At 33.7% G+C, this 57,671-nt stretch carries 47 protein-coding genes (1 of these 47 running past the window's edge); 17 read left to right on the top strand and 30 right to left on the bottom strand.

Translation table 11 applies throughout. The features are described 5' to 3' along the window. The 8 genes from AC1RRN_RS07280 to murI form a co-directional block, all read left to right on the top strand. Positions 1-275: the end of a CBS domain-containing protein gene (locus AC1RRN_RS07280; RefSeq protein ID WP_492966673.1), read on the top strand. 385 nt of this gene lie to the left of the window's left edge; 275 of the gene's 660 nt are visible here — the last part of the coding sequence; the start codon falls outside the window, past its left edge; the stop codon is at positions 273-275. Between the two features lie 96 nt (positions 276-371). Then, entirely contained in the window at positions 372-1,256 is an 885-nt protein-coding gene (locus AC1RRN_RS07275; protein WP_492966672.1) for an NAD kinase, read from the top strand. A 172-nt stretch (positions 1,257-1,428) separates the two neighbouring features. After that, complete coding sequence (gene porG, locus AC1RRN_RS07270) at positions 1,429-2,118, top strand: type IX secretion system protein PorG (protein ID WP_492966671.1); 690 nt, start codon at positions 1,429-1,431, stop codon at positions 2,116-2,118. Between the two features lie 4 nt (positions 2,119-2,122). Beyond that, entirely contained in the window at positions 2,123-2,863 is a 741-nt protein-coding gene (gene uppS / locus AC1RRN_RS07265) for an undecaprenyl pyrophosphate synthase (RefSeq protein ID WP_492966670.1), read from the top strand. Continuing rightward, on the top strand, positions 2,796-5,555 hold the full coding sequence (locus tag AC1RRN_RS07260; protein ID WP_492966669.1) for a BamA/OMP85 family outer membrane protein: 2,760 nt from the start codon (positions 2,796-2,798) through the stop codon (positions 5,553-5,555). Before uppS ends, AC1RRN_RS07260 begins: the two co-directional genes overlap by 68 nt. A gap of 48 nt (positions 5,556-5,603) precedes the next feature. After that, on the top strand, positions 5,604-6,626 hold the full coding sequence (locus AC1RRN_RS07255) for an OmpH/Skp family outer membrane protein (protein WP_492966668.1): 1,023 nt from the start codon (positions 5,604-5,606) through the stop codon (positions 6,624-6,626). 14 nt (positions 6,627-6,640) lie between these two features. Then, positions 6,641-7,144: an OmpH/Skp family outer membrane protein gene (locus tag AC1RRN_RS07250; RefSeq protein ID WP_198528484.1), complete on the top strand. Its 504-nt coding sequence runs from the start codon at positions 6,641-6,643 to the stop codon at positions 7,142-7,144. A 153-nt stretch (positions 7,145-7,297) separates the two neighbouring features. After that, positions 7,298-8,074 carry a glutamate racemase gene (gene murI / locus AC1RRN_RS07245; protein ID WP_492966667.1) on the top strand — a complete coding sequence of 259 codons (777 nt, stop codon included), beginning with the start codon at positions 7,298-7,300 and terminating at the stop codon, positions 8,072-8,074. Positions 8,075-8,079: 5 nt separating this feature from the next. On the opposite strand, the gene bamG is transcribed toward murI, so the two are convergent. Beyond that, entirely contained in the window at positions 8,080-9,315 is a 1,236-nt protein-coding gene (gene bamG, locus AC1RRN_RS07240) for a BamG family beta-barrel-assembly machinery protein (protein WP_492966666.1), read from the bottom strand. Continuing rightward, a complete protein-coding gene (locus tag AC1RRN_RS07235) occupies positions 9,316-10,644 on the bottom strand; it encodes a DUF4270 family protein (protein WP_492966665.1) in 1,329 nt (442 codons plus the stop codon). Between the two features lie 280 nt (positions 10,645-10,924). Here AC1RRN_RS07235 and AC1RRN_RS07230 point away from each other — a divergent pair, with 280 nt between their 5' ends. The 5 genes from AC1RRN_RS07230 (at position 10,925) to AC1RRN_RS07210 (ending at position 15,052) form a co-directional block, all read left to right on the top strand. Next, a complete protein-coding gene (locus tag AC1RRN_RS07230) occupies positions 10,925-11,716 on the top strand; it encodes a DUF6268 family outer membrane beta-barrel protein (protein WP_492966664.1) in 792 nt (263 codons plus the stop codon). 15 nt (positions 11,717-11,731) lie between these two features. Then, positions 11,732-12,739 carry a Kelch repeat-containing protein gene (locus tag AC1RRN_RS07225; protein ID WP_492966663.1) on the top strand — a complete coding sequence of 336 codons (1,008 nt, stop codon included), beginning with the start codon at positions 11,732-11,734 and terminating at the stop codon, positions 12,737-12,739. Beyond that, positions 12,729-13,061, top strand: a complete 333-nt coding sequence (locus AC1RRN_RS07220) for a DUF4907 domain-containing protein (RefSeq protein ID WP_492966662.1) — start codon at positions 12,729-12,731, stop codon at positions 13,059-13,061. The genes AC1RRN_RS07225 and AC1RRN_RS07220 overlap by 11 nt, the downstream gene beginning before the upstream one ends. Next, positions 13,062-14,174, top strand: coding sequence for a sensor histidine kinase (locus AC1RRN_RS07215; protein WP_492966661.1), 1,113 nt, complete (start codon positions 13,062-13,064; stop codon positions 14,172-14,174). Between the two features lie 161 nt (positions 14,175-14,335). Continuing rightward, complete coding sequence (locus AC1RRN_RS07210) at positions 14,336-15,052, top strand: LytR/AlgR family response regulator transcription factor (RefSeq protein ID WP_492966660.1); 717 nt, start codon at positions 14,336-14,338, stop codon at positions 15,050-15,052. Position 15,053: 1 nt separating this feature from the next. Here the strand turns inward: AC1RRN_RS07210 and AC1RRN_RS07205 are convergent, their stop codons facing one another. Together AC1RRN_RS07205 and AC1RRN_RS07200 are read right to left on the bottom strand one after the other, a co-directional pair. Continuing rightward, positions 15,054-15,572 carry a gamma carbonic anhydrase family protein gene (locus tag AC1RRN_RS07205; protein ID WP_056188236.1) on the bottom strand — a complete coding sequence of 173 codons (519 nt, stop codon included), beginning with the start codon at positions 15,570-15,572 and terminating at the stop codon, positions 15,054-15,056. 6 nt (positions 15,573-15,578) lie between these two features. After that, positions 15,579-16,568 (bottom strand): PorP/SprF family type IX secretion system membrane protein, encoded by a 990-nt coding sequence (locus tag AC1RRN_RS07200; RefSeq protein WP_492966659.1) that lies wholly within the window; start codon positions 16,566-16,568, stop codon positions 15,579-15,581. 142 nt (positions 16,569-16,710) lie between these two features. Here AC1RRN_RS07200 and AC1RRN_RS07195 point away from each other — a divergent pair, with 142 nt between their 5' ends. The 3 genes from AC1RRN_RS07195 to AC1RRN_RS07185 all read left to right on the top strand — a co-directional run bounded on the left by AC1RRN_RS07195 (position 16,711) and on the right by AC1RRN_RS07185 (position 19,079). Beyond that, positions 16,711-17,610 (top strand): NifU family protein, encoded by a 900-nt coding sequence (locus AC1RRN_RS07195; RefSeq protein ID WP_492966658.1) that lies wholly within the window; start codon positions 16,711-16,713, stop codon positions 17,608-17,610. A gap of 158 nt (positions 17,611-17,768) precedes the next feature. Then, positions 17,769-18,176: a YtxH domain-containing protein gene (locus AC1RRN_RS07190; protein ID WP_492966657.1), complete on the top strand. Its 408-nt coding sequence runs from the start codon at positions 17,769-17,771 to the stop codon at positions 18,174-18,176. Between the two features lie 96 nt (positions 18,177-18,272). Continuing rightward, positions 18,273-19,079 carry a mechanosensitive ion channel family protein gene (locus tag AC1RRN_RS07185; RefSeq protein ID WP_492966656.1) on the top strand — a complete coding sequence of 269 codons (807 nt, stop codon included), beginning with the start codon at positions 18,273-18,275 and terminating at the stop codon, positions 19,077-19,079. Positions 19,080-19,086: 7 nt separating this feature from the next. Here the strand turns inward: AC1RRN_RS07185 and tsaB are convergent, their stop codons facing one another. The 7 genes from tsaB to AC1RRN_RS07150 all read right to left on the bottom strand — a co-directional run bounded on the left by tsaB (position 19,087) and on the right by AC1RRN_RS07150 (position 26,915). Continuing rightward, a complete protein-coding gene (gene tsaB / locus AC1RRN_RS07180) occupies positions 19,087-19,761 on the bottom strand; it encodes a tRNA (adenosine(37)-N6)-threonylcarbamoyltransferase complex dimerization subunit type 1 TsaB (protein ID WP_492966655.1) in 675 nt (224 codons plus the stop codon). A 27-nt stretch (positions 19,762-19,788) separates the two neighbouring features. After that, the gene (locus AC1RRN_RS07175) at positions 19,789-21,078 is read right to left on the bottom strand and encodes an efflux RND transporter periplasmic adaptor subunit (RefSeq protein WP_492966654.1); all 1,290 of its coding nucleotides are present in this window, start codon (positions 21,076-21,078) and stop codon (positions 19,789-19,791) included. 6 nt (positions 21,079-21,084) lie between these two features. Further along, the gene (locus AC1RRN_RS07170) at positions 21,085-22,470 is read right to left on the bottom strand and encodes a TolC family protein (RefSeq protein ID WP_492966653.1); all 1,386 of its coding nucleotides are present in this window, start codon (positions 22,468-22,470) and stop codon (positions 21,085-21,087) included. Positions 22,471-22,550: 80 nt separating this feature from the next. Continuing rightward, positions 22,551-23,669 (bottom strand): efflux RND transporter periplasmic adaptor subunit, encoded by a 1,119-nt coding sequence (locus AC1RRN_RS07165; protein WP_492966652.1) that lies wholly within the window; start codon positions 23,667-23,669, stop codon positions 22,551-22,553. Positions 23,670-23,708: 39 nt separating this feature from the next. Further along, positions 23,709-24,974 (bottom strand): ABC transporter permease, encoded by a 1,266-nt coding sequence (locus tag AC1RRN_RS07160; protein ID WP_492966651.1) that lies wholly within the window; start codon positions 24,972-24,974, stop codon positions 23,709-23,711. A gap of 2 nt (positions 24,975-24,976) precedes the next feature. Next, positions 24,977-26,221 (bottom strand): ABC transporter permease, encoded by a 1,245-nt coding sequence (locus tag AC1RRN_RS07155; protein ID WP_492966650.1) that lies wholly within the window; start codon positions 26,219-26,221, stop codon positions 24,977-24,979. After that, entirely contained in the window at positions 26,214-26,915 is a 702-nt protein-coding gene (locus AC1RRN_RS07150; RefSeq protein ID WP_144215449.1) for an ABC transporter ATP-binding protein, read from the bottom strand. Before AC1RRN_RS07150 ends, AC1RRN_RS07155 begins: the two co-directional genes overlap by 8 nt. 177 nt (positions 26,916-27,092) lie before the next feature. Here AC1RRN_RS07150 and AC1RRN_RS07145 point away from each other — a divergent pair, with 177 nt between their 5' ends. Next, entirely contained in the window at positions 27,093-28,499 is a 1,407-nt protein-coding gene (locus AC1RRN_RS07145; RefSeq protein ID WP_492966950.1) for a DUF4403 family protein, read from the top strand. A 36-nt stretch (positions 28,500-28,535) separates the two neighbouring features. Here the strand turns inward: AC1RRN_RS07145 and AC1RRN_RS07140 are convergent, their stop codons facing one another. From AC1RRN_RS07140 to AC1RRN_RS07050, 19 genes are all read right to left on the bottom strand, one after another. Then, positions 28,536-28,835, bottom strand: coding sequence for a hypothetical protein (locus tag AC1RRN_RS07140; protein ID WP_492966649.1), 300 nt, complete (start codon positions 28,833-28,835; stop codon positions 28,536-28,538). Continuing rightward, on the bottom strand, positions 28,828-29,409 hold the full coding sequence (locus AC1RRN_RS07135) for a DUF420 domain-containing protein (protein ID WP_492966648.1): 582 nt from the start codon (positions 29,407-29,409) through the stop codon (positions 28,828-28,830). The genes AC1RRN_RS07140 and AC1RRN_RS07135 overlap by 8 nt, the downstream gene beginning before the upstream one ends. A gap of 2 nt (positions 29,410-29,411) precedes the next feature. After that, on the bottom strand, positions 29,412-30,101 hold the full coding sequence (locus tag AC1RRN_RS07130; RefSeq protein WP_492966647.1) for an SCO family protein: 690 nt from the start codon (positions 30,099-30,101) through the stop codon (positions 29,412-29,414). A gap of 10 nt (positions 30,102-30,111) precedes the next feature. Then, positions 30,112-30,768, bottom strand: coding sequence for a hypothetical protein (locus AC1RRN_RS07125; RefSeq protein ID WP_492966646.1), 657 nt, complete (start codon positions 30,766-30,768; stop codon positions 30,112-30,114). 78 nt (positions 30,769-30,846) lie between these two features. Next, positions 30,847-31,197 carry a cytochrome C oxidase subunit IV family protein gene (locus AC1RRN_RS07120; protein WP_192185990.1) on the bottom strand — a complete coding sequence of 117 codons (351 nt, stop codon included), beginning with the start codon at positions 31,195-31,197 and terminating at the stop codon, positions 30,847-30,849. Positions 31,198-31,215: 18 nt separating this feature from the next. Then, positions 31,216-32,199, bottom strand: coding sequence for a cytochrome c oxidase subunit 3 (locus tag AC1RRN_RS07115; RefSeq protein ID WP_492966645.1), 984 nt, complete (start codon positions 32,197-32,199; stop codon positions 31,216-31,218). Positions 32,200-32,241: 42 nt separating this feature from the next. Then, positions 32,242-32,829: a cytochrome c oxidase subunit 3 gene (locus AC1RRN_RS07110; protein WP_492966644.1), complete on the bottom strand. Its 588-nt coding sequence runs from the start codon at positions 32,827-32,829 to the stop codon at positions 32,242-32,244. A 2-nt stretch (positions 32,830-32,831) separates the two neighbouring features. Beyond that, positions 32,832-33,734, bottom strand: a complete 903-nt coding sequence (gene cyoE / locus AC1RRN_RS07105; protein ID WP_492966643.1) for a heme o synthase — start codon at positions 33,732-33,734, stop codon at positions 32,832-32,834. A gap of 154 nt (positions 33,735-33,888) precedes the next feature. Beyond that, positions 33,889-36,012, bottom strand: coding sequence for an energy transducer TonB (locus tag AC1RRN_RS07100; protein WP_492966642.1), 2,124 nt, complete (start codon positions 36,010-36,012; stop codon positions 33,889-33,891). A gap of 18 nt (positions 36,013-36,030) precedes the next feature. After that, positions 36,031-36,774, bottom strand: a complete 744-nt coding sequence (deoC, locus tag AC1RRN_RS07095; protein WP_492966641.1) for a deoxyribose-phosphate aldolase — start codon at positions 36,772-36,774, stop codon at positions 36,031-36,033. 108 nt (positions 36,775-36,882) lie between these two features. Beyond that, the gene (locus tag AC1RRN_RS07090) at positions 36,883-37,275 is read right to left on the bottom strand and encodes a VanZ family protein (protein WP_492966640.1); all 393 of its coding nucleotides are present in this window, start codon (positions 37,273-37,275) and stop codon (positions 36,883-36,885) included. Then, on the bottom strand, positions 37,268-37,648 hold the full coding sequence (gcvH, locus tag AC1RRN_RS07085) for a glycine cleavage system protein GcvH (protein ID WP_056188370.1): 381 nt from the start codon (positions 37,646-37,648) through the stop codon (positions 37,268-37,270). Before gcvH ends, AC1RRN_RS07090 begins: the two co-directional genes overlap by 8 nt. Positions 37,649-37,734: 86 nt before the next feature. Further along, entirely contained in the window at positions 37,735-44,934 is a 7,200-nt protein-coding gene (gene sov, locus AC1RRN_RS07080) for a T9SS outer membrane translocon Sov/SprA (RefSeq protein ID WP_492966639.1), read from the bottom strand. A gap of 24 nt (positions 44,935-44,958) precedes the next feature. Then, positions 44,959-45,540, bottom strand: a complete 582-nt coding sequence (gene ruvA / locus AC1RRN_RS07075; protein ID WP_492966638.1) for a Holliday junction branch migration protein RuvA — start codon at positions 45,538-45,540, stop codon at positions 44,959-44,961. A gap of 76 nt (positions 45,541-45,616) precedes the next feature. Then, positions 45,617-47,908: an NADP-dependent malic enzyme gene (locus AC1RRN_RS07070; RefSeq protein ID WP_492966637.1), complete on the bottom strand. Its 2,292-nt coding sequence runs from the start codon at positions 47,906-47,908 to the stop codon at positions 45,617-45,619. A gap of 158 nt (positions 47,909-48,066) precedes the next feature. Beyond that, complete coding sequence (locus AC1RRN_RS07065) at positions 48,067-48,492, bottom strand: CBS domain-containing protein (RefSeq protein ID WP_492966636.1); 426 nt, start codon at positions 48,490-48,492, stop codon at positions 48,067-48,069. 257 nt (positions 48,493-48,749) lie between these two features. After that, a complete protein-coding gene (locus AC1RRN_RS07060; protein ID WP_492966635.1) occupies positions 48,750-50,753 on the bottom strand; it encodes an OmpA family protein in 2,004 nt (667 codons plus the stop codon). Positions 50,754-50,764: 11 nt separating this feature from the next. Next, positions 50,765-51,676, bottom strand: a complete 912-nt coding sequence (locus AC1RRN_RS07055) for a PorP/SprF family type IX secretion system membrane protein (RefSeq protein WP_492966634.1) — start codon at positions 51,674-51,676, stop codon at positions 50,765-50,767. 49 nt (positions 51,677-51,725) lie between these two features. Next, a partial coding sequence (locus tag AC1RRN_RS07050) for a T9SS type B sorting domain-containing protein (RefSeq protein WP_492966633.1) occupies positions 51,726-57,671 on the bottom strand: 5,946 nt, incomplete at its 5' end.

Here is a 57,671-nt window from a genome sequence, read left to right as displayed (position 1 = left end):
TTATAATTGTTCAAAAAGGACTTTTGGATTATTCTATGGGTCAGGTAACTCAAATCGTAGAAAGTAATAATGGTAAAATCCTGGGTTGTTTTATATCTGAAGCTGATTTAGAAAATGTTCAGATAACATTAAAAATTGGTGTTGGGCCAATGAATGAAATTATTCAGACATTTAGACGATACAATTATGAAATCATTTCAGAGCATCAGGAAGACGCCTATATCAATAGCTTAAAAGAACGTTCTGACTATTTAGACAAATATCTTAATATTTAATTAGATAACGTGTCAATTTGATAATTAGAAAATTTTCACATCAGATGACATTATCTAATTGACACATTATCTAATTGCCATATCTAATTAAAAAAAATGAAAGTAGCCATATACGGACAGTATTATCAAAACAGTACAGAACCTATTATTAAAGATATTTTTTTGTTTTTCAATTCCAATAATGTTGAAATGGTAATTGAAGAAACTTTCCTAAAAATGCTTTATGAAAAAGAGCTGGTACAAAAAGAATACAAAACTTTTTCATCCAGCACATCTTTAGATAGCAGTTTTGAAATGCTGATTAGTATTGGTGGTGACGGAACTATTTTGAGAGCAGCAACTTTGGTTCGCAATTCTGGTGTTCCAATTTTAGGAATTAATGCTGGAAGATTAGGTTTCCTAGCTACCGTTCAAAAAGAAAAGATAGATAGTTTTTTACAATTTGTAATCGACAAAAAATATACTACTACAGAAAGAACTTTATTAAGTCTGACTTGTGATCCTCAAAACGATGCTATTGCAGAGCTGAATTTTGCTATGAATGAAGTTACAGTAAGCCGAAAAGACACTACATCGATGATTACAGTTGAAACTTATCTGAATAACGAATACCTAAACTCTTATTGGGCAGATGGATTAATTATTTCAACACCAACAGGATCAACAGGATATTCTTTAAGCTGTGGCGGACCAATATTAACACCAAATGTCGAAAGTTTGGTTATCACACCAATTGCCCCTCATAATTTAACAGCAAGACCATTAGTAATTCCCGATAACACTGAAATTAAACTACGTGTTACAGGAAGAGAAGATCAATATTTAATTTCTCTGGACTCCAGAATTTCATCTGTAAAAAACGAATCAGTTTTAACCATTAAAAAAACAGATTACAAAATAAAAATGGTCGAAATTCCAGGCGAAACTTTCTTAAAAACGCTGAGAAACAAATTACTTTGGGGAGAAGATAAAAGGAATTAAGCTTTTTCTGACTCCTTACTATACGATAATACCACATTTTCTCGTTCTGCATGTAGTGAATCATCATTAAATGTCTCAAAATCATATCGTAAATTGAAAAAAAAGCACATTTAACTAAAGGAACGTTGATTCGTATCGATAATTATTATATTTGCACGCAATTTTGAATTAAATGAAGAAAATTTTTAATTTATTGTTATGTTTTTTCCCCTTTATCACACTAAATGCTCAAATCAATGAGATTGGTGTTTTTCTTGGTGGAAGCAACTTTGTAGGCGACGTAGGAAGTACAACTTATATTGCTCCTGAAAAATTAGCTTTTGGCGTTTTGTATAAATGGAATAAAAGTCCACGCCATGCGTATCGCTTCTCTTACATGCAATCTACAATTGCAGGAAACGACAGAGATTCAGATGAAACAGGAAGAAGCAACAGAGGCTACAGTTTTGAAAATACTGTAAAAGAATTTTCTGCAGGATTAGAATTTAACTTCTTTGATTTTAATCTTCATGATTATCATACAAAAGTTACTCCTTATATATATTCGGGATTAAACTTTTTTATGTATGATCAGTTGTATCGATTTACAAGTAGTCCTAATGTTACGCAATCAGGAAGATCAAGCTCATTTGGAATACCTATAATATTAGGTATAAAATCGAACATTACACCTCATTTTATTTTAGGTGTTGAAGCCGGAGCCCGTTATACCTTTACGGATGATATTGACGGAAGTAATCCGAATACAGATAGTGCGAATATATTGAAATTTGGAAATTTAAATAATAATGATTGGTATGTTTTCTCTGGTATTACTTTAACCTATACCTTTGGACAAAAACCGTGTTATTGCGCAGAATAATAAAATGAACTTACTAGACTCTATAGATCAAACAAATTTACCCAAACATTTGGCCATTATCATGGACGGAAATGGGCGTTGGGCCAAACAACAAGGCTTTTTACGCGCTTTTGGACACGAAAACGGAACTAAATCGGTAAAAAAAACAATTACGACTTGCGCCAAACTTGGTATTGAGTATTTAACCCTTTATGCTTTTTCTACAGAAAACTGGAATCGCCCGAAACTAGAGGTTGAAGCATTAATGAAAATATTAATCAATTCATTAAAAAAAGAACTTGTTACACTGCAGGAAAACAATATCAAACTTAACGCTATTGGAAATCTTGAAAAGCTGCCAAAATCAGCCCAAAGAGAACTTTTAGACGTTATTGATAAGACAAAAAACAATACACGTCTCACTCTAACTCTCGCGTTAAGCTACGGATCACGGGAAGAATTGGTAAATGCTGTTAGAATCATCAGTGATAAAGTTAAAAATAATATAATTTCATTAGACACTATTGACGATTCAATTATAAATGAGCATCTTTACACGCAAAATTTACCTGACGTAGATTTATTAATACGAACAAGTGGAGAACATAGAATAAGTAATTTTTTGCTATGGCAGATCGCCTATGCAGAATTATATTTTACTAATGTCTTGTGGCCAGACTTTAAAGATCAAGATTTATATGAGGCTATTATTAGTTATCAAAAAAGAGAACGTAGATTTGGAAAAACCAGTGAACAAATTAAATAATTTTTTAGTGTTACAAAAAAGAATACAAATAGTACTTACCCTACTTCTTTTGGGTAGTTTTTCACAAATAAAAGCACAAGAAAGAGTTCCTTTTGATCAAGGAAAAAAATATATTCTTGCTAAAGTTTCTGTTGTTGGTAAAATAAGCTTCAATGAACAAACTGTTGTTACTTTTTCTGGTCTTCAAAAAGGACAGGAAATAACTGTACCAGGTGAAGAAATCAGTGGTGCAATTAAAAAATTAGGTAAACTTGGTCTATTTGATGAAATTTCATTTTATGTGAATAAAATTGAAAATGACAGTATTTATTTAGACCTTGATATCGTTGAACTCCCTAAATTAAATGAGGTTAAATTTGTTGGTGTTAAAAAGAGCAAAGTAGAAGGTTTAATTAAGGATAACAACCTGACAAAGAACAAAATTGTCAATGAAAACCTAATTACAACTACTAAAAATTACATCGAAAATAAATACAAAAAAGAAGGTTATTATAATACTAAAGTTACTATAACAAATACGCCTGATACTACTGCCGGAAATCAGGTAAATATGCTTGTTCGTATAGATAAAGGTGATAAGGTAAAAATTAGTAGTATTGACTTCATCGGAAACAAACAACTTACTGACTCTCAATTGAGAGGCGCAATGAAAGACACTAAACAAAAAAATGTTTTCCGTGTTTTAAAAGCATCAAAATTTATTCCTGAAAAATACAAAACAGATTTAGAAAAAGTTATTGCTGCCTATAAAGAAAAAGGATATCGTGATGCCCGTATTATTTATGACTCTGTTACTTATAACAAGGACAAAAATATGCTTGCTATCAAAATTAATATGGAAGAAGGTAATAAATACTACTTTGGAAATATTAAATTCTTAGGAAATACTGTTTATTCTGACCAACTTTTAAACCGCTATTTAGGTATAAAAAAGGGAGAAGTTTATAACGGGGTTTTATTAGAAAAAAGAATTGCTGACAATACAAAACCTGATGCAGAGGATATTACTAACCTGTATCAAAATAATGGTTATTTATTTTCAAAAATTAACTCTGTAGAGGTAAGAACAGTTAACGATACAATTGATTTCGAAATTAGAGTTACTGAAGGACCAATTGCCTATTTCAATAAAATATACGTAACAGGAAACGATAAAACTAATGACCATGTTATTTACCGAGAATTGAGAACCAAACCAGGTGAAAAATACAGTAAAGAACAATTAGTTAGAACTATTCGTGAAATTGGTCAATTAGGATTCTTTGATCCTGAGGCAATCAAACCTGAATTCAGAAATGTTGATGCAGGAGCAGGAACAGTAGATATCGAATACCAGGTTGTTGAAAAAGGATCTAGTCAGGTCGAACTTCAGGGAGGTTATGGTGGAGGTGGTTTCATCGGAACACTAGGACTTTCGTTTAACAACTTCTCTGCAAGAAACATGTTCAAAAAAGAAGCATACAAACCTCTTCCAATGGGAGATGGTCAAAAAGTAGCGCTTCGTTTACAAGGAAGTACTTATTTCCAAACATATAGTTTATCATTCTCTGAGCCATGGTTTGGAGGTAAAAAACCAGTACAATTCAGTTCATCTATCTCTTATAGTACACAATACTTAAATAATTATATTACCAGAGATGTAGACAAAAGCAAAAGTTTTAATATTTTTACTGTACAAGTTGGTTTAGCAAAAAGGTTAACTGTGCCGGATGATTATTTTGTTTTATCACAATCGGTAAGTTACCAACATTATGACCTGAATAATTATAACACAGGCTTATTTACATTTGGTAATGGATCGTCGAGAAACTTAGCCTATACAATTGGACTTTCGAGAAGTAATAAAGGGGTAAACCCAATATTCCCAACTTATGGTTCTGAGTTTAGTATTTCTGCAAAAGTAACACCTCCATATTCATTATTTAATGGTATTAATTATGCAGATTTACCAAATCAAAAAGAGTATAAAATGCAATACACCGGAGAAAACACTTCTGGTGCTGATGGACAACCGTTAAACAAAGGTGATTATATGAAGTCAGCTGGTGTAAATTCATCAGGCCAAACTTTATATAACAGTGTTGGATCTGATTATGCAAGTGCCGATACAGATCAGGGTAAAGTAGATCAGAAAAGATACAATTGGTTAGAATATTACAAAGTAAAATTCAAAGCAGATTGGTATACTAAAGTATATGGTAAGTTAGTTTTAAGAACATTGACAGAATTTGGTTTCCTTGGAGCCTATGATCAGGCAAGAGGAGTTGTACCTTTCGAACGTTTCTATTTAGGTGGAGATGGAATGGCCAATTACTCGATGGATGGTAGAGAAACAATCCAGTTGAGAGGTTATCCTAACAACTCGTTAACTCCGGTAAATTCAAGAGGAGAACAAATTGGAGCAACAATTTATAACAAATTCTCGATGGAATTGCGTTATCCAATTACATTAAAATCATCAGCATCTATTTATGCCTTAACGTTTTTAGAAGCAGGTTCATCATATCCAACATTCAAAGATTACAACCCATTTGACTTAAGTCGTTCAGCAGGTTTTGGTTTACGTGTATTTATGCCAGCGTTTGGATTGCTGGGTATTGATTTAGGATATGGATTTGATGCTCTTCCTGGATCTGTTACAAATAAAGCAAATGGCTGGGAAACACACTTTATTATTGGTCAACAATTTTAGTCCAATTTTTAGTACATTTGGTTAAAAATTTGAAAATAAACTAATGTTATGAGAAAACAATTTTTATTTATATTTTTAGCCTTGATTGTAGCTCAGGCAAGTCAGGCTCAGACAAGGACGACTAGAATAGGCTATATCGACATGGAATATATTTTGGAAAACGTTTCTGATTACAAAGAAGCCACAGCTCAATTAGAGCTAAAAGCTCAAAAATGGAAACAGGAAATTGAAGCCAAAAAATTAGATATAAATACGCTTAAAGAAAGCCTTAAAGCTGAAAAAGCTTTATTGACCAAAGAGCTTATTGATGAAAGAGAAACAGAAATTAAATTTCTTGAAGATGAAATGCTGGATTATCAACAAAAGCAATTTGGTTCTAATGGAAATTTAATTCATCAGAAAGCGGCATTGGCAAAACCAATACAAGATCAGGTTTTTACTGCCGTTCAGGATATTGCTGAAGCTAAAAATTATGATTTCATTTTCGACAAATCGTCAGATTTAACAATGCTTTTCAGCAATAAAAAATTTGACATCAGCGATCAGGTTATTCGTATTTTAAACCGAACTGATAAACGTGAGCAATTGACTAAAAAACAATTGAAAGATCAGGAAGTTAAAGAAAGTAAAGAAAATGCAATTGACGAAAATCCGGCAATGGCAGACAGACAAAAAGCACTTGATGAGAAAAAAGCAGCAAGAGAAAAGCTGATTGAAGACAGAAGATTAGAACAAGAGGCGAAGAAAAAAGAATACGACGACAGAAGAAAAGCAATAGCAGCAGAAAGAGAAGCCAAAAAAAATGGCACGGTTTCTGAACCTGCAAAAACAACTGAAGCCGCAAAAACAACTGAGACTGGTAAGACAGATGCAACAGCTAAACCAGCTGCAACAAATGAAACAACACCTCCAGCTGACCCAGCTGTAAATAAAGCAGAAGAAAGACAAAAACTTTACGAGCAACGTAAAAAAGAATTAGAAGAAAGAAGAAAGAAAATAATAGAAGAAAGAGAAGCGGCTAAAAAAGCAAAAGAAGCCGAAACACAAAAATCAAATACGACCAATAATTAATTAATATTTTAAAAATGATGAAACAAATCAAAACTTTACTAATTGCTGCCATACTAATTTTAGGAGCAAGTAACACAATGAACGCACAGGCTAAGGTAGCCCATGTTGATGTTAGCGAGATTATGTCGAAAATGCCTGCAATGCTTGATGCTCAAAATCAACTACAAAAATTAAGTGCTACATATGATGCTGAATACAAAAAAATGATTGATGAGTACCAAACTAAAATCAAAAAGTATGAAGCAGAAGCTGCAACTGTAACTGAAGCTGTAAACGGAGAACGTTCTAAAGAAGTTCAGGATATGCAAGGTAGAATTACTTCTTACAGAGATAATGCTCAAAAAGAATTACAACAAAAAGATTCTGATATCGTAAAACCAATCATGGAAAAAGTAAAAGCTTCTATCCAAAAAGTTGGAAAAGCTAAAGGTTACCAATACGTATTAGATGGTTCTACTTTAATCTTAGCTGATGGTCCAAACATTACTGCTGACGTTAAAAAAGATTTAGGATTCTAAAAAACGAATTACTTAGTATCAAACTGCCCAAATTTTGTAAAAAAGTTTGGGCAGTTTTTTTGTATATTAAATTATGATTAAAAAACAATAGTATTCTTTAATTTCAGTTTAGTAACAGTATAAATCTATTTCAAAAAATACTAAATTTGTAGTATGACGAACAACAATCCTATAGGCGTTTTTGATTCCGGTATTGGAGGAACTTCCATTTGGAGCGCCATTCACGATCTACTTCCAAACGAAAAAACTATATATTTAGCTGACAGCAAAAATGCTCCATATGGCCAAAGAACCAAAGAAGAGATTGTTGCTTTAAGCAAAAAGAATGTGGATCTTTTACTCGAAATGAACTGTAAATTAATAGTTGTAGCCTGCAATACTGCCACAACAAATGCTATTCGTGAGCTTCGTGCAACTTATGACATTCCTTTTATAGGCATCGAACCTGCGATAAAACCTGCGGCAAATAATTCGAAAACACAAGTAATTGGAATTTTGGCTACTAAGGGAACATTAAATAGTGAATTATTCAATAAAACTGCTGAAATGTTTCAGCATACTACCATAATTGAACAGGTAGGTCATGGACTTGTTCAACTTATTGAAGATGGAAACCTGAACTCACCAGAAATGACTCAATTATTAGAGTCTTATTTAAAACCGATGATTGATGCCAATATTGATTATCTGGTTTTGGGATGTAGTCATTATCCTTATTTGATTCCACAGATCAAAAAAATACTTCCTGATCATATTCAAATTATTGATTCGGGAGAAGCCGTAGCTCGTCAGACACAAAATATTCTGCGTGAAAAAGTTGGTTTTTCGGACAATCAAAAAAGCGAACCTGAATTTTATGTCAATTCAGATCCCGCTGTTTTAGAGTCCATATTAAATTATAAATATGAGGTAATAAAAAAGGATTTTTAACTCTCCTATTCTATCTTTCTTTTAACGAACCAAATTCCATCGAGTGACAAGTTAAGAGATATTTTATGGTAATTTTCCTTTATCAGATTATCTGAAATTCTCCCTTTTTGCCCGTATGAATAGGAAATATTTAAAGATGAAAAAGTGTTTTCTATTGGCAGGGAAAGTCCAACAGAGATCGATGCATTATTTACGCGTTTACCATCAACTTCAAGATAGCCGGTGTCAAAATTAGCGCCGGCTGCATATTGAACGCTATCCCAGTATTTTCGAATATTCTTTTTAGCTCTATAGGTAAATCCAAGTGCAAATCGATCCTGATTCACAAAATCTCCATACAATTTAGATTGATTAGAATCATTCCATAAACTTTTTTCATAGTCTAAACTCATGTTCAAATTATTTTTAAAACGCTTGCTAATCCCTACTCCAATTTCCAAAGGCATATAATAATCATCTGTATCTGTAATAACATCTGATTCTATAGAAGTCACAACTTCATCTGAAATAGTTTGTACGGTTTGGACTTTAGAAGCTTTGATTTGAGCAGGCATTTTTAACGTTGAGCCAATTGTTAAAGTCGAGTCAATTTTATACTGCGCCCCCAAAGTGGCACGTAAACCATTATATTGTGTTTTTTTATGAATGGTTGTAATTGAATTTAATATTAAAAAACTTCGATCATCAACTGTATTTCCAAACAGTAAGGCTGCCGAAACTCCAACGGAAACTTTCTTTCCAAATCGATATCCATAAGAAAAATCAAAATTATTTAATCCACCAGAACCTGCAGCAGTCATATAATAATATTCCTGGCTATTTTCTATTGGTAACTTCAAATTAGAAATTTTAAATGTCGCACTAGAATAAGGTCTCAAAGCCACACTAAAACCCGAATTCTTTGTAACCGGGAAAGCAAAAGCAATATGTGAAAATTGAAAATTATTACGACTCTCCGTTCTGGAACCACTCTGATAAGTTGTTGCTATAGCTTTTCCTCCTATATCAAACATAAAATGATTTTGGGGCAAATAAGCTAATGATGCCGGATTCAGATTATTAATAAATGTGTCTGATGGTAAGGCAATTCCAGAAGATCCAATAGATGGAATTATACCAAAATCAGAATCGTATAAACTCCCTACACCATATAGTGAATAAGGAGAACTTGAAATACTTTGCGAAAATGAAGTTAGCGACAACAATAAGGCGCCACTTAAATAAGCTATTTTATTTTTCATTTAATAAGAGATGTAATAAATTTTCAGTTGAATTTTGTTGTCCGGATGTTTTTGATCTCCGAGAACTATTCTGTTTACCGCTTTAGAAATAACCGGTAATGTTAGAATCAGAGAAGATCTGGAGTCAGACTGTTTCCACATTTCCTTTTGTAGAAACCATCCAATCGGAATATTATATCCGACATTCTCATTAAACTCATCGCTTTTTTTATTTAAAATACCATAAACTGCTGCACCGGCAGAATTTACTAAAGAACCACTCAATCTATTTAAATTGTCTGACACATACACTTTCAGAGAATCTGCCAAGGGATATTGTTCCGAATAAGAATTATTAACCGGTTTTAAAAGCAATTGTGCGTCAACAATAGCGCCTTTGTCTGAAATATATTTGAGTTGCTTAATATTTGGAAAATCAATTCTGCAGGCGACCCCTGTACCAGATTGAATAAAACCCTGCTTATTGGTGAGGGAACTTGATAATTTACTACTCGATACCGGTAAATTCTGAAGCAATGTTCCACTTTTATCTAAAGAAATCGAATTAAATTGTCTTGTAACATCTGAAATTGTCAACTCAACAACATAAGGCTCTTCTTCAATATCTTTCGGAGATCTGGAATAATACATTCTAATCATGCTTGTTGCCGTATTAAAACCGATAACACTAGAAGAATTAGAACCGGAAGGAACCAATACAAGTCCTTTTAAATATTCAGTAAAACTATCAGAGTCCGTTACTTCCCTTTTTTTCATTTTTTGGAAAAGCGCGGATCCAAAAGTATCATTCATTTTAATTGTGATAGAATCTTTTTCAATAGGCCTTGGTTTATATGAAATTGATCCAATACTTTCATCGCTATAACTCAAAGTAGAATTATTATAAAAACTTTTATCATCAACATTAGGCTTAACTTTCTGAGTCAGACGATGAATATCAAAAGTTTGCACTTTTGTCGTATCGCCATAATAATAATTATCATATTTCAGTGTCATTACTATAGAATCAAAAACGTAGTTTACTGTTTCAGTATCTGATCCGCTCGTATTTAAGCTGTAAACATTAGGCAAGATCTGGAAATAACTATTAGATTTTACTTTTCCAAAAATAGGGTCATCGTAATTTCCAATTAAAATTCGTTTTTGATTAGAAGTAACAAGAGAATCAAAATTTATCGTTGACATATCTACCGTTACGGTATCAATTAAAACAACTTTGTTACTTAAGGCTAAATAGTCTGATCCAACAACAAATTCGCCGGCATCTGTGTCTGTACCGCATGAAAGTATAGTGACAGCAAAAAACAACATCAATATAAACTTGTGCATAATAAATTTTTGAACAAATATAAATTGCACAATTCTGCACCACACTATAACATATACAGCCCAGCCTTTTTACACTATAAATAGCAGCAAAACATCTATAATACGATTATACAGGCAAATACTTCATTCAGCCATAAAAACGGCTCTTTTGTCTATCAAAACATACCATACATATATCTTCTTTTTTTTAAAAACATTAGGAACATACTTTTGAACCAATAAATAAGTAATGAAAATATCGCTTTTAATATGTTCGCTTTTTACAATTTCATTTTACAGTATGAAAGCACAAGAAAATTTGTCCGTAAATATGAATTTAAAAACTGAACCTACTGATAAAATTAATTTTAACGAGACCAATATCAGCATCAAAATCAATAAAGAAATAAGTTCTAAAAGTAAAATAACGAACACGTTAGAATATTCTCATTTAAATGTAAATTATGAATTAGAAAGTTTTAATTCACTTGAAAAACCAGATCGTTTTAATCAATTACAAAATCAATTTGAGTTTTTACAAAATGTTTCAAAAACAACAAAATTGAATTTCATATTAATTCCAACTGCCAATTTTCAACAAGATTTTGGTATTTCTGATGTAACAATTTTAGGAAGTTTCGAAGTGCATCAAAAACTAGGTTCTAAAACCGATTTAAATATTGGTGCTGCCAGAACAGCAATTTTTGGGTATCCTAAATTCATCCTTGTTCTGTCTTTAAACTATAAAGTGAATGATAAAAGCAATATACTGATTGGATTTCCAGATTCTAAAATATCATATTCAAATAATACCCGAAACAATTTCAATCTAATAAACAGTTTTAACGGCAATTTTTACAATTTAGATTCTCAAATTAATTTAAACAAGGAAGCTACAAAAGTGAATTTATCTCAAATGACTTCGGCTTTTGAATACGAAAGAAATGTTGATAAAAATTGGTTTTTAAATTTTAAAGCTGGTTACAATTTCAATAAAAAATATACTCTGATTGATAATAACAATCATGAAGTGTATGATTTTAATACTGGTAACGGATATATTTTAGGCATTGGCATCAAATACAAACAATAAATAAATTAATATACTATGAATATTTTAAAAAAAGGAATATTATTCGCAGCACTGTTTTCTAGTCTCTTTTTTATGGGCTGTAGCAACGATGATGAAGATGATGATTTAATAGGAAACTGGATTAAAAAATCAGCATTTGATGGACCTGCAAGATCTAGTGCTACTAGTTTTGTTATTGGAGATTATGCATTTGTAGCAACAGGTTATACCGGAGACGTTTATTTGAAAGATTTATGGGCATACAACTCTAATGGAGATTATTGGGAACAAAAAGCCGATTTTACCGGAGTAGGAAGAAGTTCTGCATCAAGTTTTACATTAAATGAAAAAGGATATGTAGGTCTTGGATACGACGGAACTAACAAATTAAAAGATTTTTACCAATACGATCCTACGAGCAACAGCTGGACTCAGAAAACGGATTTTGGAGGAACTGGACGTTATGGGGCATTAGGATTTCAGGTTGGCGGAAAAGCTTACTTTGGAACCGGATATGATGGAAACTATCTTAAAGATTTTTATCAATATAATGATCAGGCCAATACCTGGACGCTTGTAAACGGATTTAGTGGAAATAAAAGACGTAATGCTACCGTTTTTGTAATTGGTGACAAGGCATATTTAGGAACTGGAATTAACAACGGAACTTATCAGGAAGATTTTTGGGAATTTGATCCAGCTACAGATACCTGGACAAGAAAACGTGATATTGATAAAGACGATGACGATGATGAATCATTCAATGATGATTATGCACTTGTTCGTGCAAATGCATCAAGTTTTGCCATGAATGGATTAGGATATCTTATAGGTGGAGAAAGCATTAAAACAGTCTGGGAGTATAATCCATCTACAGATTTATGGGTAGAAAGAACGCCAATGGAAGGTGTTACCAGAACTGACGCTGTTGGTTTTGCGATCAATAATCGTGGTTTTTATATGCTGGGAAGAGTTGGCTCAACCTATTTTGATGATGCCTGGGAGTTTAAACCTTTAGAGGAACAAAATGACGATGACAATTAATACAAAAAAACAATTCTTCTGGAATAAAATCCAGAAGAATTTACTCTTTCTTTTACTTGCCTTGACATTTGCCGCCTGTACAGAGAAAAGTTCTTTTAAAATCGAATCATTCAAAACAGCAACCGGCTGGGGATATACAATTGCCTGCAATGATAAAATAGTAATTAAACAATCTATTATACCTGTAATTAACCAGACTAAAAGCTTTACAACAGAAGAAGATGCCTTAAAAGTAGGCAATTTTGTAATCGAAAAACTCAATAAAAACTTATCCCCAACGGTAACAAAAAATGATTTAATTTTATTAAAAATAAAATTCTAAATGAATATAGATACCATCAAAAATACCAGCTCAAACAAAATTTTGTTCCATAGTATTATATGGACTTTCTTTATTTTGACCTCGCTAATTCAATTTTACGAAAGTCCGTTTAGAATCAACAATGATTTTTATGTACAATGGCTTACCGGGATCGTTTTGTTTTATCTGAACTATTTTTATTTGGTGCCTGCCTTGCTTTTAGAAAAAAAATACTGGCTTTATTTTGCTTTTGTTTTAGCACTTATTATTCTTTTTATGGTAATCAGAATTAATTATTTCATTCCTGAATTCAATCATTTGAGACCGGCAAACATGTTGCCTCCCAAAATAATGCCCGATGGCCCAACTGATTTTATAAAAGGAGAAAGACGTATTATAATGGCAAGAAGACAGCCTTTGTTTTTTAAAATTGGCCCTTCATTATTTTATATTTTAATTTTAACTATAAGTGCCATAATTAGAACACTAACAGAATTTTACAATAACCAACAAAACAAACTAATTGCCGAAACACACCGAACAAATACTGAATTAATTTATCTGCGTAAGCAAACTAATCCGCATTTTTTATTTAATTCTTTAAACAGTATTTATTCGTTGGCACACAAAAAATCTGATTTGGTCCCTGATGCCATCGTAACATTATCTGAATTAATGCGCTATATGTTGTATGAAACTGATAATAAAACGGTGGCTTTAGAAAAAGAAATTAATTATATCCAAAATTACATTGAACTGCAAAAACTAAGGCTTAACGACATTGAAGATATTGTTATAAATGTTCATGGTGATACCCGAAATAAATTCATAGAACCATTGTTGTTGATTTCGTTTGTTGAAAATGCATTTAAATACGGAACCGATTATAAAGGGGCAGCTCACGTAAAAATTAAAATTTTCATACATGAAAACAGTCTGGATTTCTGGATAGAAAACACCATTGAAGATTATACAAAAGACCCTGAAAATTCAGGAATTGGGCTGGCTAATATAAAAAACCGCCTTGATTTGCTTTATCCAAACGCCCATCAATTAGATATAACGCAGGACAATCAGTATTACCGTGTACATTTAAATTTAAAATTAGATGAAATTCAAACAACAATAAATTAATAATGATTGATTATGGATGGTTATACCTTAAGCAAAACCATAACGGTAAGTACTTAATTTAAATTTAAACCTGTAATTTATGAAAACTTTAAAACTTAATTTACTGGTTTAAAACTACTTTTGAAGACCAAAACAAATTTAACAATCTAATACTGAAATAGATGAAGTGTGTAATTATAGATGATGAACCTCTAGCGGTTGAATTATTAGAAGATTTTGTCCGAAAAGTAGATTCGTTAGAATTAGTCAGTACTTTTAATAACGCTATCGATGCCGTTTCATTTATCAATCAGACTAATATCGATTTGATTTTTCTGGATATTCAAATGCCTCATTTTTCGGGAATTGAATTTTTAAATACTATAGAAAAAAAACCTTTAATTATTTTTACAACAGCATATTCTGATTACGCTGTTGAAGGATTTAACCTTGGTGCGGTTGATTATCTGGTAAAACCAATTCCATTTCATCGTTTTCTAAAATCAGTAGTTCGTGCTCAGCAAATCTTTAATCCTGCGGCTACAGCTCAGGCTATTTCCGAGAGCACTACAGCTCCTGAATTAGAACAGGATTTTATGTTTGTAAGAGCTGAATATGAAAATGTGAAAATGAATTTTGCTGATATTTTATTTATTGAAGGCCTAAAAGACTATGTAAAAATCTATACCACAGACAATAAGTTTACCCTGACCTTAATCAGTTTAATAAAACTGGAAAATTTACTGTCAAGCAAAGGATTTTCGAGAATTCACAGATCTTATATTATCAATATAAAACATGTGAAATCGATTCAGAAAAATAAGGTTTTAATTAGTGATAAACGAATTCCTATAAGTGAAAGTTATAAAAACACCTTTTTCGAAAAGATCAATTTATAATTTATTCTTCGTTCTTAAACCAGCCTGAATACATCACGTAGTTGTTTGAAATACGCTCAATTTCTCCTGCAAAATCAGATTGGTCAATATCTTTTACTTTTTTGGCAGGAACTCCGGCATAAATACTTCCAGATGTCACAATAGTATTTTGTGTTACAACGGCACCAGCTGCCACAATTGCATTGCTCTCAACGACACAATTATCCATTACAATTGCTCCCATTCCTATCAAAACATTATCGTGAATGGTACAGCCATGGACTATTGCATTATGACCAATTGAAACATTGTTTCCTATAATAGTTGGGTGTTTTTGATAGGTACAATGAATAATCGCTCCATCCTGAATATTAACCTTATTTCCAATTTTAATGAAGTGAACATCACCGCGAATAACAGCATTAAACCAAACACTGCAAGATTCTCCAAATGTCACATCGCCAACAATGGTTGCATTTTCAGCAACATAACAATCTTCTGGAATTGAAGGCGATTTTCCGTTTACAGACTTAATCAGCATAATAAATTAATTAATAGCCGGACAATTACAATCGTAACGTTCCTTTTTACAAAATAAATTGATTCCTAAAGTAATTTGATGATACCCTCCGGTATCAAATTTCACATCGCCCATCACTTGTGAATAGGTGTAAGCAAACATAAAATTTTTATAATTTATACCAATAATTGGCGTAAAATATTGCAAGTTTTGAGATGAAACCCCGCTTCCTGTAACATATTGTGCTCCATCAAAACTCCTTCTATAAGAAAGTGCTGCCCATAAACTTCCAAAATCCATGTTCTTGTAAGCTTTCATATTTAGATCAATTGATTTCTCTTTGGTCTGATCAAATATTTGAAGCAAAACTGAAGGTTCCCAGGTAATATTTTCACTTTTACCAAAAACGTATCCGGCGCTCAAAAGAAACTTTCTCAAGTTGTCAGTTTCATAATCTGTATACAAATCTCTTCTGGTTTCAAGTAATCCCTGAACAGTCGCATGAGCATAAAAATTCAAATAATTATAAGACGCACCAACATCAACATTAAAATAAGAATCTTTTTGAATCTGACCAGAAACAATTGGATCAAATGTAGTTCCAAATGTTGTTTCATCTAATTGATTTTGAATTACTGCACCGCTAATACCAAAAGATAATTGATTCAAATCGATCTCGTCTCTGGAAAACATGATATGGTGTGCGTAAGTAAGCTTTACCCCTTTTTGAGAATGATAGCCATTTTTATCATTAAAAACAATAATTCCGGCTCCTGATCTCTCACCTATTCTACCGTTAAAGCTCAACGTTTGGAGAGATGGCGCATCTTCCTGACCAAACCATTGTTTTCTGGCTGTCAATCTTATTTTTGCACAATTTGCGGCGCCGGCCATAGAGGGATGAATCAAATAATAGTTGTCTGATAAGTAATCTGAATATACAGGAATACCTTCTTGGGAAAAAGAGTAAAATGAAGTTAATAAAAAGATAAATAAAACCCTGATTCTAAGTTCCATAAAGGCATTTTTGTTTGAATTAATTACAGACTCTCAATTTAATCCGATTAGTTATAATAAGAATCTTAATTATTTTATTAAAAAACCAAATATAGCCATTAGTAGAAAATAACTTTACTAAATTTGTAAAAAATTACAAATCATGACAAAAATCACCATAAGAGAAACTCAAAATCCAACTATATTAAAATTTGAATTTGAAGATTTCATCACCCAAAATCAAAATTTTGAATTTAAGAATATTGATGAAGCACAAGAATCACCATTAGCACAACAATTATTTTATTTACCATTTGTAAAAACAGTTTATATTTCTGGAAATTTCATCGCTATTGAAAGATACAGCATTGTAGAATGGGAAGACGTACAAGATGCTGTTGCAGAACAAATAGCAGCATTTGTAGACAAAGGTGGTGTCATCATTAAAATAGATGAAAACAAAGCTAAAAAACAGCCCATTACTGTTTATGGAGAAACAACTCCAAATCCGGCGGCATTAAAATTTGTTGTAAGCAGAATGCTAACCAGAAATCCGGTGGAATATAAAAATATTGACCAGACTGCTTCTTCTCCTTTAGCAAAAGAATTATTCAAATTCCCTTATGTAAAAGAGGTTTTTATTGATGAAAATTACATTTCGGTTACTAAATATGATATTAACGACTGGGATGAAATCACTTTAGAAGTGAGAACGTTTATCAAACAATTTATCGAAAACGGAGGAACTGTTTTAGATGAAAGTTTAATTGAAGTAACAACAAAAAATGATGTTACTAAAGATGAGGCTTTTGATAAACTGGATGTAACTTCACAACAAATCATCAATATCTTAGAAGAATATGTAAAACCGGCAGTTGCTGCTGATGGAGGAAATATTGCATTCGATTCTTATAACGAAAATGACAAAACAGTAAAAGTTATTTTGCAAGGTGCTTGTAGCGGATGTCCATCTTCTACTTTTACTTTAAAAAGTGGAATCGAAAACATGTTAAAGAGCATGTTAAATGATGAAGGTATTAAAGTTGAAGCTTTAAATGCATAAACAATAAACTTAAAAAATTAAGTAAAGCGTTCGCCAATGGTGAGCGCTTTTTTCATTACATCATATCTCGCTAACTTTCAATAAATTATTTCAACAATAATACTATAATTCTGTAAAAAAGTTTAATATTGTAACTTTAACCAATCAATTATAAAACCATGGGATTATCTTCATTTTTCAAAAATTTATTTGGCTCAGCCAAAGAATCTGCTACAGATTTAGCCACTCAGGCTGAAACTACTTTTGAGCAAGCTAAAGAAGCTGCTACACCTTATATTGAAAAAGCAGAAACTTTTGCAGAAGAAACAATTGCCAAAGCTAAAGAAGCTTCAGAACCTTTACTTGATAGCGCTGTGGAATATGCTGGTCAGGCAAAAGACATTGTTAGTGAATATGTAGAAAAAGCAACAGATTCTATTAGTGAGGTTATTGATTCTGTAAAAGAAAAAGCAGGTGAATTAACCAGCGAAACTAAAACTGTTGCCTCAGAAACCGTAGTTGATGCAAGTGAAACAGCAGCCACTATCGAAGAAAAGGCTACTGACGAAGTTGCTGACAAGGAATAAAAACGTCATTTTTTTCTAATAAAAATAAATATCTTTATATTTGCATTACCAATACACCTTCTCGTTTTGAGAAGGTTTTTTTATTCGATAAACATGATGAGTCCAGAACAAATTAGTACTTACGCTACTAAATTCATTGACGTATTAGTTGATTATGCGCCAAAATTAATCTCGGCATTTCTAATTTTATTTGTTGGTATCTATGCCATCAGATTAATAAATAGAATTATTATAAAAATAATGGTCCAAAGAAACCTGGATCCTACATTAACAAAATTCCTTTCAGACATCTTAATTTGGGCACTTAGAATTTTATTATTTGTGACCTTTATCTCAAAATTGGGTATAGAAACTTCATCATTTGTTGCTATTCTGGGAGCAATGGGACTTGCAGTTGGTTTATCATTGCAAGGTTCACTTTCTAATTTTGCCGGAGGAATGTTAATTATCGTTTTTAAACCTTTTAAAGTTGGCGATACTATCGAAGCTCAAGGCGTAATAGCAACTGTAAGCGAAATTCAAATTTTTGTTACCAAAATGCTTACTGCTAACAATCAAACTGTTTTTGTGCCAAACGGTGCATTATCTAATGGTACGATTATTAATTACTCCATGCAGGGAGAAAGAAGAGCCGATTTGACTTTTGCAGTTTCGTATGATTCTGATATTAAGAAAGCTAAGGAAGTTCTTTTAGATGTTTTAAATAAAAACCCTAAAGTACTAAAGAAGCCTGCTCCAGAAGTTTTTGTAAAAAACCTAACAGCTAGTGCTGTAGAATTTTCAGTACGTCCGTGGGCTAAAAATGCTAATTATGGAGCTGTTTTTTCTGAAACTTTAGAGAATTGCAAAGCAGCTTTGGATGAAGCCGGAATTTCAGTTCAACCCTATACGTTACAAAAATAAAAGGATTTTATTGCTTTTTTGATGGAGGCGCCATCATAAAATCTTTTAAATAATAAGGTTCAAAATAAGCGACATCTACAGTGTCGCTTATTTGATATTTATCGAAACTGATTTTACTCATTGCTGAAGCTGAAGGGTATTTTATATCCTCCAGAAAAATAAAATTATCTTTTGTTAGAACAGCTTTGCATTTATTAGCACAATCTCCTACGAAATACAATTTTTCAGTAAAATCTTTAAAAGAATCTTCTGTTATAACTTCTGCCTGAATTTCTCTTTCAACTTCCAGGCTAACATTAAAAATTTCACTATAAACTTCCATTCTTCTGGCATCAAGCATCGGAATTATTTTTCCGTCAGCTACTTTCGCCTGAGAAGCCAAAGTTTGTAATGTATCCACAGCAATCAGCGGAATATTCAATGCAAAACACAATCCTTTTGCTGCCGAAACTCCAATTCGTAAACCTGTATATGAACCAGGTCCCTGACTTACGGCAATTGCAACTAAATCCTGAACTGTGATTCCGGATTCGGCAATTGCTTCTTCAATAAAAACATGAAGTTTTTCGGCATGGGAATATCCTTCTTCTGCAATTTCCTTACATAAAATTGTTTCACCATTTTTTGCAATTGCTACAGAACAATTTTTTGTAGCAGTTTCGATATTGAGAATAAAAGACAAAGTATTTATTTTTTAAGATTATTATATTTATTTTTTGGGAGCATCAGCTTTTTTAAGCTTTACCTTATCACCAGAATTCAATTCTTTTGAAACCGTCGTATATGGTCCGGTTATCACAACATCTCCTGATTTTAATCCTGACATTACCTCTATATTAGTATCGTCTTGAATACCAGTTTTAATGATTCTGATTTTAGCTTTATCGCCTACTTTTACAAAAACACATTCGAATTTTTTATCGCTTTTTGATACTACTTTTTTCTCATTAGGATCTTCTACCGTAAAATCCTTAACAGCTGCAGTATCCGATTTTACAACTACTGAACTAATAGGCACTGCTAACACATTAGCTTTAGTTTTTGTCAGAATATCAACTGTCGCAGTCATTCCCGGTCTAAATGGAGAATAAGAGCTTGGCTGACCTTCTAATAAATCCTGATAAGATTCTTTTAAAATACGAACTTTAACCTTGAAATTAGTAACTTGATCTGAAGTCAGCGTAGTGCTTGCTGAATTAGAAATACTGGTTACAATACCTTTAAATTTCTTTTTTAGATAAGCATCTACTTCAACATTGGCTTCATCTCCAATTTTTACTTTCACAATGTCATTTTCATTAACATCGACTTCAACTTCCATGTTGTTTAGGTTTGCCACTCTCAAAAGCTCTGTTCCAGCCATTTGTTGCGTACCTAAAACACGCTCTCCTAATTCAACATTTAACACAGAAATAGTTCCATCTGCAGGAGCATAAATTAGTGTACGTCCTAAATTATCTTTTGCCTCCGTTACAGATGCCGAAGCACTCTGAACATTATAATATGAACTTTGTCTGGTAGCTTTAGCAACTTCAAAAGTTGCAATTGATTTATCCCAATCAGACTTAGAAATTACTCCTTTATCATATAAAGTTTTGTTACGTTCGTAACTCGCTTTTGCTTCTTTGAAATTTGCTTCAGATTGTGATAAACTAGCCTTGGTTCCTGACAAATTAGCAACAGATCGATCCAATCCTGATGTATACAAATCCGGATTTATTTTTACCAATAAGTCACCTTTTTTAACAACCTGTCCTTCTTTTACATTCAATGCAATAATTTCACCCGAAACCATTGATGAAAGTTTCACCTCAATTTCCGGCTGAATTTTCCCTGTTGCCGAAACCGTTTCGACAATAGTTGAAGCCACTACTTTTGAAATTTCTACTTCTTTTCCCTCATCCTTATTTCCTATTACTCCCGATTTCGAAAGACCTACTAAAACTGCAATAATAACTACTGCGCCTCCTATTAAGAAATAAACTGTTTTTTTTGACATAATAAATTATTTTGTAATAATTGGGACAATTGGAATTCCAAAGTAGAATTCAAGTATTTTTATCTTAAACATGTAATCGTATTTCGTTCTAATAACATCAGACTGCGCATTTGTCAATAATGTCTGAGCTTGTGTAAAATCAAATGAATTCATTAAACCTACATCATACTTTTCTTTAGCATAATTATACGCTTGTTGTCTTGCTTCTAAAGTTACAGTTGATGATTCATATGTATTTAATGCTCCTTTTGCATTTGTAAAAGCAGTATAAACGTTACGTTGCAAATCTAAACTTTTTTGTTCTAAATCTATTTTAGATTTTTCTAAATTAACTTTATTTCGTTCTACATTATTTCGAACTGAGAAACCATTAAAAATTGGAACATTCAACTGAAATCCGAAATTGTGTCCTTTATTATCACTAAATTGTTGAAAAACCGGATCTGGTCCTCCTAAAATAGGATCACCATTACCATCTACTCCAATAACCTTATCACTATAACTGGCTCTGGTATTAAAACCATAAAAACCAGAAAGTGTAGGTTGATAAGCTCCCTTTGCAATGGCTACATTCTTCTCAGCAATTTCAAGATTAGTCTGTGCCAGTTTTAATTCTGTTCTCGTTTCTTTTGCCTTATTGTAAATATCAATTGGACTTTGCGCCATGATGTTGTTTTCATCTTTTGCATTGGTATCATCTATCACATCAAAATCTGCAAATTCTTTCAATTGTAAAAGCTGAGCTAAACTTAATTTAGATATCAATAAATTATTTTCGGCAATAATTATGGCTTGCTGATCTGTTGCCAATGTTGCTTTCAAATCATATAAATCCCCACGCGGAATTGTTCCTGCGTTTACCATTTCTTCTGAACGTTTAAATCTTTTATCATCAATAGAAAGTTGTTCTTTCTTTACTTTCAACTCCTCTTTGTAAGATAAAATTTGAAGAAATGCATTAGCAACATTAAGCGAAATGTCTTCTTGCATTTTCAACAATTGATATTGTGAAGCTATGATCGAAAGTTTCGCTCTTCGGTATGTATTTTGGATCTGCAAACCTTTGTAGATATCAACTCCTGCATTCAATCCTACAGATGAATATTGCGTTGTCTGATTACGCAAAAGACCTGTCGTAACGTCCTGATTCAAACCAATATTCCAGGAGTGTGAAGCATTTCCATTTACTGACGGAAGATAATTCCCAAAAGCATCTTTTTTATCGATATCAGCATTTTTTACATCTAGTTCTGATAATTTTATTGTGATATTATTATCTAGTGCATATCGTACACATTCTTCCAGTGTCCATTGTTTTGTTTGTGCCTGGCCAGATAATGCAAAACCAAAAAGCAAAGCAAAAACAAGACTATTATATCTATTTATTTTCATATATTTTGAATGAAAGCACAGCGAATACACTATGCAAATTTAACATTTTATAAACCCAAAAAAATCTTTATACTTTCAAATTATTTTTTTTCTTCTCCTTCGCTGATCAAGCCCTGATTCCAGATTTTTATTTTGTCTGAATCCTTGATACCGCTTTTAACTTGAACGTATATTCCGTCACTAACTCCCAGAATCAAATCTTTTCTTTGAAATTTCTGAGGAGCTGTTTCGATTTCAACATAAGGCTTTTGAGTTTTTTTGTCAAATTGAACTAATGATTCTTTGATCGCTAAAACTTTATCTGCTTTCTCTAAAATAATAGAAGCATTTGCACTTAATCCAGCTCTGATAAAAGTAGCATCTCTGTTTTCTAAAGAAGCTTTTATTTCAAACTGAATAGCACCATTTTCGACTACACCTTTTGGAGCAATATCCGTCAGAACAGCATCGAATTTTTTATTCTCGATCGCACCAACAGTAATTTCAATAGGCATTTGAATTTTGATTTTCCCTACTTCAGATTCATCGATTTTTCCAATAAAAATCATTCTTCCAACATCTGCAACGCTGGCAATTGTAGTTCCTTCATTAAAGTTATTACTTTCAATAACCTGATTTCCAACTTTTACAGGAACTGCTAAAACCATTCCGTTTACAGTTGAACGAATTAAAGTATTAGCATAGCTTCCTAATGACGTTGTTGTTCCGGTTTTTACAATATCCAAACTTTGTCTTGCAGCTAGATAATTTTGTTTCGCCTGAGTATAAGCCAATTGAGCTGCATCAAAATCGTTAGCAGAGATTACCTCTTTTTCAAATAAGGTTTTTTGTCTTTTATAAATTTTTTCCTGATTATCTAATGCAATTTTAGCAGTTTGTACCTGATTTTGAGTACTGCTTACATTAGATACATTGGCAACAACCCTAATTTTAGCAATCATGTCGCCTGCCTTAATTTTCTCACCAGCTTTGATATATACTTCTTCTATAATACCTGAAATGTTTGGTTTGATTAGGACCTCTTCATCAGGCTGAATATTACCAGTTGCAATGGTGGTTTTTACGATCGTTTTAATCTCTGCTTTCTCGGTTTTAAAAACGATTGGCGACTCTTGATTTTTGGCATACAAATAATAAAGTGCGCCAAAGAAAACTAAAGCAATAAAGATTAAAATGGTTACGGTTACTCCTTTTTTCATTTTGTTTTTGGTTTAATCGATTATATTTTGATTGATAATTTATTCTGTTCGTAAAGCATCTACAGGCTTTACATTAATTGCGGTCTGCGCCGGAATAAATCCTGCCAACAAACCTGATCCTACTAATATTAATAATGCTACAAATACAACTCGTAAATCTACACTTGGGTTGGCAAACATTGTATTACTGCCGGGGGGCATCGAATCCAGCGCCATATTTAAGAGGGCAATAATACCGGTTGCCACTGCAATCCCAAACATTCCTGAAATGATAGTTAAAAATATTGACTCAGATAAAATTTGTCCACGAATAGCGCCAGGTGTTGCACCTAAAGCTCTTCGAATTCCAATTTCTTTGGTACGTTCTTTAACTACAATAAGCATAATGTTCGAAATTCCGATAACACCTGAAATCAAAACCAGCGTTCCTACAAAATAAGCAATGATTTTTAAGATATTAAACAAACTCTGCACTTTATTAAATTGCTCATATAAATCAAAATTACCAACTGCTCTGTCATCTTTCGGATTTATGGAATGAAGCGATTTAATTAATTCCAGAATCTTAGGTTTTAAATCTGTTATAGATGTTTCATCTTTTGCAGTAAGTGCCATCCAACCCACTTTATCTCCATAGTTAAATGCCTGTTGGAAAGTTGTAAATGGGACAAAAATATTTTTTTGTTCCTGTTCGGCATTTCCACCTTGTTGTTTAGAATGATAAACACCAACTACCATAAAATTAATTCCATTTACCTTTATGTAAGTTCCAATTGCTTCTTCTTCTTTTCCGTACAATTCACTTATAACGCCTTTTCCAATCACTGCAATTTTTCTTTTCTCAAGAATATCCTGCTGATTGATAAAACGTCCTTTTATGATATCCATTGGTTGTTGTTTAATCAACTCCGGATAATCACCATAAACAGTAAATGCCGAAGTTTTTGTACCGCGCACTACATTATTTGTTCCGTTAAAATCTCCTAATTGATTTCTTGGTGAAACGTATAATAAATCAGGCAAAGCCGCTTTTAATGCTGCAACATCACTATTTCTAAAATCATAACGACGTGTTTTAGGTAGACCTTTATATGCTTTAGATGTTGTCTGGCTCCACATAAACATAGTATTTGTGGCAATTCCGTCAAAACCTTTTTTGATACCATTTTCTAACCCATTTCCGGCCGCCAATAATATTACCAAAATAAATATACCCCAAAACACACCAAATGCAGTTAGAGTTGTTCTAAACACATTAGCGGTTAAGGCTTGTAAAATCTCGTCCCAATTATCTTTCTTAAACATAATTATTCGTCTCTAAGTGCTACAATAGGTTTTATTTTGGCCGCTCTGTATGCCGGAAAAAATCCTGCTAATGCTCCAGCAAATACAAGTAAAGCAAGTGTTGTCAATGCTACACTAAAATCGACTTCGGGATGTTGGAAATATTCACTTTGTACCATCGGACCAACAAATTCCAACAATAATAAACTTGCTAAAAGACCAACAAAGCCAGCAATAGTAGTGATGAAAATCGACTCATGAAGAATCATTGAAATGATTGAAAACGGAGATGCACCAAGTGCTTTTCTAATTCCAATTTCTTTTGTTCTTTCTTTTACAATAATCAACATAATGTTACTAACTCCAACAACTCCGGCAATGATAGTACAAATTCCTACCCACCAAAAGAACAATCTGATGTAAAGATTCAAATCATAAAATTGCTTAGCATCCTCAACCGAATTATAAACACCTACACCACCATCATCTTCAGGAGCTACCATATTTCTGCTTTTAAGCAAATTTTTCAAATCTTGGGTGAATTTTTTAGATTGCGCTAAGGCTTCATCATAATCATTTGTTTTTTTCATTGTAAAAAACAAATTGCTTATTTTATCTCCACCGCCAAAAGCTCTTTGTACAGTAGTTAAAGGCAAATACGCTCTCGCTTCTTCTCTTTCTCCTCCCGGATCAGTAAAAACGCCAACTACTTTAAAATTAATACCATTGATTATGATTTCTTTTCCTAAAGCATCTTTATCTTTAAACAGATCCGTTTTAATTTTCATCCCAATACAAGCCACTTTCTCATTATTGGCCAAATCTGAACTGTTTACATATCTTCCCTGAACTATATTTAGATTTTCGACTGCACCATAATCGGGAGTAACACCTCTATATTGATAACTTCCAGATTCTTTTCCGTACGAAAATGGAGCGCCCCAAAAATTATAGGTTGCAGCTCTCATATCTAGTTTATCATCAAATTTCTGTACAGATTGATTATAATCAGCATCTCTATACTGAATTTGTCGCCCCGGATTTAATCCTTTGTATTCCTTAGTTGTCGTTCCGGACCAAACTTCAATAATTCCTGCAGCGTCACGTTCGAATTGTTTTTCAATTCCGTTCTGAAGTCCTTTACCCGCACCAAGCAAAATCACTAAAATAAAAATTCCCGAAGCCACAGAAATACCTGTTAGGAATGTTCTTAGTCTGTTTTTAGAGATTGCTTCGAATATTTCTTGCCAACGCTCAATATTAAACATAAGATGAAGCTCTAACTTGTTCTACCTTTTTATCATCGATAATTAATCCATCTTTCAGGACCACATTTCTTTTGCACATTGCGGCAATATCAGGTTCGTGTGTAACAATGAGAATCGTTTTTCCTTCATCGTTAATTCCTTGAATAAGTTCCATAACCTCGTAAGAAGTTTTGGTATCTAAAGCTCCTGTTGGCTCATCTGCCAGCAAAACTTTTGGATTTGAAGCTAATGCTCTGGCGATTGCAACACGCTGTTTTTGACCTCCCGAAAGTTCGTTCGGTAAATGATGCGAATGCGAACCCAAACCTACTTTCTCCAAATATCTCATGGCAATTTCATATCGCTCTTTTCTTTTTACGCCTTGATAATACAATGGCATTGCAACATTATCCAGTGCGCTTTTATAATTAATCAAATTGAAAGATTGAAAAACAAATCCTAAAAACTTATTTCTGTATTTAGAAGCAATCGTTTCATTCAATTTTTTTATTGGGGTTTTATCTAAAATATAACTACCAGAATCAGCCTCGTCCAAAATTCCTAAAATATTAAGAAGTGTAGATTTTCCAGATCCGGAAGATCCCATAATAGCAACTAACTCGCCTTCTTCAATATTAAAGTTTATTCCTTTTAACACATGCAATTCAGAACTTCCCATTTTATAGGATTTGTGCAAATCTTTGATTTCGATCATGGTATTGTTAAATTTTAAAACAATAATAATATTTTTTATAAGTAAATTATGATAACAAAACGTTAATAATTCCGTTTCAGTATCTAAATAAGACGGCAGTAAGTTTCAATTGTTACACTTTATTAAAATAATTTAATTGTTTTCTTAATTTTGCCTCACATAAAAAAAACATTAATGATGAAGTTTTTTTCAATTCTTTCTTTATTTACGACACTTACAATATTTGTTAGCTGCTCTACTTCTCAAAAATTAGAAACATTAAAACCTGAACCAGATGATGCAAGTCCGCTAGTTTATGATGCGAATCCATCCTTTATTAACTTGCCAATAACAGTAAAACTGACTGATATTGAAAATCAGACAAATTCGATTTTAACTGGATTAATTTATGAAGACAATAACATCGAAGATGATGATATTGAAATGAAAATCTGGAAACAGGCTCCAATAAAAATTCAAAATGACCCTGCAAATCCAGATAAAAAAATAAAAACAATTCTTCCTCTAAAAGCGACTATTAAATACAGGATTGGAACAAAAAAACTTGGCGTCGAACTTTACGATACTCGTGAGTTTAATTTAAATGGAATAATTACCTTATCTAGTGAGGTGGCATTGACGAATTGGAAATTAAATACCAAAACCGAATTCAAATCATTAGATTGGAACGAAAGCCCAACAATGTTGGTTTTTGGAAAAAGCATGCCTATAACTTATTTGGTAAATCCTGCTATTTCTATTTTTAAATCGAAGATTGAAAAGAAAATCGATGAAGCGATAGAAAAATCAATGGACTTTAAACCGAATGTTTTATCTGCTTTAGAAAAAATATGCACACCATTTCAAATGAGTGATACTTACGAAAGCTGGCTTCGAATTACTCCTGTTGAAATTTATTCAACCAATGCAAAACTTAAAAATGATTTGTTTTTATTGGATATGGGAATCAAGTGCAACATGGAAACTATTGTTGGCAAACAGCCCGAATCTAAATTTAATGCCAATAAAATTGTTTTAAAACCGGTAGTAAAAATTCCAAATCAGATTTCAGCCAATATTGCAGCAATTTCAACTTATATTGATGCCTCTAAAATAATGACTAAAAATTTTGCAGGTCAGGAATTTGGTTCAGGAAGCAAAAAAATAACCGTGAAAAACGTTACGATCTGGCACAAAGACGGAAAAATGGTAATTGCGCTAGATGTTTTAGGATCAATAAACGGAACACTTTATTTAAACGGATTTCCACAATACAATTTACAGACAAAAGAAATTTATTTTGAGAAACTTGATTATGTTTTAGACACCAAAAGTAAATTAATGCGTACTGCCAGTTGGTTAGGTCAGGGATACATTTTAAGAAAAATGGAAGAAAGTTGTCGCTATTCTATACAACCCAATTTAGAAGAAGGCAAAAAAAGCATGGCAACCTATCTTAAAAACTATTCTCCGATGCCAGGTGTATTTGTAAATGGAAAAATGGAGGACATTCAGTTTGACAAAATTCAGTTAACCAATCAGGCTATTATTGCTTTTATAAAAATAAACGGAACAGTGAATGTTTCTGTTGATGGATTAAAATAGACTTGCAACTATAAATCAAAAAAAAGCAGTATAAAATTATACTGCTTTTTTCTTTTTTGATTGATACATTCTATATATCAGAACGCCTATAACTGCCACAAGTAAATACGGAATTACCATCAAATAGACGATTCCATCATTTACAGCTTCAGCTTTTTTCACATTCGAATCTCCCGCAAGAGCTGCTCGACACATAGCGCATTGAGCATTAGCTGCAAGAGAAAAGAATATAGAGAAAAGAACATAAAAACATTTAGTTGAGATTAAATTTCTAACTCCGTTTCTATTTTCTATTCTATTTTCTTTATTCTTTATTCTATTTTCTATTTTATGCATAATAAGGAGAAATCATTAAGTAAACTACAACACCGGTCACCGCGACATACAACCAAAGCGGGAAAGTTATTTTAGCTATTTTTTTATGTCTGTCAAAACGTTGCGCCAAGGCTCTCACATAAGTAATTAATACTAGCGGAATAATAGCGATTGATAATAAAATATGGGTAATTAAAATGATGAAATACACATAAAGTATTGCGCCAATTTTAGCGGTTTCTGCCAAATCAAGGATTCCATCGTGATTTAAATCTCCAAATTTAGTAGAATCAGCCGTCATGTGATAGGCAACATACATTACTAAAAAAGCAACGGACAACATAATAGCAAAAGTCATTAATTGTTCATGTAATTTACGTTTACCGTTTTTAATAGAAATCACTGCCCAAACCAAAACTATTGCAGTAATACCATTTGTTGTTGCGTAAATTGGGGGCAAAAATGAAAGTGGTTCAACATTAATTCCGAAATCTTTTAATTTGATTCCGAATAAAATTCCAACTACAACCGGAATTATAATTGAAACGGCAATAATAAACTTGCTAAATTTTTTTTCTAATGAATGATCTTCCATTTTTATTCTTCTAATAATATTTTAATATCTTCCTGAATATCTCTAACTCCTTTTTTATCTAGTCCGTCGTAATATAAAATCGGGTTTCCAAATTCATCTTTTCTACAACGAATATTCCCATCTTTATCAATTAAAGCAAATAAACCGGAATGCTCAAAACCACCATTTACTTTAGCATTTTCACCAGCATACAAATTAAATCCTTTGTTTGACAAGTCCATAATGGTAGCTTTATCACCCGTTAAGAAATTCCAGTTTGATGATTTCACACCAAGTAATTTAGCATGATCTTTTAAGACTTGTGGCGTGTCATGACCAGGATCGATTGTAATAGACACGATTCCGAAGTTAGGATTTCCAAAAAATGTTTTCTCAATTTCTAACATGCTCAAATTCATCTTTGGGCAAATAGAAGGGCATGTTGTGAAGAAAAATTCCAAAACATATACTTTTCCTTTATAAGTTTGATTTGATATTTTAGCATTATCCTGATTCGTTAGTTCAAATTTAGGAGCCGGTCCAATAGTTAATAATTTAGCATCCGATTTCGAAGTTTTTAAACCTACATTATCCAAACGATTTCCTTTTACAACTTCGCCGTTTTTTATTCTGTCCACAATTTTTGGCACTGCATAAATTCCGAAAATTAAAATAATAAACGAAATTCCGATATATGATTTGTTTTTCAACATATTTTAAAGATTAAAGTTCTTTTGTGGCATTATGATTCTTTTTAAGAGCAGCACGATATTCATATAAAATGATTTTAAAATCATCAAGCATTTCATTGCTTAACTCAGACGGATGAAAAGTATTATAACCTTCTTTGTACTCGTCCTTTTTATCTTTAGAAACACCTTTTCTACCTCTTAAATTTCGCTCTTTATCTACAATATAAACATTTGATGTGCCAAGATTTTGATCCAGTTTTCCTTTTAAATGCAATTGATCATAAAAGGTTTTAATTTCCTGTGGAGAGGCAAAAACAAAATGCCAGCCTGAAACATCAGTAAATGCACCTAATGATTCTACAATTTTCTGAGCATCATTTTCTGTTCCTAAAGGGCAAATAACTACAAACTGCAGATCCTTGAAACCATTGTAACGTTGATAAATTTTTTCGTTTAAATTGAAAAAGTTACCTCTGTTTTTTAAAATTTCAGAACCAGAAAAACCAAGAATAGTTATTTTATTATTTAAGGTTACTTTTTCGCCTTTTAGTGATTTCCAATTACCAAGATCCGCAATTTTAGGAGTTATGGTTGGAAGTTTGGTAAAACTGTTTACTCCTGAAGCAAAAAATAAATAAGCTACAATCGGCAGAACAAAAAGTACAAAGAGAACTATATTTTTTTTCATTATATTAACGGAAGTTATTGAAGTACAAAAATAAAAAAAGCTCCGTTAAACGGAGCTTCTTTTCGAATTAATATCATGTTAAAAATTCCATTTAATAGTAGAATCTTTAAAAACCCCATAAATATAATGTCCTTCTGTCAATAGAATAAACAATAAATATAAAACTAGGAAAATAACTGGCGAAACAACAGACCATCTAAGGCTGCTTTTTTCACCTTCCATGTGCATAAATGCCCATACTATATAATAAGCTTTGAAAATTGTAAGGATATAGAAAATCCAGTTCAACAAATTCAAACCTACAAAATGATTAAATTCTAAAAACCCAGGTTTAACAATACCCAGAATAACCTCTACTGTAGTTACTACTGATAATAATGCAAAAACAAACCAGATTCTTCTTGTATTTGATACGTGTTCGTGTGACATAATAATTAAAATCTAAAATTAAACTAAGTAGAAAACTGTAAATACAAATACCCAAACTAGATCGACAAAGTGCCAGTATAAACCAACTTTCTCTACCATTTCGTAGCTTCTTCTTTTTTCATAAGTTCCCAATAATACATTAAAGAAAATGATGATATTGATAATAACCCCAGAAAATACGTGGAATCCGTGGAATCCTGTAATGAAGAAGAAGAAATCAGCAAATAATTTACTTCCGTACTCATTTCTTGTTAAGTTTGCGCCTTCTACTACATATTTAGCAGTACTTAAACGAGACTCAGATTCTGCTCTTGTTAATACTGTTTTTTTCTTTTTATCAGTAAGTTGCTCCGTTCTTATTAATAATTCAGGATGCGCTTTAAAACCAGCCTGTACTTCAGCAACTGAATAAGTTGGTACTGTCTCAGCACTTTCCATGAACCATTTTCCTTTAGCTCTGGTTAGTTCTTCTTGTTGCTCCGGTAATTTTACAGCAAACTTTTCAAGAGCTACTCTGTTTCCTTGTGCATCAACAAACTGCAATAAACTTCCACCTGCTGTTTCTACTGCACCATATTCTCCTTTAATGAAGTTTTTCCACTCCCAGGCTTGAGACCCAACGAAGATTAAACCTCCAATAATAGTTAAGAACATATAAATTGCAACTTTTGTTTTTTTCAATTGATGACCAGCATCAACAGCCAAAACCATTGTTACAGATGAGAAAATCAAAATAAAAGTCATTAAGGCCACATAATACATAGGAGCCGAAACGCCATGCATAAATGGGAAGTGAGTAAACACTTCATCAGCCAAAGGCCATGTTTCAATAAATTTAAATCTAGAAAAACCATAAGCAGCAAGGAATCCAGAGAATGTCAAGGCATCTGATACGATAAAAAACCACATCATCATTTTACCATAACTTGCTCCTAATGGCTGGATGTCTCCGCCTCCCCAAGTTTTTTCGTCGTTATTTGCAGTAGTAACTGTCGCTTCCATAAAAGATATTCGTTAAAAAGTTCCCAAATTTACGTTTTTTTCTTATTTAAAGAAATATAAAAATAAAAATAAATATACCCATAATAAATCCAAAAAGTGCCAATACATCGCACCTAGTTCTATACCAAGAGTTTGAGTCGAATTGTATTTTTGTTTAAAATGATTATAAATTATAATTAAAAGTGAAATTAGTCCACCAGCCAAGTGTAATAAGTGCGTAACGGTAACTACATAAAGGAAAGTTGTAGTAATTGAGCTACCTTCTCCTGTAAAATAATAACCACTTTCTACGATTTGCCCAAAACCTACAAATTGCAAAATCACAAATAATATTCCTAAAGCCAATGTTCCTAAAAGCAATGCTGTTGTCGCGCTTCTGTTATCTTTTTGAATGGCCTTTTTAGCCAAATAAAAAGTAACACTGCAACCTATAATAACAGCTGTACTATAATAAAATGCTGTTGGTAGTTCAAAATTCTTCAACCAATCAGCTCTTGATTTACTTACTACAAACGCACTTGTAAGCCCTGCAAACATCATGGTCATACTTACCATGGCGAACAATAAAATCAGTTTTGCCGATTTTGATTTTCTTAATTGCTCCTCACTTGTTGTCATTGTCATTTCCATAACTATCTTAAAAATTTATCTACTATATATACTATTTGAAGTAAAGATATATACGAAACACTTACCAACATTAATGTTCTTGCTGCTTTTGCAGTTCGCAACTGATACAAACGTACTGCGTAAAACAACATCCATAAACCTAATAAAAACACTAAAATTGCAGCAATTGGTGTAATAAACAACTGGCCTGTATAACCTAAAACAGGCAATAACGAAGCTATTATTAACCAAACTGTATATAAAATAACCTGTAACGCAGTACCTTTATCTTTTTTACCTGTTGGAAGCATAAAGATTCCAGCTTTTTCATAATCTTCATATAAAAACCATCCTATAGCCCAAAAATGAGGAAACTGCCAGAAAAACTGAATTAAAAATAAGGTTCCGGCTTCAATACCAAATTCTCCCGTAGCCGCTACCCATCCTAACATGAACGGAATTGCACCCGGAAATGCACCAACAAAAACTGACAACGAAGTTACCGTTTTTAATGGTGTATAAATACTTGTGTATAAAAATATTGAAATTGCAGCAAACATTGCCGACTTTGCATTTATTGAATACAACAAGCCAATTCCTAAAATAGTTAGTAAACTTGCGACAAATAATGCCATTTTTGGAGACATTCGTCCAGATGGTACAGGGCGATTTTTTGTGCGATCCATTAAGGAATCAATATCCTTTTCAATTACCTGGTTAAAAGCATTAGAAGCCCCAACCATACAATATCCTCCAATAGACAAAACTGCCAAAACACTCCATTTAAAAGGATGCTCATCATTTACACCTAATAAATATCCCGCAATTGAGGAAAACAAAACACTAATAGCTAATCCTGCTTTAGTTATTTCTTTGAAATCTTGAAATATTGATTTAAATGAGAATGTATTTTTTGTAGTATTCAAACCGTTCTTGTTTGTATGTTTTTTTGAGTGGTGCAAATGTACAAATTAGATTGTAGAATTCCTGAGTATAAAATTAGATTTTTTTCAATAAAACCTTTATAAAATAAGGACTTGCAAATCTTTAACACAATTATTTCGAAAAATCTTATTAATACTAGTAATCAAAATACCAATTAAAGATATCTGAACGCAATCCGATGGTGAACCAAGTTGTGCTTTGTTTGAATGTTGTAGCTGTTTCTTGCGTCGGATCAAAATTTCTATAAATAAAACTACCGAACAACTTTAAATTTGTCATTGGGTTTATAACATACCCTCCCTGAATGTCAGCAATAAAAACACTTGTTTTATTCCCTTGGCCTACTTTCACACCTTTATCATAAGGTCGTTTTTCATCATAACTCTTGTAAATATTAGCGCCGTAATTATAACTATCCTGTGCCGTATCAAAATCAAGACCTCTTGTACCAACTGTAATTTTTCCATCTGCATAATAACGTCCTTTGTGATAGCGGCCAATTACCAAAAGCTCATTAAAATTTCCTCCCCATTGATGTCCAATACTTTGATTATTATGACCATAATTTGTTATAATAGCACTATGAGAATAGACATACGGACGTACATGATTGTATTCTAACTGCACTAATAAATCTTTTATATTAAAGGCATTAAAGTATTTTGCACCCAATTGATAGCCAAATTTATTTTTCCAGCTTTGCTCTCCTGCTGCCATATCTCCAACTGAAAATTCATCCAACAAGAATTGACCATATAAATTAACATTATTGTTCCATTTATACTTAGCAGTAAATCCTAAGAGCGCATTTCCGCTTTTAGACGATGATGCAAACTCAACTGTACGGTAAAAAATAATTGGGTTAACAAAATTGACATCAAAACCTCTATTGTTGCTATCGGTCCAAACTACAGATTCAAAAAAACCTAAGTTTAGTTTATTCGAAACATTCCAGCTCAGGTAATGATTTGCCATAAATTTTGATGCATATGTTTTTTCAACCGTAACTTCGGGACGAACATCTTTTAACCACATATAGGTGTTCGTATATTTTATTTTCCAAAAAGTCGTATTAATTTTAAAATACGGATATGGACTAGCTCCATCACTTTCTAATAATGAACGATAACCATCTCCAATAAAATTCCTTCCATAACCTAACTGCAAATCAAAAAACTTACTTGGCACATAGGTAATATTGGCTTCCGCCAAAGGAAAATCGTATGCATCTGTTTTAAATCTTTTTGCAATACCAACTCCGGGGATAATTGCAGGATTTCCTCCTGAAGGCTTTAATGTTTCTGCATAATCATTAAAATAACCCGCAAATCTACCCTGACTTTCAAATACCGTGGTTGTAAAATTGATCTGTTTTCCCAAACCTCCTCTAAAATTTAAAGCACGTGTATTCACATAAGTATATGAAGCATCAAGATCTGATGCTTTACCCATTTGCAAATCAACTATAGGATTTAAAGTTAACCAATAATCTTCGCCTTGAATCTGAACCAAATTTTCATTCCACCATTTTCTACCTAACCAGGTTGAAACCTTTTTTTGAAGCGATTCATTAACTGCTTTCAAATTATAATATTTTGAAACCTCAGCATAAGTATACGGCTTAGAGGCTGTATGATTATTACTCCCAACCTGATTCATGGCGCCATCGAATTGCGCATAATAACTATGGGAAAACGGAATATTTAAATGACTTTCGAATTCAGGATTATTGTATTTTTTATAAACTATACTATCTAGTTCCGTCATTGGCTTTTCGACTGGTTTTAAAATCTCAGCAGCCGCCAAAGCTTCCGACTCAATCTGCTCCGCGCTTTTTAGCGGAATACCAATTGAAATTGTATATTTTGAATAAGTCGGCCTTCCATTATACGTTGATGGCTTAATCTGAGGAAATTGACCAAAAACTCTTTTTGCTTCTTCAGATAATCCATCATTTGAGGTATTTACATAAATCACTTTAAATACACCAGTAGCATCAACTTCAAAAAGAACTTTTACCTCACCTTTATAATTGGTTTGTTTTAAATTTTCAGGAACCTGGAAATTCTGAAAGACGAAATCCTGAACTTCTTTATAAAAACAATTTTCCAGTTTTTTAGATTCTAAATTTTCGCAATTTGGAAAAACAGGAAACTGTTCTGTTGTGAAGCCTGGTTTTACAGAAGAATTATTAGTTTCTTGCGAGAAGACAAATAGTGTAGTAATTGTAAAAATAAAAGATAAAAAAATCTTATTCACGTCAATTTTGGTTTTTATTTAATATTCATTTGGGGCATTCTCATCGTTTGCAATTTCTTTTGCTGCTGACGTACCGATTCGTTTAACTCCTAAACCAATCATTTTAATTGCATCTTTATAAGACCTTACTCCTCCGGCTGCTTTTATTGGCAAAGGAGATGCATTTTCTAACATTATGATGATCGATTGCATTGTTGCTCCGTTTGGTAAATCATTTTCAGTTTTATAAAAACCTGTTGATGATTTCACAAAAACAGAAGCATAATCTTCTTCCTTAAAATTTGATATAACTACATTTTTTATCAAGGCAGACAATTGCATAATTTCTTTATCATTTAAAGCTGCAACTTCAATTATCCACTTTACTGTTTTATTATGTGCTAATCCGATTTGTGTGCCATAAACAATTTCTTGTTTCACTAAAGCAATTTCTCCATTTTTGAAAGCTTCATAGTTACAGACGAAATCTAAATCATCGGCACCGTTTTCAATTGCCTGATTTGCTTCTTTAATCTTATCTTCAATCGATGCTTTACCTTCAGGAAAATCTATAACTGTACCAACAAGCAAATTTGAATTAGCTTTCAAAATCATTTCTTTAGCTAAACTCACATATTCAGGCCTTATCATAATCAGTTTAAAACCTTCTGTAATTGCTTCCTGAATTACCTTTTTAACAACGTCAATATTTTCCTCTTCCGAGAGCCCGGCCTGGGAAGCAGTTTTCAAATAGGTTGAATCTAAATATTGCTTTATATTCATGACTTTGCTACTAAATCAATTTTGACAAAAATACATTTTAATTCCAAATAAAAACGTTCCTTATTAAGCTTGATTTTTGGTAATAAAAAAACCCACCGAAGTGGGTAATTATATTCCTATTATTTTATCGATTTGCTTCCTAAAAGCTATTGCAGAAAAAACTGCAATGGTTGCCCCAATTGCATTTGATAAAACATCTGTCACATCAGGGGTTCTCGTTGTCGTTAATACACCTTGCAAAATTTCGATTGTAATTCCAAAAAAAACAGAAAATATAAACGAAATAAGGTAGGCTTTATAATCGTTAGCCTCTTTTCCTTTCAGCTCTTTTTTGAAAAACAAAATCCAGGAAACTGTAAATCCAAAATGAAAACAAAAATGAACAATTTTATCTATGCTTGGAAAATTTATCGCCGGGATATTACCTGAGTTTGTTAAACAAAAATAAGTAATGATACCTGAACAAATAATTGCCCAAATTAAAAGAAGTTGTTTAGGCACCGATAAGTTGTTTGTAAGCTTCATCAGATAATAAAGAATCTATTTCTGATGCATCAGCAATTTTTATTTTAATCATCCATCCAGCTCCGTAAGGATCAGAATTAACTGTTTCAGGTGCGCTTTCTAAGCTATCATTAAAAGCAATAATTTCTCCTGTCAAAGGCAAGAATAAATCAGATACTGTTTTTACAGCTTCTACCGTACCAAAAACCTCATCTTTATCAAGTGTCTGATCTAAAGTTTCTACTTCAACATACACTATATCTCCTAACTCTTTTTGAGCGAAATGAGTAATTCCTACAGTTGCAACGTCTCCTTCGATGCTAACCCATTCGTGATCTTTTGTATACTTTAAATTTGCTGGTATGCTCATAATACTATGTTTGAAATTGATAATTGAATTTTGAAGCCACAAATGTAACAATCTTCTAATGAAATCCCCTTTAGAAAATCAAAAAATTAATTTCCGAAATTATATCGAAGCGTAAAACCTGATCGAATGTTAGTTAACGGAAATGAAGTTGATATTACAGCTTTTGAGAACGAGTGATCATAGTAAAATATTGCAGTCAGGTTTTTACTAAATGCATAATCGGCTGTAAGCTTTAATGACCAAATATTCTGACCCGCTGCAAGCTGATTGTTATCATAATCCAGATAGCGTACTAAAGTTTGGTTATTTCTATAAGAAAAATCCGCTTTTATATTAATGTCGCTTTTTATAATTCCTGTTGGATTATCTGCCAGTCTTGAAGAGAAAATAACATCTTTAAAACGATATCCTAAACCTACAATATACTCCAGACCTTTAACTTCTGTCAATAAATTATTGTCAAAACTCATTGATAAAGCCCTGTCTTTTTTAACCTCAGTCAACACTCTTAACGAGCTTTTTAATTCAAAATCCATACGGATAAGCGGACTAAATTGTTCTACTAAATTGACATTAGACATAATAGTCTGATTGTAGAAATTAGTATTGACATCCTGTCCGCCCGGATTCTCGTTATAATCAAAATTAGATCTGAACTGATTTATAGTATAGGATGCTCTGTAATTATGCTGTAATGAGAAACGTCTAAATTTATCTTTAAAGTATTTATATCGCATCAAACCATTGTATTTTATACTCCAGTTTGGAATTGGAAAACTTCTAAAAATATCTGTAGAAGTACTTGAAGCATTTCCACCAGAATAAGCCGCCAAAAATGAAGGCAACAAAACAGCCTGATTACTTTTTGTAAAACCTATCGGATATCCCTGATTGGCCACATAAACTGCGTAATTAGGGTCAGTTTCTGCTGGAATAGGATTACTTGCATCTCCATATCTTGGAATTGCAGCTCCACCATAATGTTCTTCGGCCAGACGATTTGCAATAACCAAACGATTAGTTCTAAATTCATCAAATGCGGCAGATTCAATTTCGTTACTAGTCGAAAAAGAAGTCTTTATTAATACTGTTGAAATCGAAAACATTCCATAAGTATAAGGCGATAAAGGCAAATATTCCCCATTTACAACACTGTACTGTTCTGATGAATTTTCAGAATAAGCACGATCCATTGTCAAGTCAATTTTTAAATCAGGTAACAAATCAATATTGGCTGTTACTTTTAAAAGCTTATTCGTAACCTGTGTAAAATTCTGATTGAAGTTATCATAATTCGTCAACCAGCCATTTTTTGCAGCTTCATAACGTACATCATCCTGGCTTCCAAAAACGAATCCCAATGATGGTTTTGCTGTTCCAAAGAAACCAACTCCAGGCGTATAACCTGGTAATACTGTTCCGCTATTTTTAGTATAATTAACCTGAATATTTTTTACACTCGTCAAAATTCCAATCATACCATCATAAAACGGACTACTATTCGTTACTGGCTTAGCCGTATTAACAATTTTCTCTCCTGGTTTTGGCGGCGCTGCTGTTTTAGGTTTTGCAGCCGATTTTGCACCCGGAGTCAAACCTAAATACTTGTACAACATATTCATATTAAGCGTTGTTGTAAGCGTGTTTGAATTAGCATTTTGAATTGTATTTCCTAAATCAAACATATTACCATCCGGATCAACATATTGAGATAATGCGGTCGAAGATCTTTGCCAGCTATAATCAGCTGTGTAAGAATAACTCGCTTTCACAAAACTTAAAAGTGGAATTTTATTAATTGGAATATCGTAATTCAATATGAATTGTTGCAAATGTTGATTTGGAGTTCCTACATCCCAATAACTATCCCAGATATTAAAATCTTCTTTAGGAGTATTATCTTCATTCAAATAATTTTTCACAATATTATTTGATGCTGCATTATAATTTATTTTTAGCGATTTTGTCAAATTATAGCCAAATCCATATTGATAATTAAAAGCAAAATTTCGTCTGTAAAGCGGATCAAGACCAATTCCTTCAGTCTCAACATCTCTATATTGCTGGCGATTACTTTGTCTTAAAACATTTGTATTAAAAGTTATATTAGATGGCAAATAATTAAAATTGAAATCGCTCAACATTTTCCAGTAATCACTTTTCTTCATGAACTTAGTATTCTTAAAAGGAACTACTTCTTTTGGCTGAAAAGTATAAGCATAATTTACAGCTGTATTTGATTGCTCATCTTCATAATCTTCAACTTCATAATCATGACGTTCTACCTGATTGTATGATTGCGAAAATGTTAGATTTTCAACATCATAAACATGAGGTTTTTGTTCTGGAGCACGATCTTTCCTTACACCAATAAAGTTGATGCTTTTTCGCTTTGTATAATCTACGGCACGAGTTCTGATATTATCTTTTTCATCCGGATCAGTTGTTTCTTTTAGCAACTGATCTAGTTTTATATCCTGATTAAAAGGATCATACTCCGGCGTAATTACTTCTTCTCCAATAGCGTAATTAAACGGTAAATTTATTCCCCATTTGTGAGGCAATAATTTCCCCAGATTTAAATTTGTTACAATGTTATATTGCTGAATATCTTCACGATCTCGTTCGTTGGCACCTTGTTCCAAAGATCCAAACCCAATCGTGCTTTTTCTTCCGACAGCAGAAAGTGTTGCGAAATCAGCCATATTGGTATCAACATTTAATAATGCAGCCATACCGCCCTTGTTATCCAAATCTGACATACGCAGTTCATTAAACCAAACTTCTCCCGTGATGTCCTTATGATCTGCCCTGCTTTTTACACCCACCATTAAATTTCTTACCAAACCAAAATTAGGGTTTCCTTTAATACCTAGCTTTAATCTGCCATCACCGTCGCCTCCGTTTAAACTCAAATCATCATCAGGATAATAAACCCCATTTATATCTCTTTTCGTAGAGTTTATATCGATACTCATTGCCTGAATTTTCATTTTGGTCAGTAGTTCCATTGCCAGATCAATGTCATTATCTTCAAGCCAGACCTGATCAGGGCTTATTGAGCATGACCCCCCTGTTCTGGTAACTTTTAAAGGAATTTCGACCTGATAATAGTTTTGCGTAAAATCATTTCCAAAACGAATGAATCCAATCATTTCATCATCTAACAACGTGTTTCCATTTGGCAATTGTTCAGCATGTAAAAACATTTTAAGTTTTTTATATTGACGCATATCAACACTAACATTCTTAAATACTGCTCTTGAATCCTGATATTGCAAACCTGTACCTCCAATTCTTAATGCTAATGATTGCTCATTTTGATTGATAATTGTATTATTGTTGTATAATTGTTCTCTCTGAACTCCTGGTGGAATAACATAATTCACCGGACATTTTGTACTGTTTTCCTGAATATTAACAGCCGCAACATCAAATTCAGTACCATCATCATCAGGATTTGTGTCGTTAGCATCAAGTGTTCCTGTGTATCTTCTCCATTCTCCTCTTACTAAATCCAATGCTCCGAAACGAACGGTCATCTGATCATTAAAACCGGTCATAAACATACGCATGAAACGAATAGATCTAAAATCTGTAATATTTCCAATTGTATTTTGAGGCTGAGCAACCGGAATTTTAAACTGAATCCATCTTGCATTAGTTGTTCCGCCATTTGGCAATTCAATGTTGGTTACTTCACGAATATCCGTAATGTAATTTTGTCCTACCTGCATTCCCGGCTTTACATCAATACTGTATTCATAATAAGCATTAATAGTGCTCATGGTATTGTCACGATTGATATCCTCAACATCCGGTAAAGTCGTTGATCCACGATTCGGATCATCAATACTTACGGCCGAGTTTTGTTCTACTCCGTTATATCTTTTATAACGATCTAAAACCCCTCCGTCGGTATTTAAATAATACTTATAGTTATCTGCTGCAGGATCTTCTTCTGATGCATAATTAGTATAAACTGATCCTTCTCTTGAATCTGGTAAACCATCCAAACCTACGTCCTGATTTTGACGATTGTTTGTATTGGTATCAAATGCATAAATTAAAGATTGAGATGCAGGTACATCTCCCCAAATTGGTTGCGGATTTACCACTACCTGATCAGGGCCTAATCCGTTTTCATATTGTTTTCTTCCGTCTTTTAATACGTCTTCAGATATTTCACCTAAATTGAAATAGATCTTACCTGTATTATTTGGTTGCGCTTCTGCATTTCCAACATAAGGATCAAGAACCCAAAACTGAATATACTCCACATTACCCTGCTCAAAATTGGTTGAGTTCAAAGAACGCATAATACCTCCAAAATTAGACGCCGCTGGCTGAGCAGCAAAACCCGGATTGTTATTATAAGGCCCACGTTCAGAAGGAAAATAAGTTAAATCTAATGTGTTAATAACCTGTATCTGTCCTTGTGCAATATCTGTATTTGGATATAACTCTTTACTATAAACTCTTCTTGTCGTATTTAAAGATAAATCGTCATTTGAAATTCCGGATGGTTTTGAAGAATAAAAAATAGGGTCAATTGTATACCAGGCTAATTTTGAACGTTTATATCCATATTCTAATGTATTAGAATTGGCATTAAAAGTATTATCGTTTATGGAGTTCAAATAAGGCGTTGATGCCAAACTCCAGGCATATGCTGATCGCATATCTATTGTAGATTGAGAACCTTCAAAATCATCAACATAAATAGTTGCCTCTCCTTCAAAATCACTTGCTTTTGGAGCATCAGGTTTTAAGAATGCAACTTCACCACGAATGGAAAGATTTGAAGGAACATCTGTATCAATATTTGGTAATTTATTAGCTAATCTGGTTAAAAAAGGAACTTCTGTTGCAAAATTTCCGTTAAAACCAAAAATTGTATTGTTTACTGATTCCTGACCATAACTTGATTTTTGCGTAAAAGGTTTTTCGGTCATCTTTAGATAAGTTCCTCCAACAACAAAATTCTCTGAAATTTTATGTTCAACATTGAACCCCACAAATCTTCGGGTCTGTTGTCCAAAAATGGAATTATTCTCTAACGAAACCTCTATTGGTGTATTTGATGCCTGAAGCGAAGGATCAAGAATCTGGACTCTACCCAATTGATAATCGACACTATAATCAATACCTTCTACCAGTCTTCTACCTGCTGCCATAACCACAACAGAACCTTGTGGTACGTTAAATGCACCAATCGGGATACCATTGCTTCCGGATGATTTGTATTTTCCTCTTAATAAGAATTTATTTTTGTCACTATCCTGCAAAGCACCGGATTGCGTATTTCTATACATATTTCTAAATACATATTTCTGCTGATTTGCATTATATGTGTTTGGATCATTATAATTTTCACCAGAACCTGAATTTTGCAATTTTTGGAATAACAATTCTCCAAAAGGTTCTTTAGTTGTAAAAATAATTCGTCCATTTTGAACATCAACCGTTATACCCGGAAGATAATCAAAGAAACCATCTCCACCAGTTTGCGGGTCATTGTTATAATTTAATCGATCCAGATTAAACACATTTAATAATGGCGTTTGATCGACTTTGTTATCTGGTGTTGGATTTGCCGGAAAAGTTGATCCCGGAACAGGCGTAATATAATTTATTGGAGAAGGATCTGTATAAAGAATATTTAATCTGAAATCGTCTTGTTTTATTTGATAGGCTTGTGGAATTTGATACACGTTTTTCATCATCAAATTCCAAACAGGATTTTGAACGTTTGTCAAATTACTTTTTAACATCTTTAAAACTAAACTTTGAGAAATAATGGCCTGATTCGAATTATTATTTCCTGTAACAACGGTTGCATCAACACCATCACTACCAAATTCTCCTACCTGATAAATTTTACCTCCAACGGTGTATTCAAATGCAACTGCCAAAATCTCATCATTTGCCAAACGTTGTTGCAAAGAAATATATCCTAATTGCGGATTAAAAGTAAATTCATTCGCCGTTAATTTTCTGGCATTTTCTAAAATAGAATAATCAGTTCCTTCGCTAACATTGGTGTTATTGAATCCTGATTTTGCTGTTACAATTTCTCTAATATTGGAATTTAAATAAGATCCCGCCTGACCAATAGTCTCCGGATCATATTTATTATTATTGTTATCTGTTGGAGAATCAATTGGATTATTAAAAAATCCTGTTGAAGAACTAATAACAACAACTTCATTATCCGGAATTCCGGTAATTTGTCCTTCACCTAAATCCTGAAGTGCAATAATGTTTCTTAAATTATTACTGGTTGTACTTACACGGTTTTGTTTATTGGTAACCCAAACTTCAATTCTTGTGATCTGTACACGGCTATCAATAAACGGATATCCTTTTAAAGAAGCGTCATATTTATTTCTAAAATATTGAGATAAGAAAAAGTGCCTGTCATTATCATAATCTAAAGCATATAAATCGAAATTCTGAACGGTACCACCTCCTTCGGCTACAATACTCTTAGTTTGCGATTTTTGTTCTGAGAAAACACCGGTAACAGTAGTTTTTCCAAATTGTAATTGTGTTTTAACACCAAACAAACTTTGCGCTCCACGAATTAATGTACTATTCAATGGCATGCTAACATTTCCTACTTCTACTTTTTGAATAATATCATCTTCTGATGGAGTATAGGCTAGTTTAAACAGGTTTTGAAAAGCAAATGTAGATTGGGTATCGTAGTTCGCATTTACTTCAAGACGCGTTCCTACCTTTCCCATTAAACTCATACTGATTCGCTGATCAAAATCAAATGTCAGACTGGATCTGTTTCTTGGTGAAAATGAAGGATTGTCTTGTTTGGTATAGCGAATTCCCAAATCCATTTCAACTGAACCTGTAGGTTTTACGTCAATAGTATTACTACCAAAGATACTCTCAAAAAGACTGGAATTGATATAATAGCGTGGCAATAAATCTTTTTTGGCTGCTTCGCTTCCTGTTTTTTTACCATCGATAGCATCCATTTTTTTTCTGAAATAATCTCTTCTGGATTCTTTCAAAACTAAATCTTCGTATTCTTTTGGTGTTAAGATGATTGGATAATCAATTGAAAAACCATCAACTGAATTGGTATAAATATAACGATCTGTAACTGGATCATATTTATAAGCTGATGATATACTTGGTGGATTTTTCAGCTCTACTTTACCAACAGAAAACTGCGTTTTGGTTGTATCCTGAGTTGACTGATTTACCTGCGCACGCAAAAAATTACCGCAAAGTAAAAACAGTAGCAAAATACAAATTTTACGCATACAATTAGGGTGTCTTAATTAGGTTTATAGACTTTTCAAGGCTCTTTTGATAATGGTTTCAACAGTTGCATCCGGATCTTCTTTTACGATCTTTTCGACAACTTTTTCTGAAGTTTTTCGAATGAAACCTAAAACTTCCAAAGCAGATAACGCTTCATCTCGATTTGTATTGTTTTGAACTACCGAAACTTCATCTAAATCGTACAACTTTAACACTTTTTCTTTTAAATCAAGTATAACTCGTTGTGCTGTTTTATTTCCAATTCCTTTAATTGACTGAATTAGACCAACGTCTCCTGAAGCAATTGCATTTATAATTTGTCTGGGCTCAATTGAAGATAACATTGTTCTTGCAATGTTCGCTCCGATACCCGAAACAGATAATAACATTCTAAATATTTCGCGTTCTGATTTTTCAGCAAAACCAAATAATGTATGCGCATCTTCTTTGATTTGAAGATGCGTATACAATTTTATAAAATCAGCATTAGGGATTAATGAAAAGGTGTGTAAAGAAATATTCACATGGTATCCCACTCCACCACAATCAATTACAACTTCTGTGGGATTTTTTTCAACTAATTTCCCCTGCAAATGTGCTATCATAATATAGTTTATAGAATCAAATATAATAAAAATGCAATAAAAATAAGACAATATTATTTGATCCTTATTATATCGACTATTTAGCTAATTTATTTTTTTTATTTTCTTTTTCCTGAGCATCAATAACTGCAATTGCAGCCATATTAACCATTTCTTCAACACTTGCTCCTAATTGGAAAATGTGAACTGGTTTGCCCATCCCCATCATGATTGGTCCAATTGAATTTACTTTATACAATTCTTTCAATAATTTATAAGTAATATTAGCCGACTCTAAGTTAGGGAAAATCAAAGTATTTACTTTTTTTCCTGCTAATTTAGAAAATGGAAATTTCTCTGCAAGCATTTCCTGATTCAAAGCAAAATCTGCCTGGATTTCTCCATCAACAATCAATTCAGGATGATTTTTATGTAAATAAGCCACTGCTTCTCTAACTTTTGAAGCACTTGGACTTGTTGACGAACCAAAGTTTGAGAATGAAACCATTGCTATAACTGGCTCAACTCCAAACATTTTTGCTGTTTTTGCCGTCATAATTGCAATATTAATCAAATCTTCTGCTGAAGGGTTAATGTTAATCGCAGTATCTGATAAAAACATTGGGCCGCGAGAAGTCAACATCATATTTGCAGTTGCAACTAATGAAGCATTATGTGCTTTTTCAATTAATTGTAACATTGGTTTTACAACACTTGGATAACTTCTTGTATGACCTGTAACCAAAGCATCTGCTTCACCTTCATTAACCATCATGGCAGCGAAATAATTTCTTTCGCGCATGAATTTTTGAGCATCCAATAGTGAAACACCTCTTCTCTCTCTTGTTTCCCAATATGATTTTGCAAATCTATTTCTTCTTGCTTCCTCTTCGTTAGTTTTAGGATCTATAATTTCAAGTTCAGCATCAAAACCTAACTCTGCTTTAAGTTCTAAGATAACTTCTTTATTTCCTAATAAAATAGGAAAACCAATTCCATCTTCATGAACAATTTGTGCCGCTTTTAAAACGTTTAATTGATCTGCTTCTGCAAAAACAATTCGTTTTGGATCCATTTTAGCACGGTTTGTCATCAAACGAACCATTTTATTATCATTACCCATACGTTCGCGAAGCACATCTTCGTATGCTGCCCAATCTGTAATAGGATTTTTTGCAACTCCGGATTCCATTGCTGCTTTTGCAACAGCTGGAGCCACGATAGTAATTAACCTTGGATCAAATGGTTTAGGAATAATATAATCCTGACCAAAACCTAATTTTGTCGCACCATACGCAACATTAACCTGCTCCGGAACTGGTTCTTTGGCTAAAATTGCCAATGCTTTTACAGCAGCCATTTTCATAGCTTCGTTAATTTTTGTCGCTCTTACATCTAGTGCTCCTCTAAAAATATACGGAAAACCTAAAACGTTATTTACCTGATTAGGAAAGTCTGAACGTCCTGTAGCCATAATAACATCTTTACGAGTTTCAACAGCTAAGTTATAATCGATTTCGGGATTTGGATTTGCCATTGCAAAAACAATCGGATTATCTTTCATTGATAATAACATTTCAGGCGACAAAATATCTCCTGAAGATAATCCTATGAAAACATCAGCACCTTTTACGGCTTCTGCTAATTCAATTTTGGCACCATCAATAGCATACTTTAATTGTAATTCTGACAATGAAGGATTATTTTTTGTTAAAAGTCCTTTACTGTTAAACATTAATATATTTTCGACTTTTACGCCTAATAGAACATATAAATCCGTACAAGCTATCGCAGCCGAACCTGCTCCGGAAACTACCATTTTTACATCTTCTGCTTTTTTTCCGGCTAATTCAAGTGCATTGATTAATGCTGCCGAAGAGATAATTGCTGTTCCATGCTGATCATCATGCATTACAGGAATATCCAATTCTTCTACCAGTCTTCTTTCTATTTCAAAAGATTCCGGCGCTTTAATATCTTCCAGATTTATTCCTCCAAAAGTTGGAGCAATATTTTTTACGGTCTGAATAAATTCTTCAACATTTTCTGTATTAACTTCGATATCAAAAACATCGATATCAGAGAATATTTTAAAAAGCAATCCTTTTCCTTCCATTACTGGTTTAGAAGCTTCCGGACCAATATTTCCTAATCCTAAAACAGCTGTACCGTTTGAGATAACGGCAACTAAATTTCCTTTTGCTGTATATTTATAAACGTCTTCTACATTTGCTGCAATTTCTAAACATGGCTCTGCAACACCTGGCGAATAGGCCAAAGAAAGATCTCTTTGGGTTGCATATTTTTTTGTTGGAACTACCTGAATTTTTCCTGGAGTTGGTTCTGAATGGTACAGTAACGCTTCTCTTCTTTTACTCTCTTTGTTCATTATTTTTAGCTTTTATTCTAGCTTACAAAGATATAAGTCTTGTTTTAAAATGGCGTCTTTTTACAGCTTTCTTTTCTTAAAATAACATTTTTGAAGGATCAAAAAAAATAGTCCAATACAATTTGGACTATCTTATAAACATTATTTTTGAACTTTAATTACTGTGAGATGTAAGAGTTTAAATGATTAATTGTGTCTTTTTGAATTTCTATAATTGCTTTTACAACATCGCTAATTGAGATAATTCCCACCACAATTCCGTCTTCTAAAACAGGTAGATGTCTGATTCTTTTTGTGCTCATCAGTTCCATACAATCTTCAATGTTATTGGAAAGGTTTACTGAAAAAACGTCGCTTTCCATAATTTCATGAACATAAGTCTCTTTTGAAGATTTATCTTTTAGAACAATTTTTCGGGCATAATCTCTTTCAGACAGTATCCCTTTTAAGTCGGTTCCATCAATTACAAGGATAGCCCCTATGTTTTTTTCTCCCATTACTTTCAATGCTTCATACACTGTTGTTGTTGAAAGTACGGAGTAAACATTTTTTCCTTTCGCGTTTAGTATTTGATTTACAGTCATATCTGAAAAATTTTAGAACTATAAAGTTAAAAAAAAATGCACATAAATAACAGCTAATACCGTTTTTTAAGAGTTAACCTATTCATTTTAAATATAATACATCAAATTTTGAATTTTCAAAACTTTCCGACAAAGAATGATTCTAATTTCAAAGTTTTTTTACACAAAACACAACAGTTTTGATTTTCAACACCTTACACAAACAAAAAAGCCTTTCTAGTTTTAGAAAAGCTTTTTTATTTATGTAAAGAAATGATTTACAAATTAGTAATGATAAATTCACTTCGTCTATTCTGGGTATGTTCTTTTTCTGTACATTTTACACCATCAGCACAACGATTAACTAATCTGGTTTCTCCATATCCTTTTGCCGTTAATCGGTTTCCATCAATTCCTTTCTGTATAAGCCAATCTTTTGTGGATTGTGCTCTTTTCTCTGATAAAATCATATTATTTGCATTTGATTGTCGACTATCGGTATGCGAACGAATATCAAGTTTTATGCCTGGGTATTGATTTAATATATCTACTACTTTTTGCAATTGAGGTTCAGATGTCTTTTTAATAGTCGCTTTTCCCAAATCAAAAAAGTTCATAGGAATGTGAAGTAATTTTGCTAAATCGGTTCCCACTTTTATAGCTCCAATCTTGACCGGACTAACCGAAACTTTTTTCACTTCAATTGCTTTTGCTGCAACCATAGGTTTGAATACTTTATCTATCGAAATCTGCAAAGTCGTTTTTCCATTTACTTTTTTAATTGCAACTGGAATTTCTTTCATTCCATAATCATTTTTAGAAACTCTTATAGCATACTTTTTTCCGCATTTAATATTCGGAAACACATAATTCCCTTTTTCATCTGAAACAATTGTCAGGATAAGATTAGATTTTTCATCTAATAAAGTTAGTGAAGCATTTGATAACAATTCATTTGATTCTGAATCAATAACGGTTCCCATCAAATCTTGTTCACAAATTAATTTTCTGGTTTCAGTAAATCGATAAATATCATCTAAACCGTGTCCATTTTCTCTGTTTGAAGAAAAAAATCCGTTTCTGTTTTTACTATCAATTGTAAATCCAAAATCATCTTGTTTACTATTTACCGGCTCCCCTATGTTTTGTATATCTTCGATAGTGCCATCCACATTTATTTTTGCAACAAAGACATCCAATCCTCCCAATCCCGGACGACCATCAGAAGCAAAATAAAGTTCATTATCTTTTGAAATAAACGGAAAAGTTTCTCTTCCTTCAGTATTAATGGAAGCTCCTAAATTTTCAGGTTTTCCAAAAGTTCCATCTTCATTTATAGTAACTTTAAATAAATCAGACATTCCTAAAGTTCCAGGCATATCTGAGGCAAAATACAACGTTTTTTCATCTACACTTAATGTTGGATGTGCCGTACTATATTGATCGCTATTGAATGGAAGTTCTTTTATATTTTCCCATTCATCATTTATTAATTCCGCTTTATACAATTTTAGAAGCGTTATTTCTTTTTCACTTTTCCCTCTTTTTCCGTCTATAAAATTATTTCGGGTGAAATACATTGTTCGCCCGTCTTTTGTAAAAACTGGTGTCGATTCGTTGAATTTTACATTTTCTTTTTTCTGCAGAAGTTCTGGTTTCGAAACACTTCCGTCAGGCATTAATTCGGCTTTATATAATTTAGAGAATGATTTATTAGTCCATTTAAAATAACGTTTCGCCACTCCTCCCGTATCGCGGGCTGATGTAAAAACGATTTTATTATTATAAACAACACTTCCATAATCAGAATAAGGAGAATTAATTCCGGCATCAGCAATATCGAATCGCCCTGAATTTGATTTTATTTCTTCTAAATAATTTTTCTCATTTCTGATTAAAGATGCTCTTTTCTCCAGACCTGCTTTTTGATTGAATCGCTCTAAAATTTCATCAGCCTTCTGATAATTTCCTGCTGATTTTAAGCATTGAGCATATCGGTATAAATATTCAGATTCTTGTTCGGCATTAATTCTGAATAAGTCGTCATACCATTTTAAAGCTTCTTGCAATTCACCTGTAAAATAGTACGAATTACCCAATCGTTGTACTATTTTTTCATCTTTAGTACCTTTATTTACAATATGTTCATAAGCTTTTATAGCATCTGCGTAAGCATAATCTTCATACTTTTTATCAGCGTCTTTTATATTTGTTGTTTGTGCATTTATCTGGAAAGAAAAGCATAAAAACAAAATAGCATAAGTAATTTTTTTAGTTCTCATAGCAGGCTTAATTAAAAGAATCTTGGAGAGATCATTTTATTATATTTATTAAAAAACTCAAAACGAAGGAAGATTTCATGCGATCCTGAATTGTATTTTCTTAAGTTAGTTGTTTCATGATCATATCCATAACCTATATAAAGACCATCTGAAACCTGAAAACCCGCCATAGCACTTACTGAAGCGCTCCAACGATAAGCAAGACCAACAACAAATTTGTCATAAAACATAAAATTACCCGAAACATCAACCTGTAAAGGAGCGCCCTGAACCATTTTGGTTAGCAATGCCGGTTTAAATCTGATATATTCTAATTTGTCAAGATTAAATACATAACCCGCCATAAAGTAATAGTTTATTTTATCTTTGAAAATAGCAGTATTATTATCGTCATAACGATTTGTTTCGATGAAATTAGGAACTGATAATCCTAAATAAGCGCGGTCAGAGTGCCAATAAACACCCGCCCCGACATTTGGCGTGAATTTATTATCTAAATCCTGAAACTGTTCATCTCCTTGATCTTCAAAACTCAATTTACTTACATCCAAATTAAATAAATTGGCCGTAGCTTTTATTCCGAAAGAAAGTTTAAACGTTTCAGAAGTTGGAATACTATAAGATAAATCAGCCGAAAGTGTATTTTCATTCGTTGGTCCGATTTTATCGTTTACCAATGAAACACCTAATCCTAATTTACTATTATTTAAAGGTGTATTTATTGAAAAAGTACTTGTTTCTGGTGCTCCGTCAAGTCCTATCCATTGTGTACGATATAAACCAAAGACACTTAACACGCCACGAGAACCAGCATAAGCCGGATTTACCGAGATTGTGTTATACATGTATTGCGTAAACTGAGCATCTTGCTGCGCTGAACACACAACTGAAAAAAACATAAAAAGTAAAATTAATCTTTTCATTTAATAAGCTTTAAAAACGGTTTAACCAAAGCCAAACCGTTTGTCATTTTTATTTATTCATATATAAGTAACCTGATAGCTCATGTTGTTTTGACGCGCTGTCTTTATATTTCAGAATATAAAAATAGGTTCCAACCGGAAGACCATCGGTTTGTTTTATAGTTGCCCGTCCTGCAGAGATTCCAATAAAAGCTCTGTCTTCATTGTTATAGTGATCAATATCAAATACTAAAACACCCCAACGATTATAAATTTCAACCGTATTATCAGGGTAACATTCTAATCCCTGAATATAAAATCTTGCATTTTTACCATCCCCGTTTGGAGAAAATCCATTGAGAACTTTAATCTTACAACCATCTAAGCTTAACACTGTCGGATTGTCCCCTGTATTGTTTACATCATCTGACTTATCGTCAACGATAACTCCTTTTGCACTGCGTCCTTGCACACTTGCCTGATTACTTACACTTCCCAGATTGATATCATTTTGTGTTATTTTATACTGGGCCGAAAAATTAGTCTCATCAGATTCATTCACATTCAGGTTTATTGGTTGTCCCGAAAGTACAATGCCTTTTAAAGGGTCTGAAACCATAATTCCAGTCAACGGAACATTTCCTGTATTTGTTACTTTAAATTTATAAGTAACTGTTTCACCTGCATTTGCAAATCCATTTCCGTTTTCATCATTAAATACAGCAGTTTTAATAATAGCAATATTTGGAACTTCAACAAAAACATTCAATGTAGACGAACTGCAATTAGACAAGTTCGCTTTTTCACATACTTGATATACTAAAGCATAATTTCCTCCAGGTGTATTTGGTTTTACATTTACTGTTCCGTCTGCATTAAATTCAAAATATGGACTTTTTGGTGTATTAGAAATTACAATATTTGCGGGATTAATTGGCAATCCATTCAATAAGTCATTATCTAAAATATTAATAAACTCAAGCTGTCCATTAATTCCGTCAACATTTACCTGCAAATCATCTTTTGTAATAAGCTGTGGTGCTGGTGCCGGATCATCTGAATTCAATACGGTTACATTTACAACTGCCTGACTGCAATTTGATGAATTTGAAGCTTCACAAATTTGATAGGTCAACTGATATGTTCCTGATGGTGTCCCTGTTTTTATATCAACAGAACCATCCGCATTTAAAATCAAATTAGCATTTGCAACTACAGTACTTAAAACAACTGCTGTTTGGTTTACTGCAGTTCCATTTAAACGGTCATTGCTAAATATATTCAATGCTGTACTTATGCCTTTTTTAGCATCAATCGGGCCAGCATTATCATTGTTTGCTTTGATTTCAAATGTTGGTCTTGCGTTACATTGTGGTGTCGCTGGCGGATAACTAACTGCTATACTTACAGTAGGGTTTAGTGAAAACTCCATTGTAACTCCTGTTCTGGTTTTTTCAAATCCATCTGCGCCTTCAATCCATTGACCGTTTGTCAATAACCATCCTGGCCAGTCAACTCCTATTCCATTACTGTCTACAATCGCTCCCGGCCATAAAAGATTTCCGCTCAATGGTAAATTAGTTTGAGTCGCAACCACATTGTTGGCACTGTCAATCCATTTTACAGTCAATAGATTAGGTGTTGTAAAGTTATCTGGTGCTACATTATAAGATACATACGGAACATTATTAGAGCAAAAACTATTTGCTGTTATTGTCATTGTTGGAAGAACAACTGTAACTTTCACAACAGCTGTTGTACAATTTGTTGTGTTTAATTCACAAACCTGATAAGTAAGTCCGTAAATTCCTGCCGGTGCATTTTCTTTTAATATTATTGTTCCGTCTGGATTTAAAGTTAAATACCCTGATGGGTCTGCAATAGTTTCAGAAAGATTTACATTAGAAGCCACGATTGGCAATCCATTTTTAGTATCATTTCCTAAAACGTTTATAACAGTTACTACATGATTAACTCCTGCAATTGGGCCTGCTAAATCATCTTTCAAAACCAATAAATCGCCCGTAACCTGAACATAACTCTTCACCGTATCACAGTTCAGCGCATGGTCATTGTCACAGATCGTATATTCCACTTCGTAGCTTCCTGATGCTGTGCCCGCAGCCACCGTGATGGTTTTGTCTGCATTTAAGGTTAATCCTGCCGGAAGCGTGCTTACCAGTGTGAAAGTTACTTTACCTGCACCTGTTCCAACTGTTACCGGTGTGCCGCTTAGCGTATCGTTGGCCGTAAGGGAGATTGTCGTTCCTCCAGTATTGCTGTTGATCGCTGTTGTCGTTTCAGTTACCGCGTCGATTACAGGAATCACTATCGGTGCATTTACCGTTAGGCTTACTGTAGCCGTTGAGCAGTTTGATGTATTGGTCTTGTCACAGATCGAATACGTCAGCGTATAGCTCCCCGCCGGTGCATTCGCCCCAAGCGTTGCAACGCCTGTTACCGGATCCAATGTCAGGTAACCTGAAGGGTCCGCAACTGTTGTTGTTATTTTTACTTCCGTGGCTGTCAATGGATTTCCGTTTCTGGTATCATTGTCAACAACGGTGATGATCGTCTGGGCCGTAGCCGACTGTGTCACTGGGTTCGGAGTATCCGCATTGGCAACAAGCGTATCGCCCGTAACCTGAACATAACTCTTCACCGTATCACAGTTCAGCGCATGGTCATTGTCACAGATCGTATATTCCACTTCGTAGCTTCCTGATGCTGTGCCCGCAGCCACCGTAATAGTTTTGTCTGCGTTTAAGGTTAATCCTGCCGGAAGGGTGCTTACCAGTGTGAAAGTTACTTTACCTGCACCTGTTCCAACTGTTACCGGAGTTCCGTTTAGCGTATCGTTGGCCGTAAGGGAGATTGTCGTTCCTCCAGTGTTGCTGTTGATCGCTGTTGTGGTTTCGGTTACCGCGTCGATTACAGGAATCACTATCGGTGCATTTACCGTTAAGCTTACTGTAGCCGTTGAGCAGTTTGATGTATTGGTCTTGTCACAGATCGAATACGTCAGCGTATAGCTCCCCGCCGGTGCATTCGCCCCAAGCGTTGCAACGCCTGTTACCGGATCCAATGTCAGGTAACCTGAAGGGTCCGCAACTGTCGTTGTTATTTTTACTTCCGTGGCTGTCAATGGATTTCCGTTTCTGGTATCATTGTCAACAACGGTGATGATCGTCTGGGCCGTAGCCGACTGTGTCACTGGGGTCGGAGTATCTGTATTGGCAACAAGCGTATCGCCCGTAACCTGAACATAACTCTTCACCGTATCACAGTTCAGCGCATGGTCATTGTCACAGATCGTATATTCCACTTCGTAGCTTCCTGATGCTGTGCCCGCAGCCACCGTAATAGTTTTGTCTGCGTTTAATGTAAGTCCTGCCGGAAGCGTGCTTACCAGTGTGAAAGTTACTTTGCCTGCACCTGTCCCAACTGTAACCGGTGTGCCGCTTAGCATATCGTTGGCCGTAAGGGAGATTGTCGTTCCTCCAGTATTGCTGTTGATCGCTGTTGTGGTTTCGGTTACCGCGTCGATTACCGGAATCACTATCGGTGCATTTACCGTTAGGCTTACTGTAGCCGTTGAGCAGTTTGATGTATTGGTCTTATCACAGATCGAATACGTCAGCGTATAGCTCCCCGCCGGTGCATTCGCCCCAAGCGTTGCAACGCCTGTTACCGGATCCAATGTCAGGTAACCTGAAGGGTCCGCAACTGTTGTTGTTATTTTTACTTCCGTGGCTGTCAATGGATTTCCGTTTCTGGTATCATTGTCAACAACGGTGATGATCGTCTGGGCCGTAGCCGACTGTGTCACTGGGTTCGGAGTATCCGCATTGGCAACAAGCGTATCGCCCGTAACCTGAACATAACTCTTCACCGTATCACAGTTCAGCGCATGGTCATTGTCACAGATCGTATATTCCACTTCGTAGCTTCCTGATGCTGTTCCAGGAGCTACTGTAATAGTTTTGTCTGCATTTAATGTAAGTCCTGCCGGAAGCGTGCTTACCAGTGTGAAAGTTACTTTGCCTGCACCTGTCCCAACTGTTACCGGAGTGCCGTTTAGCGTATCGTTGGCCGTAAGGGAGATTGTCGTACCTCCAGTATTGCTGTTGATCGCTGTTGTGGTTTCGGTTACCGCGTCGATTACAGGAATCACTATCGGTGCATTTACCGTTAGGCTTACTGTAGCCGTTGAGCAGTTTGATGCATTGGTCTTGTCACAGATCGAATATGTCAGCGTATAGCTCCCCGCCGGTGCATTCGCCCCAAGCGTTGCAACGCCTGTTACCGGATCCAATGTCAGGTAGCCTGAAGGGTCCGCAACTGTCGTTGTTATTTTTACTTCCGTGGCTGTCAATGGATTTCCGTTTCTGGTATCATTGTCAACAACGGTGATGATCGTCTGGGCCGTAGCCGACTGTGTCACTGGGTTCGGAGTATCTGCATTGGCAACAAGCGTATCGCCCGTAACCTGAACATAACTCTTCACCGTATCACAGTTCAGCGCATGGTCATTGTCACAGATCGTATATTCCACTTCGTAGTTTCCGGATGCTGTTCCAGGAGCCACTGTAATAGTTTTATCTGCGTTGATTGTTAATCCTGCCGGAAGCGTGCTTACCAGTGTGAAAGTTACTTTGCCTGCACCTGTCCCAACTGTAACCGGTGTGCCGCTTAGCGTATCGTTGGCAGTAAGGGAAATTGTCGTTCCTCCAGTGTTGCTGTTGATCGCTGTTGTGGTTTCGGTTACCGCGTCGATTACAGGTCTTTCAATTACTATCTCTACTGTTGCAGAGTCGCAAATACTTGAGTTTGCAGACATGCAAATAGTATAAGTAATTAAGTATGTTCCCGCAACCGTATTTGGAGCAACTGTTATTGTTCCATTAGAATTAAAAACTATTCCTGTTGGAAGTGAACTCGTTGAAACTGTAACATCTGTTGGTAAAAATGAAGCTCCGTTTATTTTATCGTTTACGAAGACAGTCGATATAGTTCCTCCTGCTGCTCCATTTATTGAAGATGGAGTATCGTCTTCTGCACAAATATAATTTGAAACCGATACGTTTAAAGAAGGTGCTGATTTACATCCTAAAGAATCTGTAACCGTATAATTATAAGTATTTCCTGCTGTTAAACCTGTAATTGTAGTTGTAGTAGTATTTCCAGTGATATTTCCTGGATTAATAGTCCACGATCCGGTTGGCAAACCACTTAATTCAACACTAGCAGTTGATGATAAACAAGTTGGTTGATTTATTAATCCAACTATTGGACTTGCAACGTTTATTACCGTTAATTGCAATTCCTGATCTGCAGTACATCCGTTACTCATTATTGAATAAGTACCTCCAGCTGTATAATCAACTGAGTTTACTGACCAGTTATACGTGTCACCAGAACAGATTGTAGCTGTCGTGATTACTTTTGCTGGTTTCGCAGTTACAGTAACAGTTACTGCCGTTCTATTACTTTCACAATTATTTGTAGTTTGACTTACATAATAAATTCCATCAATAAGAGTTTCTGTTCCTGAATATAATGATCCTCCCGATGAGGCATTGTACCATTTTAAATTACTCCCTATAGCAACTAAATCACTAACTATTTTGGCATCTACCACACAAAATGTTTGAGATGAAGCAGTCGGAGCCGATGGCGCTGTTTTAGGCGCAGCGGTTCCGGATCCCGAAGTACTCGTACAACCGTTTACTGTTTGGGTAACGGTATAGGTTCCCGGTGTGGAAACCGTAATGGATGAAGCTGTTTCTCCAGTGCTCCACAACAGGGTTCCTGCCGCAGAGGTTGATAAGGTTGAAGTGCCGTCACAGTTGTTTGTAACACTTACAGTCGGTGCCGATGGGGCCGTTTTAGGCGCAGCGGTTCCGGATCCAGAAGTACTTGTACAACCGTTTACTGTTTGGGTAACGGTATAAGTTCCCGGTGTTGAAACCGTAATGGATGAAGTTGTTTCTCCCGTGCTCCACAACAGGGTTCC

Source organism: Flavobacterium sp. GW821-FHT11G01, from assembly GCF_058808175.1.
The sequence above is the reverse complement of the archived record's forward strand: the minus strand, read 5'-3'. Positions and strand labels throughout refer to the sequence as shown.

Coding starts and splice junctions, on each gene's coding strand:
- AC1RRN_RS07115 (WP_492966645.1), bottom strand. CDS start 32,199: ATGGAAGCGACAGTTACTACTGCAAATAACGACGAAAAAACTTGGGGA.
- AC1RRN_RS07195 (WP_492966658.1), top strand. CDS start 16,711: ATGACAAAAATCACCATAAGAGAAACTCAAAATCCAACTATATTAAAA.
- AC1RRN_RS07250 (WP_198528484.1), top strand. CDS start 6,641: ATGATGAAACAAATCAAAACTTTACTAATTGCTGCCATACTAATTTTA.
- AC1RRN_RS07140 (WP_492966649.1), bottom strand. CDS start 28,835: ATGCATAAAATAGAAAATAGAATAAAGAATAAAGAAAATAGAATAGAA.
- AC1RRN_RS07170 (WP_492966653.1), bottom strand. CDS start 22,470: ATGAAAATAAATAGATATAATAGTCTTGTTTTTGCTTTGCTTTTTGGT.
- AC1RRN_RS07225 (WP_492966663.1), top strand. CDS start 11,732: ATGAATATTTTAAAAAAAGGAATATTATTCGCAGCACTGTTTTCTAGT.
- ruvA (WP_492966638.1), bottom strand. CDS start 45,540: ATGATAGCACATTTGCAGGGGAAATTAGTTGAAAAAAATCCCACAGAA.
- AC1RRN_RS07175 (WP_492966654.1), bottom strand. CDS start 21,078: ATGTCAAAAAAAACAGTTTATTTCTTAATAGGAGGCGCAGTAGTTATT.
- AC1RRN_RS07110 (WP_492966644.1), bottom strand. CDS start 32,829: ATGGAAATGACAATGACAACAAGTGAGGAGCAATTAAGAAAATCAAAA.
- bamG (WP_492966666.1), bottom strand. CDS start 9,315: ATGAAAAATAAAATAGCTTATTTAAGTGGCGCCTTATTGTTGTCGCTA.
- porG (WP_492966671.1), top strand. CDS start 1,429: ATGAAGAAAATTTTTAATTTATTGTTATGTTTTTTCCCCTTTATCACA.
- sov (WP_492966639.1), bottom strand. CDS start 44,934: ATGCGTAAAATTTGTATTTTGCTACTGTTTTTACTTTGCGGTAATTTT.
- deoC (WP_492966641.1), bottom strand. CDS start 36,774: ATGAATATAAAGCAATATTTAGATTCAACCTATTTGAAAACTGCTTCC.
- AC1RRN_RS07210 (WP_492966660.1), top strand. CDS start 14,336: ATGAAGTGTGTAATTATAGATGATGAACCTCTAGCGGTTGAATTATTA.
- AC1RRN_RS07125 (WP_492966646.1), bottom strand. CDS start 30,768: ATGAAAAAAAATATAGTTCTCTTTGTACTTTTTGTTCTGCCGATTGTA.
- AC1RRN_RS07130 (WP_492966647.1), bottom strand. CDS start 30,101: ATGTTGAAAAACAAATCATATATCGGAATTTCGTTTATTATTTTAATT.
- AC1RRN_RS07150 (WP_144215449.1), bottom strand. CDS start 26,915: ATGATCGAAATCAAAGATTTGCACAAATCCTATAAAATGGGAAGTTCT.
- AC1RRN_RS07235 (WP_492966665.1), bottom strand. CDS start 10,644: ATGCACAAGTTTATATTGATGTTGTTTTTTGCTGTCACTATACTTTCA.
- AC1RRN_RS07135 (WP_492966648.1), bottom strand. CDS start 29,409: ATGGAAGATCATTCATTAGAAAAAAAATTTAGCAAGTTTATTATTGCC.
- AC1RRN_RS07220 (WP_492966662.1), top strand. CDS start 12,729: ATGACAATTAATACAAAAAAACAATTCTTCTGGAATAAAATCCAGAAG.
- AC1RRN_RS07200 (WP_492966659.1), bottom strand. CDS start 16,568: ATGGAACTTAGAATCAGGGTTTTATTTATCTTTTTATTAACTTCATTT.
- AC1RRN_RS07145 (WP_492966950.1), top strand. CDS start 27,093: ATGAAGTTTTTTTCAATTCTTTCTTTATTTACGACACTTACAATATTT.
- AC1RRN_RS07060 (WP_492966635.1), bottom strand. CDS start 50,753: ATGAGAACTAAAAAAATTACTTATGCTATTTTGTTTTTATGCTTTTCT.
- AC1RRN_RS07070 (WP_492966637.1), bottom strand. CDS start 47,908: ATGAACAAAGAGAGTAAAAGAAGAGAAGCGTTACTGTACCATTCAGAA.
- AC1RRN_RS07155 (WP_492966650.1), bottom strand. CDS start 26,221: ATGTTTAATATTGAGCGTTGGCAAGAAATATTCGAAGCAATCTCTAAA.
- AC1RRN_RS07230 (WP_492966664.1), top strand. CDS start 10,925: ATGAAAGCACAAGAAAATTTGTCCGTAAATATGAATTTAAAAACTGAA.
- AC1RRN_RS07160 (WP_492966651.1), bottom strand. CDS start 24,974: ATGTTTAAGAAAGATAATTGGGACGAGATTTTACAAGCCTTAACCGCT.
- uppS (WP_492966670.1), top strand. CDS start 2,123: ATGAACTTACTAGACTCTATAGATCAAACAAATTTACCCAAACATTTG.
- AC1RRN_RS07260 (WP_492966669.1), top strand. CDS start 2,796: ATGAGGCTATTATTAGTTATCAAAAAAGAGAACGTAGATTTGGAAAAA.
- AC1RRN_RS07190 (WP_492966657.1), top strand. CDS start 17,769: ATGGGATTATCTTCATTTTTCAAAAATTTATTTGGCTCAGCCAAAGAA.
- AC1RRN_RS07255 (WP_492966668.1), top strand. CDS start 5,604: ATGAGAAAACAATTTTTATTTATATTTTTAGCCTTGATTGTAGCTCAG.
- murI (WP_492966667.1), top strand. CDS start 7,298: ATGACGAACAACAATCCTATAGGCGTTTTTGATTCCGGTATTGGAGGA.
- AC1RRN_RS07205 (WP_056188236.1), bottom strand. CDS start 15,572: ATGCTGATTAAGTCTGTAAACGGAAAATCGCCTTCAATTCCAGAAGAT.
- AC1RRN_RS07065 (WP_492966636.1), bottom strand. CDS start 48,492: ATGACTGTAAATCAAATACTAAACGCGAAAGGAAAAAATGTTTACTCC.
- AC1RRN_RS07165 (WP_492966652.1), bottom strand. CDS start 23,669: ATGAAAAAAGGAGTAACCGTAACCATTTTAATCTTTATTGCTTTAGTT.
- AC1RRN_RS07055 (WP_492966634.1), bottom strand. CDS start 51,676: ATGAAAAGATTAATTTTACTTTTTATGTTTTTTTCAGTTGTGTGTTCA.
- AC1RRN_RS07215 (WP_492966661.1), top strand. CDS start 13,062: ATGAATATAGATACCATCAAAAATACCAGCTCAAACAAAATTTTGTTC.
- AC1RRN_RS07185 (WP_492966656.1), top strand. CDS start 18,273: ATGAGTCCAGAACAAATTAGTACTTACGCTACTAAATTCATTGACGTA.
- AC1RRN_RS07120 (WP_192185990.1), bottom strand. CDS start 31,197: ATGTCACACGAACACGTATCAAATACAAGAAGAATCTGGTTTGTTTTT.
- AC1RRN_RS07275 (WP_492966672.1), top strand. CDS start 372: ATGAAAGTAGCCATATACGGACAGTATTATCAAAACAGTACAGAACCT.
- gcvH (WP_056188370.1), bottom strand. CDS start 37,648: ATGAGCATACCAGCAAATTTAAAGTATACAAAAGATCACGAATGGGTT.